Raw genomic sequence first — 51,208 nt, 5'->3', positions numbered from 1 at the left:
GCTTGTTGACGATGCTCGGCTGACCACCGACGAACACGTCATCCGGGGCGGTGATGGTCACTGTGCCGGTCGCACTGCCTGCCGGAACGGTCACTTTGGTGCCATCGGACAGGGTGAAGGTCAGGCCGTTGTGGCCGGTGACCGACAGGCCCTGGGCGTTGGTCAGCGTCACGGTATAGGTGACCTGGCCCCCTTCGCTGACGGTGCTCTTGTCGGCAGACAAGGTCGCCACGACTTCGCTGATGGTGTCGGTGATCTGGACGGAAGCATCGCCACCCAGCTGCAGATTTTCGAAGGTCTTGCCGGTCACGCTGGCATCGGTCACGCCAAGGGTTACGGAGCCCGCGTCCTTGAACACGTCATCGCCCTGCGCCGGCAGGCTGTAGGTAACCTCGGTCTGACCGGCGGCGATGACCACCGTGGCACCGTTGGACAGGGTCACGGTCAGGTCATGGTCGAGCTTCTGGCTGACCGAAACGGTGAAGGTCGGCTGCTCGGCCTCGGTCACATTGCCATTGCTGGCAATGTTGACGGTCACCGTGTCGATGCTGTCGCTGATCTCGGTCTGCGTCGGCGTGGTGTCAGGCACCAGGTTCTCGAAGTTGCCGCCGGTGGCGCTGGTGATGCTGGTGGTGACCGTGCTGCCATTGACGAACACATCATTGGCCGGGGTCTGGAAATCGACGCTACCGCTCGACTCGCCCGCCTTCACGGTGATGGTCTGGCCATTGGACAGGGTGACGGTGACCGCGGTCTGGGCCGGGTTGGTCAGGGTCACGGTATAAGTGATCACGCCACCTTCGGTCACGCTCGGGGTGGCCGTCAGGGTCGCGGTCGTGGTGTCGATCGAATCGTTGACGGTGGTTTCCGCTGGCGCCGGGTTGGCTACCAGGTTCTCGAAGTTGCCGCCGGTAGTGCCGGTGATCGTGGTGCTGATGGTGCTGCCGTTGTTGTAGACATCGTTGTCCGGTGTCTGGAAATCGACGCTGCCGGAGGACTTACCGGCTTCGATGGTGACGGTCTGACCATTGGACAGAGTGACGGTGACTGCGGTCTGGGCCGGGTTGGTCAGGGTCACGGTGTAGGTGACCACGCCCCCTTCGGTCACGCTCGGGGTGGCCGTCAGGGTGGCGGTGGTGGTATCGACCGAGTCGGTGATGACGGTCTGCGCTGGCGTCGTGTTCGGCACCAGGTTCTCGAAGTTGCCGCCCGTTGCCCCCGTGATCGTGGTGCTGACGGTGCTGCCGTTGTTGTAGACGTCGTTGTCCGGCGTCTGGAAATCGACGCTGCCGGAAGACTTGCCAGCCTCGATGGTGACGGTCTGGCCATTGGACAGGGTGACGGTCACCGGCGTCTGGGCCGGGTTGGTCAGGGTCACGGTGTAGGTGATCACACCACCTTCGGTCACGCTCGGGGTGGCCGTAAGGGTGGCGGTCGTGGTGTCGATGGTGTCGGTGATCTGGGTCACCGCCGGGGAGGTGTCCGGGGTGATGATCAGGCCGTTGCCGCCGCTGGTGCCAGTGATGGTCGCGGAGATCTGGCCGCCATCGATATAGGGGGTGTCGTTGGCCGGAATATTGACGTTGACGGTGCCGGTGGTCTGGCCGGCCGGGATCACGATGACCGCGCCGTTGGACAGGGTCACGGTCAGGTTGGTCAGCGGCGGCTGGCCGACGGTGGCGGTATAGACGACCACGCCACCCGCCTCGGTGATCGTGGGGGTGGCGCTGAGGGTAAGGCCTGTGGTGAGCGGTGCATTGGTGGTGATGGTGTTGCTTGCATCCAGCCCGCCCACTTCCTCGGTGCCTTGCCCCGTGGCGAAGCCGATGGGGCCGGTGGGGAAGCCGATGGTCGGGTCGACCACCCCGGCGGTCTCCTGCAGCATCACGAAGCTGTGGCCGCCGCCGACGGAGCCGCCGCCTGCAGCGGATGGGCCGGCCGCGGTGGCTTCCAGTTCAGTGGTCGGGTCGGCGCCGGCGGCGATGGCCTGTTGCAGTTCTTCGACCGAGGGCGCTGCCTGGGCGGTGGCCTGGCTCAGGTCGGTACTGCTGTCAGGGGTGTCGGCGCTCCACTGGGTTTCCCGGCCGAGGTCGAGCAGGCGGCCATCGGCCAGCTCCAGGGTGACCGCGCCGCCCATGCCGGTATCGACCTGTTCGCCGGCAAACAGGCGGTCGCCTTCGATCAGCAGGCGCCGGATGCCTTCTGGGGAAACTGCGATGACTTGGCCAACAATGCTTTTGACGATGGCAACAACAGTGCTCATTGGACTCTCCGGACTACCCGTTCAGTTGGCTTCCATGCCTGGCCGGCATTCGAAGGCGGCGACTGATGGAATGTTTCAATAATGTTTTGACGCTTAATTGCGTCAATTTTACGTCTATAACTATTGGCAATTAACTTTATGCCAAACTATTGACCTTATGGCTGCCATCCTAAACAATCGCCAACCTAATGTCACATTGATATTTGGCCGCCTACAGCCCTTTCTTTCGTATTAATCGCACTGCCTATTCGGAAGCTTCCTACACAAGGATCAGGGTTTGCCATTTTCCAAGGCAGGCACAGCTTCGGCTGTGATTTGGGACAACAGCTCTCTCGGGAACCAGTAAAAATGCGTGCGTCACTGTTCACCGCTCTTCCTTTCGCTCTCGCCGCCTCGTTCGCTCAAGCACAAACCTTGCCCGAAGCCATGCAGAAGGCACTCGAGGTGCATCCAGAAATCCAGGCCGGCGTGAACGCCCGCGTGGCTGCCGACCACCAGCTGCGTGCCGCCCAGGGCGGCTATTTGCCGCGGGTGGATGTGACAGCCGGTTACGGTCGTGAGGGCACCGACAGCCCGAGCACCCGCAATCGCTGGGAGACGCTGAACCGTGGTGAATCGGCCATTCGCCTGCGGCAAATGGTTTTTGACGGTTTTGCCACCTCCAGCGAGGTCGGCCGCCAACAGGCCACCGTCAATGCCCGCGCCTATTCCCTGCTGGGGACCTCCGAGCGCACCGCGCTGACCGTGGCCCAGGTTTACCTGGACGTGCTGACACGCCGTGAAATGGTGCGCCTGGCCGAGGAAAACCTGCGCAATCACGACCGTATCCTCGATCAGATCAAGCTGCGTACCAGTCGTGGCGTCGGCCGCATGGCCGACCTCGACCAGGCCGAGGCGCGCCAGGCCCAGGCCCGCAACAATCTGCTCACCGAACAGACCAACCTGGCTGACGCCAACACCAACTACCTGAGCGTCGTCGGGCAAATGCCCGACCAGTTAAGCACGCCTGCGCCGTTTGTCGACCTGCTGCCGGCTTCCCTCGACGAAGCGCGCCATCAGCTGGTCGAAGACAGCCCGATCCTGCGCTCGGCCGAGTCGGACATCGCCGCCGCCGAGAAGCAATACGAGGCGGCAAAGTCTACGTTCTATCCGCGCTTCGATGCCGAACTCGGACGAACGGCCGACAACAACCTCGACGGCGCCGTCGGCCACAACAATGAATGGCAAGCCATGCTGCGCATGAACTTCAACCTGTACGCCGGCGGCAGTAACAAGGCGGACCTGGAATCGAAGTCGTATCTGGCCAACCAGGCACTGGACATTCGTAACAACGCCTTGCGCCAACTCAATGAGGAGTTAGGCTTGGCATGGAATGCTCTGGAGAACGCCAACGCCCAGGTGCCGATCGCCCAGCAGTACGTCGATCACAGCAACCGGGTGCGCAGCGCCTACCAGCAGCAGTTCGGCCTGGGCGAGCGAACCCTGCTCGACCTGCTCGACAGCGAGAATGAAACCTTCACCGCCCAGCGTCGTCTGGTAGAGGTGAAAAACATTCAAATGTTTACTCAGTACCGAATCAAGGCGACCATTGGCCAGCTGCTCAAGAGCCAGGGTGTCGTAGCCCCGATGGCATCCGTTGTGCAGAACGATCTGAAACCCAAGGTGAACCTGCCAGGCATGAACTGACCAGGCGCGCCTTGACCTAAACCGCAAGGATGAAGAGAGCGCCGCGTGGAATCCGAAGTCAGTCGAGTCCAACTCAGCCACGATCCACGCAGTCAGCATGACGACCCGCTGCTGGACAGTCTGCTGACCCTGTGTGTCCTGCATCAGAAGCCCGCCAGCCGGGCCATGCTGACCACCGGGTTGCCCTTGCCCGCGCAACGCCTGACCGCCGAGCTGCTGCCCCGCGCCGCCGCCCGGGCCGGGCTGCAGGGCCGCTTGCTGCAGCGCAAGCTCGAGCAGATCCCCAGCATCGCCATGCCGGCGATGCTCCTGCTCAAGGAGGGCCGCTGCGCCGTCCTGCTCGGCTGGGAGAACGAAGACACCGCCCGCCTGCTGCTCAGCGAGAGCGATGGCGGCGAGGTGCACGTCACCCGTGAGGCGCTGCTGGGCGACTACAGCGGCAAGGTGTTCTTCGCTCAGCCGCAGCACAAGTTCGACGTCAACCACGGCAACCTGATCCCGCGCGCGCGCTCCTGGTTCCGCGACACCCTGCTGCGCAGCAAATGGCTGTACATCGATGCCATCGCCGCCAGCCTGGTGATCAACCTGATCGCCCTGGCCGCGCCGCTGTTCGTGATGAACGTGTACGACCGCGTGGTGCCCAACCAGGCCACCTCGACGCTGTGGGTGCTGGCGGTCGGCATTGCCGGCGCCTATGTCTTCGACCTGATTCTCAAGGGGTTGCGCAGCCTCTGCCTGGACCTGGCCGGCAAGAAGACCGACCTGATCATCTCGGCGACGTTGTTCGAGCGCATCGTCGGCATGGCCATGAAGTACCGCCCGGCGCGGGTCGGCAGCTTCGCCCAGAACATCCACGAGTTCCAGGGCCTGCGCGACTTCCTCGCCTCGCTGACCCTGACCAGCCTGATCGACCTGCCGTTCACCCTGCTGATCCTGATCGTGATCGCCATCATCGGCGGGCACCTGGTGTGGATTCCGATCCTGGCCTTCCCGCTGGCCCTGGGCATCGGCTACGCCCTGCAGAAGCCGCTTATGTCCACCATGGAGCGCACCATGGCGCTGGCCTCCGAGCGCCAGTCGAGCCTGATCGAGACCCTCGCCGGGCTGGACGCGGTCAAGGTCAACAACGCCGAGAGCGAGCGCCAGTACATGTGGGAGCAGACCCTTGGCACCCTCAGCCGCCTGGAACTGCGGGTCAAGGTGCTGTCGGGCCTGGCGATGAACATCACCGCGCTGATCCAGCAGCTGGCCGGCGTGGCGATGATCTGCGTGGGCGTCTACCTGATCATCGACGGCAACCTCAGCATGGGCGGCCTGGTGGCCTGCTACATGCTCAGCGGCCGCGCCCTCGGGCCGCTGGGTCAGCTCAACGGTCTGCTGGCCCGCTACCAGCAGGCCAAGGTCACCATGGTCGCCACCGACCAGATGATGGAGCTGCCCCAGGAGCGCAACTTCGAGGAGCGCCCGCTGAGCCGCCAGGTGCTGCAGGGCGCCATCGAGTTCCGTGGCGTCGAGTTCACCTACCCGAACCAGCAGAACAAGGCCCTCAAGGGCATCAACCTGACCATCCGCCCGGGCGAGAAGGTCGGCATCATCGGCCGCAGCGGGTCGGGCAAGAGCTCGCTGGCCAAGCTGATCGTCGGCCTGTACGAGCCGGACAACGGCTCGTTGCTGGTCGATGGCGTGGACATCCGCCAGATCGACGTCAGCGAACTGCGCCACAACATCGGCTACGTGCCACAGGACATCCAGCTGCTGGCCGGCACCTTGCGCGACAACCTGGTCAGCGGTGCCCGCTACATCGAGGACGAGCTCATCCTGCAGGCCGCCGAGCTGGCCGGCGTGCACGAATTCGCCCGCCTGCACCCCGACGGCTACGAGCTGCAGGTCGGCGAACGCGGCCAGAATCTCTCCGGCGGCCAGCGGCAGAACGTCGCCCTGGGCCGCGCGCTGCTGCTCAACCCACAGATCCTGCTGCTCGACGAACCCACCAGCGCCATGGACAACACCGGTGAGGAGCGCCTCAAGCAGCGCCTGGCAGCGGTGGTCGAGGGCAAGACCGTACTGCTGGTCACCCACCGCGCCTCGCTGCTGTCGCTGGTGGATCGGTTGATCGTCATCGATCGTGGACAGATCGTCGCGGATGGCCCGAAAGCCGCCGTCATGGATGCGCTGAAGAAGGGGCAGATCAGTGTTGCATAAGCTGGATATGGGGCGTTTCAAGGACAACCTGCGCCGTTATTTCAAAGGCTCGGAGTCGCTTGCCGGGCAGCCCCTGCCCGAGGTCAACAAGGCGCTGATCGAGGACGCGCCGCGAGTGGTGCGTCTGACCATCTGGGGCGTGATCGCCTTCTTCCTGTTCCTGATCGTCTGGGCCAGCGTCGCGCCCATCGACGAGGTCACGCGTGGGGAGGGCAAGGCCATCCCGTCGTCCAAGGTGCAGAAGATCCAGAACCTCGAAGGCGGCATCGTCGCCGAGATCTTCGCCAAGGAAGGAGAGATCGTCGAAGTCGGCCAGCCGTTGCTGCGCCTGGACGAAACCCGTTTCGCCTCCAACGTCGGCGAGACCGAGGCCTCGCGCCTGGCCATGGCCCTGCGCGTGCAGCGCCTGACGGCCGAGGTCGAGGACAAGCCGCTGCAGATCGACGAAGAGCTGCGCAAGGCCGCGCCGAGCCAGGCCGCCAACGAACAATCGCTGTACCAGAGCCGGCGCCAGCAGTTGCAGGACGAGATCGGCGGCCTGCAGCAGCAGTTGGTGCAGAAGCAGCAGGAGCTGCGCGAGTTCAACTCCAAGCGTGCCCAGTACGCCAACAGCCTGCAGTTGTTGCGCCAGGAGATCGCCATGTCCGAGCCGCTGGTGGCCCAGGGCGCGATTTCCCAGGTCGAAGTGCTGCGCCTGCGCCGCGCCGAGGTCGAGAACCGTGGCCAGATGGACTCCACCGCCCTGGCGATCCCCCGTGCCGAGGCGGCGATCAAGGAGGTCGAGAGCAAGATCGAAGAGACCCGTGGCAAGTTCCGCAGCGATGCCCTGACCCAGCTCAACGAGGCCCGTACCGAGCTGAACAAGGCCACCGCCACCAGCAAGGCACTGGATGACCGCGTGCACCGCACCATGGTCACCTCGCCGGTGCGCGGTATCGTCAAGCAGCTGCTGGTCAACACCATCGGCGGGGTGATCCAGCCGGGCAGCGACATCATCGAGATCGTGCCGCTGGACGACACTCTGGTGGTCGAGGCGAAGATCCTGCCCAAGGACATCGCCTTCCTGCACCCAGGCCAGGAGGCCACGGTCAAGTTCACTGCCTACGACTACACCGTCTATGGCGGGATGAAGGCCAAGCTCGAGCAGATCGGTGCCGACACCATCACCGACGAAGACAAGAAGACCACCTACTACCTGATCAAGCTGCGCACCGAGAAGAGCCACCTGGGCACCGACGAGAAGCCGCTGCTGATCATCCCGGGCATGGTGGCCACGGTGGACATCATGACCGGCAAGAAGACCATCATGAGCTACCTGCTCAAGCCGATCATCAAGGCGCGCTCGGAAGCCCTGCGCGAGCGCTGATCGTCTCTGCGCGATCCCTGTAGGAGCGGCCTTGTGTCGCGAAAGGGCTGCAACGCAGCCCCAGGATCTACGTCGAGACAGAAATTGCCGGGGCCGCTTTGCGGCCCTTTCGCGACACAGGCCGCTCCGGCAGGACAGTGCATGGCCTGAAGTGCGACCCTTCATATGGATATGCCGTAACGGTATTTAAAATCATGTTCTTATGACTTTATAGTCACCCCCACTGCGTACCCGCCGACCAATCGGCGCGCCGCACGACTCGAACCCACACGGGCAGTCCCCGTGCGTTTCCGATCGTTGCGCGCCCTGAAGTCGCGCACTGCGTGGGAGTGAACAATGCCAGCCGCCTCGAACGCCTTGTCGAGCATCGACAGCGCCCTGCCGCAATCCTTTGAAATCCGCCCGTTCCCCGGCGCCGTCGGCGCCGAGATCGTCGGCCTCGACCTGTCCCGGCCGGTCAACGCCGAAAATTTCACCCGCATCCACCGCGCCCACCTGGACCATCACGTCCTGGTGTTCCGTAACGTGCGCATCACCCCCGAACAGCAGATTGCTTTCAGCCGCCGTTTCGGCGAGCTGCAGATCCATGTGCTCAAGCAGTTCCTGCTCGCCGGCCATCCCGAGATCCTGATCGTCTCCAACATCGTCGAGGAGGGTCGCAACGTCGGCCTGGGCGATGCCGGCAAGTTCTGGCACTCGGACCTGTCGTACAAGGAACTGCCGAGCCTGGGCTCGATGCTGCACGCCCAGGAGCTGCCCAGCGAGGGCGGCGACACCTTGTTCGCCGACATGCACAAAGCCTGGGACGCCGTGCCCGACGCCCTGCGCAAAGTGGTCGAGGGGCGCAGCGCCGCCCACTCCTACACCGCCCGATACGCCGAGACCAAGTTCGAAGGCAACTGGCGTCCGACCCTGACCGCCGAGCAGTTGGCCCAGGTCCAGGAAGTCATCCATCCGGTGGTGCGTACCCATCCGGAAAACGGCCGCAAGGCACTGTTCGTCAGCGAGGGCTTCACCACCCGTATCGTCGGCCTGCCGGACGATGAAAGCCGTGACGTGCTGCAGCAGCTGTACGCCCTGAGCGTGCTCGAGCGGAACATCTACCGCCACTCCTGGCAGCCACACGACCTGGTGTTCTGGGACAACCGTTCGCTGATCCACCTGGCCACCGGCTGCCCCGCGCACCTGCGCCGCAAGCTGTACCGCACCACCATCCAGGGCGACGCCCCGTTCTGACGACCGAGGAACATCATCATGCGCAACTCCATCAGCCGCCTGGCGGCAAGCATCGGCCTGGGCGCGAGCCTGGTCTTCGGCAGCCTGGCAGCCCCGACCGTGGCCCACGCCGAAGGCCAGATCCGCATCGCCGAACAGTTCGGCATCGTCTACCTGCTGCTCAACGTGGTGCGTGACCAGCAACTGATCGAGAAGCACGGCAAGGAACAGGGCATCGACATCAAGGTCGACTGGGCCCAGCTGTCTGGTGGCGCGGCGATCAACGACGCGCTGCTGTCCGGCTCGGTGGACATCGCTGGTGCCGGGGTCGGTCCGCTGCTCACCGTGTGGGATCGCACCAAGGGCCGGCAGAACGTCAAGGCCGTGGCTTCGCTGGGCAACTTCCCGTACTACCTGGTCAGCAGCAACCCCGAGGTGAAGACCATCGCCGATATCTCCGCCAAGGACCGCATCGCCGTGCCGGCGGTCGGCGTGTCGGTGCAGTCGCGCTTCCTGCAGTACGCCGCCGCCCAGCAGTGGGGCGACAAGGAATACAACCGCCTCGACAAGTACACCCTGGCCGTGCCGCATCCGGATGCCACGGCGGCATTGCTGGCCGGTGGCACCGAGCTCAACGGGCATTTCTCCAACCCGCCGTTCCAGGACCAGGCGCTGGCCAACAAGAACGTGCACGTGGTGCTGAACAGCTACGACCTGCTCGGCCCCAACTCGCCGACCCTGCTGTTCGCCACCGAGAAATTCCGCAAGGACAACCCCAAGACCTACAAGGCGTTCGTCGATGCCTTGGCCGAAGCCGCCGACTTCGCCCAGAACGACAAGGCCGCCGCCGCCGACACCTACATCCGCGTGACCAAGGCCAAGATCGACCGCGACACGCTGATCAAGCTGATCGACAATCCGCAGTACGAATTCACCGTTACCCCGAAGAACACCTACAAGCTGGCCGACTTCCTTTACCGGGTCGGTGCGATCAAGAACAAGCCCGAGTCGTGGAAGGACTACTTCTTCCAGGACGAACGCCCGCTGCAAGGGAGCTGATCGCCGATGACCGCCCCATTGCCAGGCCACACGGCCAGCAACCTGAGCCGTGTCGCCACCCCACCGCTGCTGGCGGTGGATAACCTGAGCCTCGAATACCGCACCGCCCAGCGCGTGGTGCGGGCCACCCACCAGGTCAGCTTCGAAGTCGACCGCGCCGACCGCTTCGTGTTGCTCGGCCCCTCCGGCTGCGGCAAGTCCACCTTGCTCAAGGCCGTGGCCGGCTTCATCGAGCCAAGCGAAGGGCAGATCCTGCTCCAGGGCCAGGCGGTGCGCGGCCCTGGGCCCGACCGTATCGTGGTGTTCCAGGAGTTCGACCAGCTGCCACCCTGGAAGACGGTGAAGCAGAACGTCATGTTCCCGTTGCTGGTGTCCGGCCAGCTCAAGCGCGCCGAAGCCGAGGCGCGGGCGCTGCACTATCTGGAGAAAGTCGGCCTGGCCGCCTTCGCCGATGCTTATCCCCATACCCTTTCCGGCGGCATGAAGGCCCGCGTGGCCATCGCTCGGGCACTGGCCACGCAACCGAAGATCCTGCTGATGGACGAGCCGTTCGCCGCGCTCGACGCGTTGACCCGGCGCAAGATGCAGGAAGAGCTGCTGCTGCTGTGGGAAGAGGTGCGTTTCACCCTGCTGTTCGTCACCCATTCCATCGAGGAAGCGTTGGTGGTGGGCAACCGCATCCTGCTGCTGTCGCCGCACCCGGGCCGGGTGCGGGCCGAGGTCCACAGCCACCAGTACGACCTGCGCAGCCTGGGCGCCAGCGATTTCCAGGCCAGCGCCCGGCGCATCCATCGCCTGCTGTTCGATGAGGTCGACGCGCCGCAACAGGCCAGCGATCTGGGGTTCAACGACATTCGCATCGCCTACTGACAGGAGCCAGAGCATGACCACGACACCTGCGCGCCAGGAATACGAAGTGCAGCTGCAGCCCCTGCCCGGGGTGCCGCTGGAACGCGAGCTGCCGGCGGTGCAACGCTTGTGGCAACAGGGCTGGCTGCGCAAGGCCGTGATCCTGGTGGTGCTCGCGGTGGCCTGGGAGGCCGCGGCCCGCTATACCGGCAACGACCTGCTGTTGCCGAGCTTCCTGCAGACCGCCAGCGCATTGTGGGATGGGCTGTTCAGCGGCGAGCTGGTGGCCAAGGGCGGTGTTTCGCTGGTGGTGCTGCTCAAGGGCTATGTGCTGGGTATCGTCCTGGCCTTCGGCCTGACCAGCCTGGCCGTCTCGACGCAGCTGGGGCGTGACCTGCTGGGCACCCTGACCTCGATGTTCAATCCGCTGCCGGCCATCGCGTTGCTGCCGCTGGCACTGCTGTGGTTCGGCCTGGGCGACAACAGCCTGATCTTCGTGCTGGTGCACTCGGTGTTGTGGGCCCTGGCACTCAACACCTACGCGGGCTTTCTCGGCGTGTCCGAAACCCTGCGCATGGCCGGGCGCAACTACGGCCTGCGCGGTTTGCGGCTGGTGCTGCATATCCTGGTGCCGGCGGCGTTGCCGTCGATCCTGGCGGGGCTGAAAATCGGCTGGGCGTTCGCCTGGCGCACGCTGATCGCCGCCGAGCTGGTGTTCGGTGCCAGCAGCGGCAAGGGTGGATTGGGCTGGTACATCTTCCAGAACCGCAACGAGCTATACACCGACAAGGTGTTCGCCGGGTTGGCGGTGGTGATCCTGATCGGCTTGCTGGTGGAGGGTCTGGTGTTCAACACCTTGGAGCGGTTGACCGTGCGGCGGTGGGGGATGCAGCGCTAGTGTGTTGCCTGTACCGGCCTCTCGCCGGCAAGCCGGCTCCCACAGGTATGGCGCAAGGCTTGAGGACAGCACGGTCGGTGTGGGAGCCGGCTCGCCGGCGATGAGGCCAGATCAGCCAGCGGCGAATTCAGGGTCTAGTCCTGATACTGAGCCGCTGCACTGGTCAGCGTTCGCGCGATTTCCTCACGCAGTTCCTGCGGCGCCTCCACCACCAGCCCATCTCCCTGGCTCAGCAACCACCAGCGCAAGGGCCAGCCATCCGCCACCGTCGCCCGCAATCGGTGCCCCTGCTCCAGGGCAGTCAGCCGCATGTCGGCGGTCAACGGCGCCTCGCGCAGACGGCGTGCCAGCAGGTCGCTGACCCACGCCTGCAATTCGATGCCGCTCCCATGGCCGGGCTGCAGCGACTCGCCACGCAAATACCCCTGCAGATCGAAATTCCCGCGCAGCTCGCCACCGGCATTGGCCGACCAGTGCCAGCCAAAGGGAATGCTCTTGTCGTTGCGCTCCAGCGGGAAGATCAGCGACAGCTCGTTGAGGTCGCGCTCCACCGTGCGCTTGCTGACATTGAAACCGACATCGCGCAGGCGCCACACCAGCTCGGCGCTGGTGATCCCGGGGGAGCGGCTGGGCAACTGGCGCAACAATGCCCATTGGCGGCTGAGGGTGGCGCGGGTGGTGGCGAACGGCAAAAGGAAACGTCCTTGTCTAGGCTTGCCGGCATAGGATGGCGGCACGGGCAGGGCATGGCAATTGGCCACAGCCTGCTCAGATCAAGGAAGATGCAATTGGTTGCCTGAGATCAACTCGTTCGCGACAGGTTTTGTCGTGCCATCGCGCAGAATCACGCCTCATCACAGTGGAGGTTGGAGCTGTGGGTCGTTCAATGAGGATGAACATGTCTGCCGCCAGCAATATCCATTCGCTGCTCGCCCGGCTTCTCCCCGAGCGGATCGTCCCGGCGCCGGCTCGCCCCGGGCAGCGCCATCGGTTGTTCGCCGGGATCGGCATGCCCAGCCAGCAGGCGTTGAGCGGCGAGCGCTTCGGCCTGATCGACCGCCTGGACGAAACGGTCGATCTGCAGGCGATCTACCACGACCTGTGCCGCCAGGCCCTGCTGGGCAATGTCGCGGCGCTCAACGACCTGGGCTGGATCTGGCTCAACGGCAAGTACTGGCGTGGCGATACCGTGCTGGCCGGCCACCTGCTGCGCATGGCCGCCCTGCAGGGCAATGCCGCGGCGTGGTTCAACCTCGGCCAGCAGCATTACTTCGGCAAGGGTGTGGAAATCTCCTATGCCAATGCCGCCGAGTACTACCGCCATGCCTTCGAGCGGGGCATGCCGCTGGCCGCCGCCGCGCTGGGCGACCTGTACGAGGAGGAAGTGTGCGATGGCGGGCAGGCGTGGCAGGTCGACCCCGGCGAAGCCTACCAGTGGTTCCTGCGCGGAGCCCGGCAAGGCGAGGCGCGTTGTCGCTTCGAAGTGGGATACCGCTTGCTGCACGGGCTGCATGCGGAGGCTGACACCAGGGCCGCGTTGTACTGGCTGGAGCTGGCGGCGGCGACCGGAGTGATGCAGGCCGCCGAGGAGCTGGCGGTGCATTTCAGCAGCCGGGACGTGGCGCGCTACCTGGGCTGGCGAGACCAGGCGATCAAGCTGGGTAGTACGCTGGCGCTGACCATGAAGCTGGAAGACCAGATCCAGCCGTAAGGCAATGTTCAGCGCGGTGCCTGTAGGAGCGGCCTTGCCGAGGCGTCGGACCGGTCGGAAAGGGCTGCGTAGCAGCCCCGGGATTTCAGCGTTGATGCGACGATCGCTGGGGCCGCTTTGCGGTCCTTTCGCGACACAAGGCCGCTCCTACAGGGATCGCGTTATCCGGCCAGATCGCGGGTAGATGAACAACCTTTCATCGTCTCCCTACGTCACCCCCGGTTGACGACGGGGGGAGGGCAGGGCGTATATTGATAGTTAGCAAACTATGAATATCCTCGGTTCTCACATGTCCCTCGACGCACTGCACCTGAAAATCAGCAGCGGCATGGTCGTGGCCGCCCGGCATTGGCGTCGCCTGTGCCAGGGTGCCCTGACCGGCTACGGCATTTCCGAAGCCTGTGCGGTGCCGTTGCTGATGATCGTGCGCCTGGGTGACGGCGTGCATCAGGTGGCAGTGGCCCAGGCCGCCGGGTTGGAAAGCCCGTCGCTGGTGCGCCTGCTCGACCAGTTGTGCAAGGCCGGCCTGGTCTGTCGCAGCGAAGACCCGCTGGATCGTCGCGCCAAGGCGCTGAGCCTCACCGTCGAGGGCCGCGCCCTGGCCGAATCCATCGAAGGCGAGCTGGTGCGCCTGCGCCGGGAAGTGCTCGAGGGTATCGACCAGGCCGACCTCGAAGCCACGCTGCGGGTGATCCGCGCCTTCGAAGAGGCGGGCGTCACGCCATGAGCGGCTTCTTCAGCTCGGTGCCCCCGGCCCGCGACTGGTTCTACGGCGTGCGCACCTTCGCCGCGTCGATGATCGCCCTGTACATCGCCCTGCTGATGCAGCTGCCGCGCCCATACTGGGCCATGGCCACGGTCTACATCGTCTCCAGCCCGTTCCTCGGCCCGACCACCTCCAAGGCGCTGTACCGTGCCCTGGGTACGTTGCTGGGGACCGGCGGGGCCATCTTCCTGGTGCCACCGCTGGTGCAGTCGCCGCTGCTGCTGAGCATCGCCATCGCCCTGTGGACCGGTACCCTGCTGTTCCTCTCGCTGAACCTGCGCACGGCCAACAACTACGTGCTGATGCTGGCCGGCTATACCCTGCCGATGATCGCCCTGGCGGTGGTCGACAACCCGCTGGCGGTGTTCGACGTGGCTTCGTCCCGTGCCCAGGAAATCTGCCTGGGCATCGTCTGCGCGGCGGTGGTCGGCGCGGTGTTCTGGCCGCGCCGGCTGGCGCCGGTGGTGCTTGGCGCGGCCGACAGCTGGTTCACCGAGGCCATCCGCTACAGCGACACCTACCTCGCCCGTGGAGCCGGTGCCGACAAAGTCGGCGGCATGCGTGCCGCGATGGTCACTGCCTTCAACTCGCTGGAGCCGATGATCGGCCAGCTCGGCCACGAAGGCGCCGGGCCCCACACCTTGAAGAACGCCCGTGAACTGCGCGGGCGGATGATCCACCTGTTGCCGGTGATCGATGCCCTCGACGATGCCTTGATCGCCCTGGAGGGCCGCGCACCCGAGCAGTTCGCCCAGCTGCAACCGGTGCTCGCCGACGCCCGTGAATGGCTCGAGGGTACCGCCGACAGCGCCTCGGTGGCCCGCTGGACCGCCCTGCACGAACAGATCGATCGCCTGCAGCCCGGCGCCGCCGCCATCGACCAGCGCGCCGAGCTGTTGCTGTCCAACGCCCTCTACCGCCTGACCGAGTGGGCCGACCTCTGGCAGGACTGCTGCACCCTGCAGCACGCCCTGCGCAGGGACGACGCCACGCCGTGGCGGGCGGTCTACCGTCACTGGCGCCTGGGTCGCCTGACACCGTTCTTCGATCGCGGCCTGATGCTCTATTCGGTGTTCTCCACGGTCACCGCCATCGTCGTCGCCTGTGGCCTGTGGATCGGCCTGGGCTGGAACGACGGCGCCAGCGCGGTGATCCTCGCCGCTGTGTCGTGCAGCTTCTTCGCCGCCATGGACGACCCGGCGCCGCAGATCTACCGGTTCTTCTTCTGGACCCTGATGTCGGTGATCTTCTCCAGCCTGTACCTGTTCCTGGTGCTGCCCAACCTGCACGACTTCCCGATGCTGGTGCTGGCCTTCGCCGTGCCGTTCATCTGCATCGGCACCCTGACCGTGCAGCCGCGCTTCTACCTCGGCACCTTGCTGACCATCGTCAACACCTCGACCTTCATCAGCATCCAGGGCGCCTACGACGCCGACTTCTTCACCTTCATCAACGCCAACCTGGCTGGCCCCGTGGGCTTGCTGTTCGCCTTCATCTGGACCCTTGTCGTGCGCCCGTTCGGCGTGGAGCTGGCGGCCAAGCGCATGACCCGCTTCGCCTGGCGCGATATCGTCGAGATGACCGAGCCGGCCACGCTCGCCGAACACCGCCAGGTCGGGGTGCAGATGCTCGACCGCCTGATGCAGCACCTGCCGCGGCTGTCGCAGACCGGCCAGGACAGCGGCGTGGCCCTGCGCGACCTGCGCGTGGGCCTGAACCTGCTTGACCTGCTGGCCTACATGCCGCGTGCCGGTGTCCAGGCGCGCGAACGCCTGCGCACGGTGATCGAGGAGGTCGGCAGCCACTATGCCGCCTGCCTGCGCGCCAACCGTCGCCTGCACGCTCCGGCCGCGCTGCTGCGCAACATGGAGCGTGCACGCCAGGCGTTGAACCTGGACGAACTGTACGAACGCGGCGACGCCCGCACTCACCTGCTGCACGCCCTGAGCGGCCTGCGCCTGGCGCTGCTGCCGGGCGTCGAGGTGATGCTCGAACCCGCTGAACAAACGCAACTGCCTCCCGGCCTCGACGGAGCGCCCCTGTGATCGGTGAACTGGATATCAGCGGGGTGTTCCTGCCCACGCTGCTGGTGATGATGTTTGGCACCTACCTGCTGTTCCTCGGCGTGCACGCGGTGCTGGTGCGCCTGCATTTCTACCGCCTGGTCTGGCACCGGGCGTTGTTCAACGTTGCCCTGTATGCCGTGCTGCTTGGCGCGGTGGACCACTTTTGCCGAAGCCTGATGCTGCCATGAAAAAACCTTTGCTGACCCTGGGCCGCGTGGTCCTGACCCTGCTGGTAGTGACTTTCGCCGCCGTGCTCGTGTGGCAGATGGTGGTGTACTACATGTTCGCCCCCTGGACCCGCGACGGCCACATCCGCGCCGACGTGATCCAGATCGCCCCCGATGTGTCCGGGCTGATCCAGCAGGTGCAGGTGCGCGACAACCAGAACATCAAGCGTGGCGACGTGCTCTTCACCATCGACCAGGACCGCTTCACCCTGGCCCTGCGCCAGGCCAGGGCGACCCTGGCCGAGCGCCAGGAAACCCTGGCCCAGGCCTCTCGCGAAGCCCAGCGCAACCGCAAGCTGGGCAACCTGGTGGCGGCCGAGCAGCTGGAGGAGAGCCAGTCCCGCGAGGCCCGCGCGCGTTCGGCGGTCAACGAGGCCCAGGTGCAGGTGGACGTCGCCCAGCTCAACCTCGACCGTTCGGTGGTGCGCAGCCCGGTGGATGGCTACCTCAACGACCGCGCGCCGCGGGCCCACGAGTTCGTCAGCGCCGGCCGGCCGGTGCTGTCGGTGGTCGACAGCGCCTCGTACCACGTCGATGGCTATTTCGAAGAGACCAAGCTGGGCGGCATCCATATCGGCGACGCCGTGGACATCCGCGTGATGGGCGACAACACCCGCCTGCGCGGCCGCGTGCAGAGCCTGGCCGCCGGTATCGAGGACCGCGACCGCAGCAGCGGCGCCAACCTGCTGCCCAACGTCAACCCGGCGTTCAGCTGGGTGCGCCTGGCCCAGCGGATTCCCGTGCGGATCGCCTTCGACGAAGTGCCGGAAGACTTCCGCATGATCGCCGGGCGTACCGCCACGGTGTCGATCATCGAGGGCCAGCGCCCATGAAGCAGCTGATCCTGGCGGGGCTGTGCCTGTCCCTCGGTGCCTGCATGATGGTTGGCCCGGACTACCAGCTGCCCAAGGACGCCGCCGTGCAGCGCGGCGACCTCAATGGTCCGCTGCGCCAGGATGCCGACAGCGTGGTGTCGGCGCCGGTGCCCGAGGACTGGTGGCAGCTGTACCAGGATCAACGGCTCAACGAGCTGGTGCGCCAGGCGTTGAGCGCCAACACCGAGCTGCGCGTGGCCGCCGCCAACATCGCCAAGGCCCGTGCCCAGGTGGAGGTGGCCGAGTCCCAGGGCGGTTTCAATGGTGGCGTGAAGCTGGGTGCCCAGCGCCTGCAGGAGTCCGGCGAGGCCTTCCTGTTGCCGGAGAAAGTGCCGGTGGCCAATATCGGCGAGGCGATCATCAGCGCCAGCTACCAGTTCGACCTGTGGGGCACCTTCAAGCGCGGCACCGAAGCCGCCAAGGCCAACGCCGATGCCGTGCAGGCCGCCGCCGACACCGCGCGCATCACCCTGGTGGCCGATGTGGTCAAGGCCTACACCCAGGTGTGCTCGGCCAACGAGGAGTACCATATCGCCCGCGAGTCGCTGGACCTGCAGCAGCAGAGCGTGCAGTTGACCCAGCGCCTGCGCGACGCCGGGCGTGGCGACGAGACCCAGGTCACCCGTTCGCAGACCCAGTTCAAATCCTTGCGCGCCGAGCTGCCGCGCTTCAAGGCCGAGCGCGAGGCCGGGCTGTACACCCTCGCCGCGTTGCTGGCCAGGCCAGTCGAGCAGCTGCCTGCCGGTACCGCCGATTGCGCCGAGCTGCCGCACCTGTCGCAACTGGTGCCGGTCGGCGATGGCGCCGCCTTGCTCAAGCGCCGCCCGGATGTACGCCAGGCCGAACGCCAGCTGGCGGCGGCCACCGCCACCATCGGCGTGGCCACCGGCGCGCTGTACCCGGATATCAGCATCGGCGCCCAGGTCGGCACCATCGGCATCCTCGAGAACCTCGGCGAGCCGGCCACCAACCGTTGGGGCTTCGGCCCGCAAGTCAGCTGGAACATACCCACCAACGGCACCCGCGCGCGCATCCGCATGGCCGAGGCTTCGACCCAGGCGGCGCTGGCGCATTTCGACGGGGTGGTGCTGAACGCCATTCGCGAAACCCAGACCCGCCTGGCGCAGTACAGCGCGTTGCTGGACCGGCGCGATGCGCTGGCCGAGGCGGAGCGTTCGGCGAAGGAGTCGGCGGATCAGACGCACCTGCGCTATCAGGTGGGCCGAGAGTCGTTCCTGGCGGATCTGCAGGCCACCCGGACCTATACCGATGTACGGGCGCAGCTGGCGGCGGCCAACAGCCAGGTGGCGATGGGGCAGATCGGCGTGTTCCTGGCCTTGGGTGGCGGCTGGAAGGAGAGCGCCAGGCCCTGAGATCCCCGGGCCGCTGTGCGGCCCTTTCGCCGGCAAGCCGGCTCCCACAAAAGCTGCAGCGATCCCTGTGGGAGCCGGCCGGCGATGAAACATCAGGTGTCACTCCATTTTTCGCCTCACCCTCTGAGGTCATTAGCCTGACCTGTCATCAACAGGAGCAGGCACATGGACAGTCCTCATTCCGATCAACTCAGGCGTGGCAGGTTCTCCGAGCCTGGCAGGCTTTATCTGCTGACCAGCAAGACCTTGAACCGGGCGCCGTACCTGGTCGATCTGCGATCTGCCCGGTTGCTGATTGCGCAGTTGCGCACTGTGGAGCAAGAGGGCATCGCCCGTTCACTGGCCTGGGTTGTGATGCCTGACCATTTTCACTGGCTTGTGGAGCTTGGGGACGTGGATCTGAAAACGCTGATGCGCAGGGTCAAGTCGCGCAGTACGCGGATGATCAATGGTTATCAGAGGCGCACGGGTCGCCTGTGGCAGCAAGGCTTTCATGATCGGGCGCTGCGGCGCGAGGAAGATGTGCGGGCGGTCGCGCGCTACATTGTCATGAATCCCAAGCGGGCCGGCTTGGTTGAGAGTATCGGCGATTATCCGCATTGGGATGCCATCTGGCTTTGATTGGGTACCAGAATGGGCAGATCTCATGGTTGCCGGTGCTGGCCTCATCGCCGCCAAGCCGGCTCCCATAAAAGCTGCACCGAGCCCTGTGGGAGCCGGCTTGCCGGCGAAAGGGCTGCAGAGCAGCCCCAGCGATTTGTGCGTCACGGCTGAATCCCTGGGGCCGCTGTGCGGCCCTTTCGCGACACAAGGCCGCTCCTACAGGGATTTCGGTTTAGTTCAGCACCCGCGCCGGCTCATCCGGTGGCAGGTTGTCCCGGCCGTGTGGCTGCTTCGGCTGCCCAGGCACCGAGCCGCCCAACTGCTCGGCCAACTGCTGCGCCACATCCTCGCCCAGCGCCTTCGATACATCCCGCACCACCCGCGGACGGTTCAGCGTCACGCGGCGGTCCTGGTTTTTCACCAGCTTGGTGTCCTGCCCCTCACCCATGGCGGTGAACGCCGAGGTGATCTCGAAGGTGCGGGTGTTGATCAGGCTGAAGTCGGCGACCACGGTCAGGCCCAGCACCGCCGAGTAGCTGTCGGTGTGATCCAGCGAGTTGATGTCCTGCTGGAAGTCGATGTCCGACAGGGTGCCGAACAGCACGTAGTCGGCGCCCTTGAACGCACCGTTCTTGATGCGGCGGATCACGTCGTACACGTCTTCCTTCGCCTCGGCGGTGTAGGGGCGGCCCTGGACCAGCTGGAACAGGCCGGTCTTGAGGATCTCACCCTTGATGTCGCCCCCGAACTTGCGCAGCTCAGTCTGCTCGATATAGCTGTTGAGGCTTTCGTACTCGCTGTAGCTCGACTGGCCGCTGGCGTGGTGCATGCCGGCCTGGCCGCTGCTCTGGGCGTTGACGGTGTGGATGTACTCCTCCACCTGCGCCTGGTAGGCCAGGTCGGTCACCGCCACCTTGGGGGCCGCCTGCGCGCCGAAGGCGCAGGCCAGGCCGATGATTGCCATCCATGCACGCATCGGTCAGCGCTCCGTGGTCTTGCGGATTTCTTTTTCGTCCATCCACTCGGCCAGGCCGCTTTCCACGTCGACCAGTTGCAGGCTGAACTTGTAGAACACGTCCTTGTAGTCGCTGCTGCGCTTGACGATCGAACTGATCGAGCCTTCCAGGCGGTACTTGGCGGCGATCATGTTGCCGGTCTTGGCCACGGTCTGCTTCTTGTACAGGCCGCTCTGGTTCTGCAGCTTGAGCTGGTCGACCTGGCTCTGCATGTCGGTGTTGTCGCTGGCGAAGCGGGCGGCGCCGGACTTCATCAGCTGGGTCTTGATCGAGGTGGTGATCTCGCGGGTATCGATGTACTCGCTGGTCTTGTTCTTCACGTCGTACACCTGCACCACCGGGCGGCCGTGCAGCACGCCGGACTGGGCCAGCGAACGGGTCATGCTCTCGGCGATCATCTGCAGGTCGGTGGAACCGAATTCGTTGGTGACCAGCTCGACGGCCTTGCTGTCGCCGTAGCTGATGTTCTTGCCGCCGAGGACCGGCGACGGGGTGCTGCAGCCGCTGACCAGGACGATGGCGACAGCGGCGAGGGAAAGGCGTGCAAGCATGGAACGTGCTCCTGAAATGGGTTACCGGGTGTGGACTTCGAGGCGGAAGTCGCGGGCAGCGGAGGTCGGCGCGATGGCGGGCAGGAAACTGGCCTGCTTGCCGTACAGCGGCAGCGCCTTCCAGCTTTCCTCATCGGCCACCGGGAAACCGTCGTTGCCCAGCCAGGCGAAGCGGTAGTAGAGGGTCCGGTTGCCGCGGCTGGTGTTGCTCAGGGCCACGTTGACGGTGAGAAAACCATTTTCCCGGGCGGCACGCATCTGGCCGATTTCGATGTCATCCAGCTGGCCCATGGTGACCACCTTGCTGGCGGCGCTGCCGGGGGCGGGGGGCGGGGTGGCGCAGCCGGCCAGAAGGGCGACGGCGGCCAGGGCGAGGCATGTTCTGCGCATGTTCGATCCTTGGGTTACTTGAGACTGGCGACAGCCTGGGGCGTGGCCTGCGGGGCGACTTCGACGGCGGGGCCGCCCGCGAATACGCGGTTGCCGATCACACGCAGGTTCACCACTTGATAGGGACGATCGACCTTCACCGTCACCTGGCTGCCGCCGAGGTTCGACGGCAGGTTCAGGTGGTGCGCGCCGGGCTTGAGGCGAACCCGTGCCACCAGGGTCTCGTCGGGCAGAGTGCGCCAGGTGCGGGTGTCGGCGCCTTCGAGCACGGAGGAGGCGATGCCTACCACCAGGCCGGCCATGGGGTTGGTCTTGTTCAGGTTCTTCTGCGCCACGCCGCGGCTGATGGCGCGCACGCTGGTGCGCAGGATGATCCCCGGCATGTCGTCGCGCAGGGCACGGCGCGACATGGCGCTGGTGCTGTTGAGCGCGGTCAGGGCCAGGGCCTGGTCGTCGAGGCGGACCGCGCCCAGGGGCGCGGTGGAGGTGTCATTGCGGATGACCGGGAACGACAACGGAGTGATCACCAGGTTGTCCTGGATCGGCAGCGGCAGTGGGATGCGGATCGAGTCGCGGGCTGGAGCCAAGCCGGTCTGCAGCACGATCAGCACATCGCTTTCGTCGGCCTTGGCGCTGTTCTTGTCCAGATCGAGCAGGGCCTGCTCCAGCAGCGGTGTATTCGGGCGCAGCTCGGCGGCCTTGCGATAGCCTGGCGCGGCCAGGCCCCTCTCGCCCAGGGCTTCGTAGACATAGCCGGACAGGTAATGGCTGAAGGCGCTCTGATAACTGTTCTTCAGGCTGAGCACCTCGGGGGCGTCGAGGCTGGCGACCGGATAACCCTGCAGGTCCTTGTACTCGGTCCTGATACCTTCCTTCTCGGCCTCTTCCTCGCGCTTGAGGTATTCCTTGTCGCGCAGGTCGGCAATGATCGCCTCGCGCTCGTGGGTCTTCTTGATCTCGGTACGGGCGCCGTCGAAATCGTTTTGCGCCAGCAGGTTCAGGGCCATCTGCGTGGTCAGCATGACCTTTTCGTAGTCGTAGCCTTCATAGCGGCGGACCTTGTCGTTGACCAGGTAGCTGCCGAACTGGCTCAGGTACTTGTCGGTGTCGAGCCTGACCGACTCTTCCCACTGGAACACTACGCTGTCGGCCGAGCGCCAGGCGTCCTGGCTGCCCTTGAGGTCGCCCTTGGAGCGCAGCAGCTCGCCTTTTTCAAAGTAATAGAGCAGGTCTTTGTGCTCACCCTTGTTGTTGTTCTCCAGCAGGGCGAGCGCCGCGTCGACGTTGCCGGCGGCCAACTGCATGTTGGTCTCCTGCAGTTCGCTGTCGTAGTTGCGCAAAATCGAACAACCGGTCAGTTGCACGGCGGCGACCAGGGTCGCGAGGGTCAAGGCACGGGATAACATCGGACTACTGCTTTCCATGAAACAGTTGAGACGCTGGGGGGGGCTGGATTATATCCAAAGTAGTAGCGTAGTGATGGCTAATTGATTCGCATTTTTGTGTGGATCACTCGTGGAAAATTCGCGCCGATGCCTGGCCAGCCAAATTGTCGCAAGATTTTTCATGAAATCTGCCCGCCAGCCTTGAGCGATGGAGAGTGGAAGTGAACAATGTTCGCTTTCGTATTTCCGTCGAGATTGGCCATGATTTCCCGTTCCCGTCTGCTTGCCCTGGTGCTTGGCCCGGTGCTGGCGCTGTGCAGCTCCCTGACGCTGGCCGAAGCCCCCGCCGATGCGACCAAGGCGTTGCACCTGCTGGACTACATCGGCGCCGATTACCCGCCCACCGTGCGCGACGGCAAGGTGGTGGACGACGGGGAATACCGCGAGCAGCAGGAGTTCAGCGGTGTGCTGGCCGAGCTGATCAAGGGGTTGCCCGACCATGCCGAGCGCGGCGCGCTGGAACAGGGCGTGCAGCGCCTGCGCCAGGCCATCGACCAGCGTCAGGAGGGTGCGGGTGTCGCTCGCCAGGCTCGCCAGCTCGGCGCCCGTCTGGCAGTGGCCTACGAGGTCAGCCAGGCGCCGGTGATCACCCCCGACCCGGCCCGTGGCGCCTCGTTGTATGCGCAGAACTGCTCGATCTGCCATGGTGACACCGGCCTGGGCGATGGTCCGGCAGGCGTGGGCCTGGAGCCTGCGCCGGCCAACCTGCGCGATGCCGAACGCCTGGATCAGCTGAGCCTGTTCGACCTGTACAACACCCTCGGCCTGGGCATCGAAGGCACCGAGATGCCCTCGTTCGCCGATCAGCTCGACGAGCGCCAGCGCTGGGACGTGGCGGCCTACATCGCCAGCTTCACCGCCGACCCGCAGGCGGCCAAGGGCGACAAGACCTGGAACCTCGCCGACCTGGCCCGCCAGACCCCAGCCGAAGTGGCCGCCAGCGAAGGCGCTGGCGCCGTGGCCGCGTTCCGCGCTCAGCGTGCCCAGCCGCCGCAGGTCAAGCGCGGTCCGGCGCAATTGCTCGAGTACACCTCCAGCACGCTGGACAAGAGCCTGGCGGCTTACCGCGCCGGTGACCACGACCAGGCCTACGACCTGTCGGTGGCGGCGTACCTGGAAGGCTTCGAGCTGGTGGAGAGCTCCCTCGACAACATCGATACCCAGGCCCGCAAGGACACTGAGAAGTCGCTGATGGCCTACCGTCAGTCGTTGCAGGACGGCCTGCCGGTGGCTCAGGCCGAGCAACGTCTGGCCGAAGCCAAGACCAAGCTGGATGAGGCCGCCAAGCTGCTGGGCAGCGATGGCCTGAGCTGGTCGCTGAGCTACATCTCCGGTCTGTTGATCCTGCTGCGCGAAGGACTCGAAGCGATCCTGGTGCTGGCGGCGATCCTCGCCTTCCTGCGCAATACCGGCCAGCAGTCGGCGGTGCGCAGCGTCAACATCGGTTGGGGCCTGGCGCTGGTCGCCGGCTTCGCCACCTGGGCCCTGGCGGCCTATGTGATCGACGTGGGCGGGGCCCAGCGCGAGTTGCTGGAAGGCTGCACGGCGCTGTTCGCCGCAGTGATGGTGCTGTGGCTCGGCGTGTGGATGCACGACCGCCGCCACGCCGCCGCCTGGCAGGACTACATCAAGAGCAGCCTGGTCAGTGGCGGCGGGCGTTTCGGCTTTGCCGTGCTGGCGTTCTTCTCGGTGTACCGCGAGCTGTTCGAGGTGATCCTGTTCTACGAGACCCTGTGGCTGCAGGCCGGCCCGGCGGGGCACCAGGCGGTGCTGGCGGGCGGAGCCACGGCGCTGGTGCTGCTGGTGGGCCTGGCCTGGGTGATCCTGCGCGGTTCGGCCAAGCTGCCGCTGTCGCTGTTCTTCAGCATCAACGCGGCTCTGCTGTGCGCGCTGTCGGTGGTGTTCGCCGGGCATGGCGTCAAGGCGCTGCAGGAGGCCGGTGTGCTCGGCACGCGGCCGGTGGCGTTCTTCGAGTTCGACTGGCTGGGGATCCACGCCGATGCCTACTCGCTGGCCGCGCAGGCGGTGGCGTTGCTGGCGATCGTGTTCCTCTATGGGCGCAGCCGGCTGGCCGAGAAGCGCCGGGCGGCGGCCAACTGATCATTAGAGTGGGGCCGCTATGCGGCCCATCGCGACGCAAGGCCGCTCCCACAGTAATCGTGTCTACCCAAGGCCTTGTGTTGCCCCAGTGCAAGACAGTTGCCCCCACAGGCATACTGGCAACTCTGTGGGAGCGGCCTTGTGTCGCGAAAGGAGGGCACAGCCCTCCCAGCTTTGCGAGGATACGAAAGCAATGCGTATATGGATCGATGCCGACGCCTGCCCCAAGGCGGCCAAGGACCTGATCGTCAAGTTCGCCCTCAAGCGCAAGCTGGAGGTGGTGATGGTCGCCGGCCAGCCGCAGATCAAGCCGGCTTTCGCCTGCGTACGGCTGATCGTGGTGCCCAGCGGCATGGACGCGGCCGATGACTACCTGGTGGAAAACGCCGTACCGGGCGAACTGGTGATCTGCAGTGACGTGCCGCTGGCCGATCGCCTGATCAAGAAGGGCGTGGCGGCGCTGGACCCGCGTGGGCGCGAGTTCGACGAGCGCAACATGGGCGAGCGCCTGGCGGTGCGCAACCTGTTCACCGAGCTGCGCGAGCAGGGGCAGGTGGGCGGCGGACAGGCGCCCTATGGCGAGCGGGAGAAGCAGGCGTTCGCCAATGCGCTGGACCGGATCCTGACCCGGCTGTCCAAAGCCTGACGCTACCCGGAAGCATTCGCCAAGCTTGTGGGAGCGGCCTTGTGTCGCGATGGGGCGCGTAGCGGCCCCAGGATCTCGGCATCATGCAAAATCGCCGGGGCTGCTACGCAGCCCATCGCGACACAAGGCCGCTCCCACAGGGACCGCAGCGGCCATGGGTCTGCGCTTTACCTGTAGGAGCCAGCTTGCCGGCGATGAGGCCGGTAAGCACAAGACAGTTGTCCCTACACCAGCGTTTATCAGTCGTTCTTGTGGGTCAGCTCCAGCACCCGGTCCACCAGCTTGTAGATGCCGCCCGCCGCTTCGCTGATCGACTTGGCCAGCATGTACGCCGGAGTTGTCACCAGCTTGCGCTGGGTATCCTCGACGATGTCGTGCACATCGCATTCCTCATGGGTACCGCCCATCTTCACCACCGCGGCGCTGGTGCCGGCATCGTTGCCAATGGTGCAGACCACGCCCGGCCCGTAGATCTTCGCCGCCAGGGCTGGCGAGATGCAGATCAGGCCGACCGGCTTGCAGGCATCGGCGAAGGCCTCGGCCAAGGCCAGCACGTCCGGCTGCACGCTGCAGTTGGCACCCTCGACGGCAAAGTTGGACAGGTTCTTCGCCGCGCCGAAGCCACCCGGGACGATCAGGGCATCGAAGTCCTCGACCTTGGCTTCACGAATATCCTTCACTTCACCCCGGGCAATGCGCGCCGACTCCACCAGCACATTGCGCGATTCGGGCATTTGTTCACCGGTCAGGTGATCGATCACATGCATCTGCGCGATGTTCGGCGCGAAGCACTGCACCTGGGCGCCACGCTGGTCGAGGCGCAGCAGGGTGATCACGCTCTCGTGGATTTCGGCGCCGTCGTACACGCCGCAACCGGACAGAATCACCGCAACTTTTTTCGTCATGCTCAATACTCCAGTGTCGAGGCGCTAAATGTCCTCTAGTTTGGCAGATGTATCCATGGGATTTGCCCCCTGGCCGGCCTAATCTTCGTGGACAACCCTGGAGGTGGCCGTTCATGGACCTGATTCTGCTGGCCGTGCCGTTCTTCTTCGTGCTGATCGCGGCGGAGCTGATCGCCGATCGCGTGCGCGGGCGGCGCAACTACCAGCTTGCCGACTCGATCAACAGCCTCAGCACCGGCGCGCTGTCCACCAGCACTGGCCTGCTGACCAAGGGCGTGGGGCTGGTGACCTACGCGGTGGCGTGGGAACACCTGGCCGTACTGCGGTTGCCGGCGGATGCCTGGTGGGTGTGGGTGGTCGCTTTCGTGCTCTACGACCTTTGCTACTACTGGCTGCACCGTCTGGGCCACGAGCGCAATGTGCTGTGGGCGGCGCATTCGGTGCACCACCAGAGTGAGGAGTACAACCTCACCACGGCCCTGCGCCAGACCAGCAGCGGCTTCATCTTCTCGTGGATCTTCTACCTGCCGCTGGCGCTGCTGGGCGTGCCGCCGCTGGTGTTCATCACCGTGGCGTCGCTGAACCTGCTGTATCAGTTCTGGGTCCACACCCGTCACGTGCCCAAGTTGGGCTGGCTCGAGTGGGTCTTCATCACGCCGTCCAACCATCGCGTCCACCATGCGCAGAATCCTCTGTACTTGGATCGCAACTATGGCGGGGTGTTCATAATCTGGGACCGGCTGTTCGGCACCTTCCAGGAAGAGGACGAGCGCGAGCCGGTGATCTTCGGCGTGACCACGCCACTGGCCAGCTGGAACCCGCTGTGGGCCAACGTGCAGTTCTATGCGCAATTGTGGAGCGATGCCCGGCGCGCCGACAGCTGGTGGGACAAGCTGCGCATCTGGTTCATGCCCACCGGCTGGCGCCCGGCGGATGTAGCCGCGGCTTATCCACAGGCCAAGCAGGACCTGGCCGCGTTTCGCAAGTTCGCGATCCCGCTGGGTGGCGCGCAGCAGCTGTACGTGACGGCGCAGTTCGTGGTCTACGTGGCGCTGGGCAGTTACCTGATGGAGGTGGCGGAGCAGGTGCCGGCCGCGGCCCTGACGATGGGCTGGTCGGTGATGGCGTTCGGTTTGTTCGTGCTGGGTGCGACGCTGGAGGATCGACCCTGGGCAGGGCGCCTGGAGCTGGCGCGCCTGCTGTCGAATGTGCCGGCGCTGTATCTGGCCGGCGCGCTTGGATTAACGCTGGTCACGCCCACGTTCTGGGTGCTGCTCCTGGGTTACAGCCTGCTCAGCCTCGGCGGCCTGGCCTGCTGCCGCCGCGCGACGCTCGGCGCGGCTGTTGCGAAAGCGCCGGCGCAGCCAGAGCAGCAGGCCCAGCACCAGCAGGCCACCGAGCACCCATAGCTCGTATTTCTTGATGCTGCCCAGCATGCCTTCGAGGATGGCGCCGAAGTGGTAGGCGGCCAGGCCCAAGGCCAGGGCCCAGACCGCGGCGCCGATGCCATTGAGCAGCAGGTAGCGGCGCGGTGGATAGCCCGACAGGCCGATGGCCACCGGCATCACGGTGCGCAGGCCGTAGACGAAGCGGAAGCTCAGCACCCAGATGTCCGGATGGCGGCGGATATGCTCCAGCGCCCGGTCGCCCATCGCCTGCCAGCGAGGCTTGCGGGCGAGGATCTTGCGCCCGTGACGTCGGCCCATGAAGTACCACAGCTGGTCACCGGCATAGCTGCCGCAGAAGGCCACCAGGACCACCAGCTTGATATCCATGTATTCGCGGAACGCAAGAAATCCCGCGAGCACGAGGATGGTCTCGCCTTCGAAGAACGTGCCGAGAAAAAGGGCAAAGTAGCCGAAATCGTTCAGGAATTGTTGAAGCATTTTCAGGCGTGCTGGCGAAATGAACGCGCAGCCTACCCCTTCGGGCGCGTTCGGGAAAGTGTCCAAATGTGTCTCGACGTGAAGATCCCGTGCACGGACAATGGCTGCGGCCACAAGTCGCAGGGTTGCCCTCGGGTGTAACACAGGCGTCATAATGGCCGCTTATAACTGTCGCGCTAGCCCGCCTGCGCGGGCTCAGGAGTCTGCCGTGAGCTTTACCCCCGCCAATCGTCTGTTTCCTGCCACCCGTCTGCGTCGCAACCGTCGTGACGAATTTTCCCGTCGCCTGGTTCGCGAAAACACCCTGACCGTCGATGACCTGATCCTCCCGGTGTTCGTGCTGGACGGCGAGAACCGCCGTGAAGAGGTACCGTCCATGCCAGGCGTCGAGCGCCTGTCGATCGACCTGCTGCTGGAGGCCGCGCAGGGCTGGGTGGCGCTGGGTATCCCGGCGCTGGCGCTGTTCCCGGTGACCCCGACCGAGAAGAAATCCCTGGACGGCGCCGAAGCCTGGAATCCGGACGGCATCGCCCAGCGCGCCACTCGCGCCCTGCGTGCGCGCTTCCCGGAGCTGGGCGTGATCACCGATGTGGCGCTGGACCCGTTCACCACCCATGGGCAGGACGGCATCCTCGATGAAGAGGGGTACGTGCAGAACGACATCACCGTCGATGCGCTGGTGCGTCAGGCCCTGTCCCACGCCGAGGCCGGCGCCCAGGTCGTCGCGCCTTCGGACATGATGGACGGCCGCCTCGGCGCGATCCGCGAAGCCCTGGAAGAAGCCGGCCACGTCAACGTGCGCATCATGGCCTACTCGGCGAAGTACGCCAGCGCCTACTATGGCCCGTTCCGTGATGCCGTCGGCTCGGCGCTGAACCTGGGCAAGGCCAACAAGGCCTCCTACCAGATGGACCCGGCCAACAGCGACGAGGCCCTGCACGAAGTGGCCACCGACCTCGCCGAAGGCGCCGACATGGTCATGGTCAAGCCAGGCATGCCCTACCTGGACATCGTTCACCGGGTGAAGACCGAGTTCAAGGTGCCGACTTTCGCTTATCAGGTGAGCGGCGAGTACGCCATGCACATGGCCGCGATCCAGAACGGCTGGCTCAGCGAGGCCGTGATCCTCGAATCCCTCACCGCATTCAAAAGGGCAGGCGCCGATGGCATCCTGACCTATTTCGCCGTGCGTGCCGCGCAATTGATGAGAGGGCAGTAACGCTCTCCAGGAACGTCAGATGAATAACGAAGTGCTCAACCCTGTCGCGATCAAGGATGCCCAGGCCGTGCCCGAAGAGATGGTGCAGACCCCGCCCGACCTGCCGGTGGTCCCCGAACCGGTGGCGGAAACCGTCGCGCCTGCGCCTGCGCCGGCCCCGGTTCCGGCGATCGCCGTGCCGAGCCTGGACGACAGCAGCCTGTACATTCATCGCGAGCTCTCGCAGCTGCAGTTCAACATCCGTGTGCTGGAGCAGGCGCTGGACGAGTCCTACCCGCTGCTCGAGCGCCTGAAGTTCCTGCTGATCTTCTCCAGCAACCTGGACGAGTTCTTCGAGATTCGCGTGGCGGGCCTGAAGAAGCAGATCAACTTCGCCCGTGAACAGGCCGGCGCCGACGGCCTGCAGCCGCACCAGGCGCTGGCGCGGATCAGCGAGCTGGTGCACAGCGAGGTGGATCGCCAGTACGCGATCCTCAACGACGTGCTGCTGCCGGAGCTGGAGAAACACCAGATCCGCTTCATTCGCCGCCGTTACTGGACGCCCAAGCTCAAGACCTGGGTGCGCCGGTTCTTCCGCGACGAGATCGCGCCGATCATCACCCCGATCGGCCTCGATCCGACCCACCCGTTCCCGCTGCTGGTGAACAAGAGCCTGAACTTCATCGTCGAGCTCGAGGGTGTCGACGCCTTTGGCCGTGATTCGGGCCTGGCGATCATTCCGGCGCCGCGCCTGCTGCCGCGGGTGATTCGCGTGCCGGAGGAGGTCGGTGGCCCCGGCGACAACTACGTGTTCCTGTCGTCGATGATCCACGCTCACGCCGATGACCTGTTCCAGGGCATGAAGGTCAAGGGCTGCTACCAGTTCCGCCTGACCCGCAACGCCGACCTGGCGCTGGACTCCGAGGAAGTCGACGACCTGGCCCGCGCCCTGCGCGGTGAATTGTTCTCGCGCCGCTACGGCGACGCTGTGCGCCTGGAAGTGGCCGACACCTGTCCGAAACACCTGTCGGACTACCTGCTCAAGCAGTTCAGCCTGAGCGAGAGCGAGCTGTACCAGGTCAACGGTCCGGTCAACCTGACCCGCCTGTTCAGCATCACCGGCCTCGACAGCCACCCGGAGCTGCAATACACACCGTTCACTCCGGCGATCCCCAAGCTGCTGCAGAACGCCGACAACATCTTCAGCGTGATCGGCAAGCAGGACGTGCTGCTGATGCACCCGTTCGAGTCGTTCACCCCGGTGATCGACCTGCTGCGTCAGGCCGCCAAGGATCCGCATGTACTCGCGGTGCGCCAGACGCTGTACCGCTCCGGCGCCAACTCGGAGATCGTCGATGCGCTGGTGGACGCGGCGCGTAACGGCAAGGAAGTCACCGCGGTGATCGAGTTGCGCGCACGCTTCGACGAAGAGTCCAACCTGCAGCTGGCCAGCCGCCTGCAGGCTGCCGGCGCGGTGGTGATCTATGGCGTGGTGGGGTTCAAGACCCACGCCAAGATGATGCTGATCCTGCGTCGCGAGCAGGGCGAGATCGTCCGTTACGCGCACCTGGGCACCGGTAACTACCACGCCGGCAACGCCCGCCTGTACACCGACTACAGCCTGCTGACCTCCGACGACGCCCTCACCGAGGACGTCGGCAAACTGTTCAGCCAGTTGATCGGCATGGGCAAGACCCTGCGCATGAAGAAGCTGCTGCACGCCCCCTTCACCCTGAAGAAGGGCATGCTCGACATGATCGCCCGGGAGACCCAGTTTGCTCTGGAAGGCAAGCCGGCGCACATCATCGCCAAGTTCAACTCGCTGACCGACGCGAAGATCATCAAGGCGCTGTACAAGGCCAGCCAGTCGGGGGTGCGCATCGACCTGGTGGTGCGTGGCATGTGCTGCCTGCGTCCGGGTATTCCGGGGGTGTCGCACAACATCCACGTGCGCTCGATCATCGGCCGCTTCCTCGAGCACACCCGGGTGTTCTATTTCCTCAATGGCGGCGAGGAGCAGATCTACCTGTCCAGCGCCGACTGGATGGAGCGCAATCTCGACAAGCGCGTCGAGACCTGCTTCCCGGTGGAGGGCAAGAAACTGTTGCTGCGGGTGAAGAAGGAGCTGGAGGGTTATCTCACCGACAATACCCAGGCCTGGACCCTGCAACCGGACGGGCGCTACGTGCGCAGCACGCCGACCGGCAACCAGAACCCGCGCAGTGCGCAGGCAACCCTGCTGGAGCGCCTGAGCAATCCGGTGCTTAACGTCCGGTAGTACCGACATCGGGGGCCGCTTTGCGGCCCTTTCGCGACACAAGGCCGCTCCCACAGGTGATCGCATTTCCCTGTGGGAGCGGCCTTGTGTCGCGAAAGGAACGCAAAGCGCCCCCAGGCAGCCTCAAGCCAAACGGCGACCCCGGGCCGCGTCAGCGTACGCTCAGCACAAACCCAACCCGCGCCAGCCACTCCGCCTCGTTGGCGAAATCGGCCTGGGTCAGCTGGTTCTGCTCCAGCCAGCCTTCCGGGAAGACCACTTCCAGGCTGTTGTCACCTGCCTGCAGCACCACCTTCGGCATCTGCTGGGTGCCACGGATGTGGTGGAACAGGATGGCGAAGCGCAGCAGCACGCACAGACGCAGCAGCTTGGTCCCTTCGTCGCCGAGCTCGGCGAACTTTTCCCTGGGGATATTGCGGCGATGGCCGCGCACCAGCAGGGCCATCATCTGCTGATCTTCGCGGGAGAAGCCTGACAGGTCGGAGTGCTCGATCAGGTAGGCGCCGTGCTTGTGATAGTGATAGTGAGCGATGTCCAGGCCGATTTCATGGACTTTCGCTGCCCATCCCAGAAGATCGCGCCAGTTTCCGTCTTCCAGATCCCAGGCCTTGGCCACCTGGTCGAAGGCATGCAGCGCCTTGCGTTCGACCCGCGCGGCCTGCCCCTGATCGACGTGATAACGCTCCATCAGCGAGTTGAGGGTGCGTTCACGCACGTCTTCGTGATGGTGGCGGCCCAGCAGGTCGAACAGCACGCCTTCGCGCAGGGCGCCGTCGCAATGGTCCATGCGCTGCAGTTCCAGGGCGTCGAAGATCGCTTCGAGAATGGCCAGGCCGGCGGGGAAGATCGCCCGGCGGTCGGGCTTGACGCCGTCGAAGTCGATCTTGTCGGTTTCCCCCAGCTTGAACAGCTTGCGCTTGATCGTCGCCAGGCCCTCGGCGTTGACCTCGCCACTGCCTTGCCCGATGGACTTGATCGCCGCGCCAATGGCACGAATGGTCCCGGATGAGCCGATGGCCTCGTCCCAGGTCAGGCGGTGCAGGGCGTTTTCGATGCTCATCAGCTCCAGGCGCGCGGCGGTATAGGCCTGGGCGTAGCGGGCCGGGGTGATCTTGCCGTCGCGGAAGTAGCGCTGGGTGAAACTGACGCAGCCCATCTGCAGGCTTTCGCGCAGCAACGGCTCGAAGCGCTGGCCGATGATGAACTCGGTGCTGCCGCCGCCGATGTCCGCGACCAGGCGCTTGCCGGGATTGTCGGCCAGGGTGTGGGACACGCCCAGGTAGATCAGGCGCGCCTCTTCACGGCCGGAGATGACTTCCACCGGGTGGCCGAGGATGGCTTCGGCGCGCTGGATGAATTCGTTGCGGTTGCGGGCTTCGCGCAGGGCGTTGGTGCCGACGATGCGCACCGAGCCTTGCGGCATGCCGTTGATCAGCTGGGCGAAGCGCTTGAGGCATTCCAGCCCGCGTTGCATGGCGTCTTCGCTGAGCAGGCGTTCGTCGTTGATGCCGGCGGCGAGCTGAACCTTTTCTCCAAGCCTTTCAAGTATGCGGATTTCCGTGTGATGGGCCTTGGCCACGACCATGTGGAAGCTGTTGGAGCCCAGGTCGATGGCGGCGATCAGAGACAGGTTCTTCGCGGTGGTATGCGGCATGGTCTGGAGGTTCTCGGTCGTTAACCCGGCAATCGTGCCACGATCGCGGCCATACGCCAACGCGCGGCACTGCGAGGCTTGATGCATGGCAATGTCATAGCAATGTTATGACCGCGACATGACAGTTTCGATTCGTGGCGTCTTGCACAACTATAGTTACACTCAATCAGCTGTGGCTTCCTGTCGCGCCAGGGTGCGGCTATGATGGGCAACGTTTTTTTGTGCTTACGACCTGGAGATATCCATGAGCAGCGATCTTATCAAACATGTCAGCGACGCCAGCTTCGAAGCCGACGTACTCAAGGCTGAAGGCGCGGTGCTGGTCGACTACTGGGCCGAATGGTGTGGCCCATGCAAGATGATCGCTCCGGTACTGGACGACATCGCCGCTGAATACCAGGGCAAGGTGACCATCGCCAAGCTGAACATCGACGAGAACCAGGAAACCCCGGCCAAGCACGGCGTGCGTGGTATCCCGACGCTGATGCTGTTCAAGAACGGCAACGTCGAGGCCACCAAGGTCGGCGCGTTGTCCAAGTCGCAGCTGAAAGCGTTCCTCGACGCCAGCCTGTGATGTGATGAAGCCCCGCAGATGCGGGGCTTTTCTTTATCTGCCATAGGCATTTTCCTCGAGGGCTGGCGAGCCCCGGTATCACGCCCATCCGGACGGATAGCCCCGGAAAACGCTGGCCAAAACCACTAGACGTCGAAAAATGCAAGTGTTACATTCGGCCTCGCACTGCTTCTCCAGTGCCCTCTGCACGCCGTCGCCGAAGCATCCCTAATTCGAATCAGTACGCGATCCTGTCGCCATCTAGCGGCGCGGCCTCATTAAGCCAACGCTTAATTTCTCCCTTCCTTACATGATTACGTCACTCCCCTTATGAACCTGACAGAACTCAAGCAAAAGCCGATTACCGATCTTTTGGAAATGGCCGAACAGATGGGCATCGAAAACATGGCCCGTTCGCGCAAACAGGACGTGATTTTCGCCCTGCTGAAAAAGCATGCGAAAAGCGGCGAAGAGATCTCGGGTGACGGCGTGCTGGAGATTCTCCAGGATGGTTTCGGTTTCCTGCGTTCGGCGGATGCCTCTTACCTGGCCGGCCCTGACGACATCTACGTTTCGCCTAGCCAGATCCGCCGTTTCAACCTGCGCACCGGCGACACCATCGTCGGCAAGATCCGTCCACCGAAGGAAGGCGAGCGTTACTTCGCCCTGCTGAAGGTCGATACCATCAACTTCGACCGCCCGGAAAACGCGAAGAACAAGATCCTGTTCGAAAACCTGACGCCGCTGTTCCCCAACGAGCGCCTGAAGATGGAAGCCGGCAACGGTTCCACCGAGGACCTCACCGGCCGTGTCATCGACCTCTGCGCCCCGATCGGCAAAGGCCAGCGTGGCCTGATCGTTGCTCCGCCGAAAGCGGGTAAGACGATCATGCTGCAGAACATCGCGGCCAACATCACCCGCAACAACCCTGAGTGCCACCTGATCGTCCTGCTGATCGACGAGCGCCCGGAAGAAGTGACCGAGATGCAGCGCACCGTGCGCGGCGAAGTGGTCGCCTCGACCTTCGACGAGCCGCCGACCCGCCACGTGCAGGTTGCCGAGATGGTCATCGAGAAGGCCAAGCGCCTGGTCGAGCACAAGAAGGATGTGGTCATCCTGCTCGACTCCATCACTCGTCTGGCCCGTGCCTACAACACCGTGATCCCGAGCTCCGGCAAGGTGCTGACCGGTGGTGTCGACGCCCACGCCCTGGAGAAGCCGAAGCGTTTCTTCGGTGCCGCTCGTAACATCGAGGAAGGCGGTTCGCTGACCATCATCGCCACCGCGCTGGTCGAGACCGGCTCGAAGATGGACGAAGTGATCTACGAAGAGTTCAAGGGCACCGGCAACATGGAGCTGCCACTGGACCGCCGCATTGCCGAGAAGCGTGTGTTCCCGGCCATCAACATCAACAAGTCCGGTACCCGTCGCGAAGAGCTGCTGACCGCCGACGACGAGCTGCAGCGCATGTGGATCCTGCGCAAGCTGCTGCACCCGATGGACGAAGTTGCCGCCATCGAGTTCCTGGTCGACAAGCTCAAGCAGACCAAGACCAACGACGAGTTCTTCCTGTCGATGAAGCGCAAGTAAGCATTTCAGGCTGGAACTGATTGGGGCTGCTCCGCAGCCCATCGCGACACAAGGCCGCTCCTACAGGATTACTCATTCCCCTGTAGGAGCGGCCTTGTGTCGCGATGGGGCGCGAAGCGGCCCCAGTTCATTTTTGCCCCCAAACAAGGCGTGAACAACGCTACACTCTGCACCCCGACCGATACGCCCAACACGAGGCCCTTGCATGCAGTATCGCGATTTGCGCGACTTCATCCGTGGCCTGGAACAGCGCGGTGAACTCAAGCGCATCCAGGTTCCCATCTCCCCTGTCCTGGAAATGACCGAAGTCTGCGACCGCACCCTGCGCGCCAAGGGCCCGGCGTTGCTGTTCGAAAAGCCCACCGGCTTCGACATTCCAGTACTGGGCAACCTGTTCGGCACTCCCGAGCGTGTGGCCATGGGCATGGGCGCGGAATCGACCGACGAGCTGCGCGAGATCGGCAAGCTGCTGGCGTTCCTCAAGGAACCCGAGCCGCCGAAGGGGCTGAAGGACGCCTGGTCGAAACTGCCGATCTTCAAGAAGGTCGTGTCCATGGCGCCAAAGGTGGTCAAGGACGCGGTGTGCCAGGAAATCGTGGTCGAAGGCGACGACGTCGATCTTGGCCAGTTGCCGATCCAGCACTGCTGGCCGGGCGATGTGGCGCCGCTGATCACCTGGGGCCTGACCGTCACCCGCGGACCGAACAAGGACCGCCAGAACCTCGGCATCTACCGTCAGCAGGTGATCGGCCGCAACAAGGTCATCATGCGCTGGCTGAGCCATCGCGGTGGGGCGCTGGACTATCGCGAATGGTGTGAAAAGCACCCCGGTCAGCCATTCCCCGTGGCGGTTGCCCTCGGCGCGGACCCGGCGACCATTCTCGGTGCCGTGACGCCGGTGCCGGACACCCTCTCCGAGTACGCCTTCGCCGGCCTGTTGCGTGGCAATCGTACCGAGCTGGTGAAGTGCCGCGGCAACGACCTGCAGGTGCCGGCCACCGCCGAGATCATCCTCGAGGGCGTGATCCACCCAGGCGAGATGGCCCCGGAAGGCCCGTATGGCGACCACACCGGCTACTACAACGAAGTGGACAGCTTCCCGGTGTTCACCGTCGAGCGCATCACCCATCGGCAGAAACCGATCTACCACAGCACTTACACCGGCCGGCCGCCGGATGAGCCGGCGATCCTCGGTGTGGCGCTGAACGAAGTGTTCGTGCCCATCCTGCAGAAGCAGTTCCCGGAGATCACCGACTTCTACCTGCCGCCGGAAGGTTGTTCGTACCGCATGGCGGTGGTGACCATGAAGAAGCAGTACCCGGGCCATGCCAAGCGCGTGATGCTGGGTGTGTGGTCGTTCCTGCGACAGTTCATGTACACCAAGTTCGTTATCGTCACCGACGACGATATCAACGCCCGTGACTGGAACGATGTGATCTGGGCCATCACCACGCGCATGGACCCCAAGCGTGATACGGTGATGATCGACAACACCCCGATCGACTACCTCGACTTCGCGTCGCCGGTGTCGGGCCTGGGGTCGAAGATGGGCCTGGACGCCACCCACAAGTGGCCGGGCGAAACTACACGTGAATGGGGCCGGGTCATCGTCAAGGACGAGGCCGTCACCCGCCGTATCGATGAGCTGTGGGATCAGTTGGGAATAGATTGATGCAGGTAACCTTGCAGCCTTCCGGGGCGGTACTGGCGGTCGAACCGGGTGAAAGGATTCTGGATGCGGCACGGCGCCTGGGCTATGACTGCCCGAACAGCTGCCGCAACGGCAACTGCCATGTGTGCGCCGCGCTGTTGGTTGAAGGGCGTATCCGCCAGGAAGGTGAAATTCGCGATCACGGTGAGCTGTTCACCTGCATCGCCGAACCGCTGGAGGACTGCGTGTTGCTGTGGGATGGTGTGCTGGCCCTGGGCGAGCTGCCGGTGCGCAAGCTGGCCTGTACCGTGAGCGAGTGTATCGAGGTCGGTGGCGACGTCTGGCGCGTGCGCCTGCGCGCACCGGCCGGCAGACCGCCGCGATACCATGCCGGGCAGTATCTGATGATCGAACGCGAAGGCGCGGACAAGGCCGCCTTCTCCCTGGCCTCCGCCCCCCATGGCGGGCGCGATCTCGAATTGCATGTGCTGGCCCGCGAGAGCAGTGCCGTGCAACTGATCCAGCAACTGCAGCGCAACGGTATCGCCCGCGTCGAGCTGCCATTCGGCGACGCGCACCTGGCCGAGCTGCCTGAAGGCCCGCTGGTGCTGATCGCCGCCGGCACCGGCATGGGCCAGATGCACAGCCTGGTCGAACACTGCCGGGCCCAGGGCTTCAAGCATCCGGTACACCTCTACTGGGGCGTGCGACGGCCCGAGGATTTTTACCAGATCGAGCACTGGGACGAGTGGGAGCGTCTGCCCAACCTGTTCCTGCACAAGGTGGTCAGCGACCTGTGTGGCTGGGAAGGGCGCTGCGGCATGCTGCACGAGGCGGTCTGCGAGGATATCGATGACCTGAACCAGGTGCATGTCTACGCCAGCGGTTCGCCGAACATGGTCTATGCCACCCTCGATGCGTTGGTCGAGGCCGGCATGGACGCCCATCGCATGCGTGCCGACGTATTCGCCTACGCGCCACGGGGCTGAAACAACCCGGCGCGCCGCAATGGCGCGCCGGGTTTAATAACCGAAGATTTTCCTGCTGATTATATGGCGTGCATTGTTGCCGGTGCGGTTAATAACTTTCGCTATACTCGAAACATTACTTTCCGTTCGGCGGAAGATTGAATGAAATTCGATATTCGGGGTTGAGGTCGAAGTGCCTTCTCCCTTACGTTAGGCGCCAGGGCCTTCGCCGGTAGACCCGCACCCACAGGTCCTTCACCGCCTCTGTGGGCGCGGGCTTGGCGGCGAGAGCGACAGATCAACCTCTGCAGCAACGGCAGTGGAACGCGCAACTTCGTAGTTCACAGGAAATATTGGCGGCAGCACATGTCGACACTTGAAAGTTCATTCTGGCAAGTCTCCTATCCGCCGTCGCTCGACTTCGGTCGACAACTCACCCCCGAACAATTGCAGCGCTCGATGCGGGAAACCATGTCCCAGCATGAGGGCGGTCCGGTCTGGCTGTTCGCCTATGGTTCGTTGATCTGGCGCCCGGAATGCAGTTCGGTCGAGCGCCAGCGGGCGCGGGTACATGGCTACCATCGCGGCTTGTACCTGTGGTCCCACGAACACCGAGGCACCCCGGAGTGTCCTGGGTTGGTATTCGGCCTGGACCGTGGCGGCTCCTGCAGTGGTTTCGCCTATCGCCTCGATGAAAGCAATCTGGACGATTCGCTGATGGCCCTGTGGCAACGCGAGATGCCGTTCCCGGCCTATCGCCCGCACTGGCTCAGCTGCCGCCTGGGCGACGGCAGCAAGGTGCAGGCGTTGGGTTTCGTGCTGGAGCGGCACCTGCCGTGCTACGCCGGGAACCTGCCAGACACCCTGCTCAGCCAGATCCTCGCCAGCGCCAAGGGGCGCTACGGCACGACGCGCGATTACGTGGAGCAGACGCTCAACGCCCTGCGCAGCCACCAGATGCCCGATCGCAGCCTGGAGGCCCGCTTCAGGCGTTGCCACAACCTGCGCGAGGTGTGAGCCCGGCGCAGCCGGCTCACTCCTGGGCGGCGGCGGTGCCGAGGAACTTGCGCAGGAACTGGCGGGTGCGCTCTTCCTTCGGATTGGCGAACAGCGCCTTGGCCTCGCCCTGTTCGACGATCACGCCCTTGTCGAAGAAGATCACCCGGTTGGCCACGTCGCGGGCGAAGCTCATCTCGTGGGTGACGATGATCATGGTGCGCTTCTCCTCGGCCAGGCCGCGGATGGTCTCCAGCACTTCGCCCACCAGCTCCGGATCGAGCGCCGAGGTGGGCTCGTCGAACAGGATCACTTCCGGCTCCATGGCCAGCGCGCGGGCGATGGCCACCCGTTGCTGTTGGCCGCCGGACAGGCGCCGGGGGTAGGCGTCTTCCTTGCCCGCCAGGCCGACCTTGGCCAGCAGGCGCCTGCCCAGTTCGATGGCCTTTTCCCGGGGCGTCTTCTTGACGATCACTGGCCCCTCGATGACGTTTTCCAGGGCGGTGCGGTGAGGGAACAGGTTGAAGTTCTGGAACACGAACCCGGCCTGCTGGCGCAGACGGCGGATCGCGCTCTGCTGGCCACCCAGGGGGCGGCTGGCGTCGATATGGATGTCGCCGATCTGGATACGCCCGGCGTCGGGTGTCTCCAACAGGTTCAGGCAGCGCAGGAAGGTGGTCTTGCCCGAGCCACTGGGGCCGATGATGGCCACCACCTCGCCGGGCTGCACGGTCAGGTCGATGCCGTTGAGCACGGTATGGCCCTTGAACCGTTTGGTCAGGCCTTCTACGACGATCATCTCAATGCTCCTGGTCGTGCTGGTTGACCCGCGCTTCCATGCGGTTCTGGAAGTGCGCGAGGATGCTGCAGAGGATCCAGTAGATCACTGCGACCGCCAGGTACATGGTGAACACTTCGAAGGTCCGTGCGGTAATCAGTTGCGCTTGGCGGAACAGCTCGGGTACCTGGATGGTCGCCGCCAGGGCAGTGTCCTTGACCAGCGAGATGAAGCTGTTGCCCAGCGGCGGCAGCGCGGTGCGCAGCGCCTGGGGCAGGATCGCCCGGCGCATGGCCTGGGTGCGGGTCATGCCGATGCTCGCCGCAGCCTCCCACTGGCCACGGTCGATCGAGGAGATCGCCGCGCGGAGGATTTCGCAGATGTATGCCGCCATGTTCAGCGACAGGCCGATCAGCGAGGCCGGGATCGGGTCGAGCTCGATACCGATCTGCGGCAGGCCGAAATAGATCACGAACAGCTGCACCAGCAGTGGCGTGCCCCGGAAGAACGACACGTAGATGCGTGCCAGCCAGTCCAGCGGCAGGATCTTCGACAGCCGCATCAGCGCCAGGGCGAAGCCCAGCACGAGGCCGAAGAACATGCCACCGACGCTGAGCAGCACGGTATAACCCGCGCCCTTCAACAGGAAGGGCGCGGAATCGACAACGAGTTGCAGGCTTTCAGCGATCATTTGGTGACGTCGGCACCGAAGTATTTCTCGGACAGCTTGGCCAGCGTGCCGTCGGCCTTGAGCTTGTCGATGGCCTTGTTGACCGCCGCGAGCAGCTCAGGTTCGCCCTTGCGCAGGGCCACGCCGCTTTCCAGGCGCGAGAACGGGGCGCCGGCGAGTTCGGTGTCCTTGGCTTTCTGCGCGTATTCCAGCGCGGCCAGGCGGTCAATCAGGATGGCGTCGATGCGGCCGTTGCGCAGGTCGGCGAACTTGGTCGGGTCGTCTTCATAGGTACGCACTTCGGCTTTCGGCACGTCCTGCTTGACCCATTGCTCGTAGTTGGTGCCCAGGCCCACGCCAACCTTCTTGCCGGCCAGGTCCTGCGCGGTCTTGATGTTCAACTGCTCGGCCTTCTTCTTCAGGATCAGCGCCTGGATGCCGGAGATGGTGTAGGGCTCGGAGAAGTCGTACTTCTTCTTGCGCTCGTCGGAGATGGTCACCTGGTTGATCACCACGTCCAGGCGCTTGGATTCCAGGGCGGCGAGGATGCCGTCCCATTTGGTCGGCTGGACCTTGGCCTTGACCCCCAGCTCCTTGGCCAGCAGCTCGGAGAGTTCGACCTCGAAGCCGGTCAGCTTGCCGTTCTCGTCCTGGAAGCTGAAGGGAGGGTAGGTGCCCTCCAGGCCGACGTTGATCACGCCCTTCTCCTGGATGGTCTTCAACTGCTCGCCGGCGAAGGCCTGGCCGAGCAGGCCGGCACCGAGCAGGAGCGCCAGGCTGGCGTTGAGAAGGGGTTTGGCGAATTTGGTCATGGCATGCCCCGCGCTTGTTGTGGAAGTGGTGGGTGGCGACTATAGGGGTGAGCTTTATAGGTCGGGAAATAATAAAAAATCAGGTTGTTATTCCCGTTTTTGTAAATGCAATGGCTTATGCCCGACTTAGCTCAGGATGGAATAAAGCGTTGTTTTTTCCAAGAGGTAGATTTGACGTATCGTTGATCCACGCGATTGATCGTGGGAGCAGGCTTGCCCCGCGATAGCGTCATCGCGGGGCAAGCCGGCTCCCACGTTAGAAAGAATCCGGATTTCAGCACAATGTCCTGGCAGGAGAAACACCGTGAGCGAACAACCATCAAGCGGGCACTGGCAATTGCAGGGCATCGTCAGCGGCCTGCGCAGCGCCCGTGAACAATGGCGCAGCAGCAACGGCCGCAGCAGTGGCGAGCAGGGCGGGCGCGAGCTGCCATCGCGCGAGGCGTTGCGGCAGATTCTCGAGCAGCTGTGCGGTGCGCTGTTTCCCATGCGCCTGGGCCCGGTGGACCTGCGCGAAGAAAGCGAAGACTTCTATGTCGGCCACACCCTCGATGCGGCGCTCACCGCGCTGCTGACCCAGGCTCGCCTGGAGCTGCGTTACGCGGCGCGTCACGGCAAGACCGAGGTCACCGACGTCGATGCCCACGCCCTGCGCTTGATCCAGGACTTCGCCGCCGCCCTGCCGGCCCTGCGCGTGCTGCTGGACACCGATGTGCTGGCCGCCTACCACGGCGACCCGGCGGCGCGCAGCGTCGACGAGGTGTTGCTGTGCTACCCGGGCATCCTGGCGATCATCCACCATCGGCTGGCCCACCACCTGTACCGGGCCGGCCTGCCGCTGCTGGCGCGGATCAGCTCGGAGCTGGCGCACTCGGCGACCGGCATCGACATCCACCCCGGCGCGCAGATCGGCCCGAGCTTCTTCATCGATCACGGCACTGGCGTGGTGATCGGCGAGACCGCGATCATCGGTGAGCGGGTACGCATCTACCAGGCTGTGACCCTCGGCGCCAAGCGCTTCCCGAGCGATGAGTCGGGGACCTTGCACAAGGGCCTGGCACGCCACCCGATCGTCGAGGATGACGTGGTGATCTATGCGGGGGCGACCATCCTCGGACGGATCACCATCGGCAAGGGTTCGACCATTGGCGGCAACGTGTGGCTGACCCGCAGCGTGCCGGCCGAGAGCAATATCACCCAGGCTAACCTGCAGCTGGATTGCCAGGACAAGAGCTGAATCTGTTCCGGCCTTTTCGCGGGTAAACCTGCTCCCACAGTTGCAGCGCTGAACCGACTGACAGCGCGATCCTGTGGGAGCGGGTTTACCCGCGAAGGGGGCGCCGCCGATGTCCCGCCCAGCGGCATCGGGTCGCATTGAAAGCCGATCCATGTTTAACTTGAACGCTTGTTCAACGAAAACGCTGGTCCATTGCCGGTGTTCAAAAGGAGGAATCGCCTTTGCTGAACCCGTTCAATCCGAACCTCACGTCCTTCGACGAGGTGCCTGTTCGATGAGTGCACCTACCCCCGACCTTGCCAACGGCAAGATCCGCATGAACCCCCCTGTGTTCTACTTCGCGGCAAGCTTCATCCTCATCTTCGGCCTGATCGTCATTGCCATGCCGCAAGCGGCCGGCGAGTGGCTGCTGGCAGCGCAGAACTGGGCGGCCAACACCGTCGGCTGGTACTACATGCTGGCCATGACCTTGTACCTGGTCTTCGTGGTGGTCACCGCCGTGTCCGGCTACGGCAAGATCAAGCTCGGTGCCGACCACGACGAACCCGAGTTCAGCTACCTGTCCTGGGCCGGCATGCTGTTCGCCGCGGGCATCAGCATCACCCTGTTCTTCTTCTGCGTCTCCGAACCCCTGACCCACATGCTGCAGCCGCCGCAGGGCGAGGCGGGTACGGCCGAAGCCGGGCGCCAGGCGATGCAGGTGCTGTTCCTGCACTGGGGCCTGCACGGCTGGGGCGTGTTTGCCTTCGTCGGCATGGCGCTGGCCTATTTCGCCTACCGGCACAACCTGCCGCTGGCCCTGCGCTCGGCGCTGTACCCGCTGATCGGCAAGCGCATCAACGGTCCGATCGGCTACGCGGTGGATGGTTTCGGCATCATCGCCACGGTGTTCGGCCTGGGGGCCGACATGGGCTTCGGCGTGCTGCACCTGAACGCCGGCCTCGACTACCTGTTCGGCATCAGCCACAGCCAGTGGGTGCAGGTGATCCTCATCACCCTGATGATGGGCGCGGCGGTGGCCGTGGCGGTCGCCGGGGTGGAGAAGGGCGTGCGGGTGATGAGCGACATCAACCTGTTCCTGGCCTGCGCGCTGCTGCTGTTCGTGCTGTTCGCCGGGCCCACCCAGCACCTGTTCAACACCCTGATCCAGAACCTCGGCGACTACCTCGGGGCGTTGCCGCGCAAGAGCTTCGATGTCTACGCCTATGGCGAGAATCGCGACTGGCTGGGTGGCTGGACGGTGTTCTACTGGGCCTGGTGGATTGCCTGGGCGCCGTTCGTGGGCCTGTTCATCGCCCGCATCTCCCGGGGCCGGACCATTCGCGAGTTCGTCTTCGGCGTGCTGCTGATCCCGCTGGGCTTCACCCTGGCGTGGATGTCGATCTTCGGCAACAGTGCGCTGGACCAGGTGATCAATCACGGCATGACCGCCCTCGGCCAGTCGGCCATCGACAACCCGTCGATGAGCCTGTACTTGCTGCTGGAAACCTATCCGTGGAGCAAGACGGTGATCGCCGTGACGGTGTTCATCAGCTTCGTGTTCTTCGTCACCTCGGCCGACTCCGGCACGGTGGTGCTGTCGACGCTGTCGGCCAAGGGCGGCGGCGCCGACGAGGACGGCCCGAACTGGCTGCGCATCTTCTGGGGCGCGATGACCGCGCTGATCACCAGTGGCCTGCTGTTCGCCGGCAGCATCGATTCGCTGAAGTCGGCGGTGGTGCTGACCTCGCTGCCGTTCTCGTTGATCCTGCTGTGCATGATGTGGGGGCTGCACAAGGCCTTCTACCTGGAAAGCCAGCGACAGATCGCGCAGATGCATTCGCTGGCGCCGTTCGCGCAGAGCCGGCGGGGGCGTGGCGGCTGGCGCCAGCGCCTGAGCCAGGCGGTGCACTTCCCGTCCCGGGACGAGGTGTATCGGTTCATGGACGACGTGGTGCGCCCGGCGATCGCCGAGGTGCGCGAGGTGTTCGAGCAGAAGGGCCTGGTGCTGATCACCCAGGATGACCCGAGCCACGACAATGTCAGCCTGAAGATCGGCCATGGCGAGGAGCAGCCGTTCATCTACCAGGTGCAGATGCGTGGCTACTTCACGCCATCGTTCGCGCTGGGTGGACTGGGGACGCAGGAGTTGAAGAATCGCCGCTACTACCGGGCCGAAGTGCATCTCTCCGAGGGCAGCCAGAACTACGACCTGGTGGGCTACAGCAAGGAGCAGATCATCAACGACATCCTCGACCAGTACGAGCGGCACATGCAGTACCTGCATCTGGTCAGGTAGATCGCTGGGGCCGCTTTGCGGCCCTTTCCGACCGCTCCCACAGATGATCGCGCTCTCCTGTGGGAGCGGCCTTGTGCCGCGAAAGGCGGCCAACGGCCTCCCATGGCCACGTCAGAACGGCGCATCCCCCAGGATGGTCGCCCGATGCATCACCCGCCGGTTCGGCCGGTAGTCATCCACAGCAAAATGTTGCGTGACGCGGTTGTCCCAGAACGCCACGTCATTTTCCTGCCAACGCCAGCGAATGCTGAACTCCGGTCGTGTCGCATGGGCGAACAGCAGCTTGAGCAGCGCCTCGCTTTCCTGCTCGTTCAGCTCGTTGATCCGCGTGGTGAACCCTTCATTGACGAACAGCGCCTTGCGCCCGCTGACCGGATGGGTACGCACCACCGGGTGCGACAGCGGCGGGTTGTTGCGCCGGGTCGCTTCCCAGCGCGCGAGGTCTTCGGGCGTGGTGCCGAAGCGCTCCAGCGGGAACGACTTGGTGAAGTCGTGGGGGGCGGTCAGGCCGTCGAGCATCTCGCGCAGCGGCGCCGACAGCGCTTCGAACGCCGCGATCCCGCTGGCCCACAGGGTGTCGCCACCAAAGGCTGGCAGTTGCTTGGCACTGAGCACCGCGCCCAGCGCCGGGGTGGGCAGGAAGGTCACGTCGGTGTGCCAGACGGCATTGTCGCGTACGTCGGTCACGGCGGTGTCGAGGATCAGTACCTGCGGCGTCTCCGGCACGTTCGGGTAGATCGGGTGGATGTGCAGGTCGCCGAAGCGGGCGGCAAAGCGCGCTTGTTGCTCGGGGGTGATCGGCTGGTCGCGGAAGAACAGCACTTGATGCCTCAGCAGCGCCTGCTCGATGGCGTCACGCTGTTCGATGGTGATGTCGCGGCTGATGTCCACGCCGCTGATCTGCGCGCCCAGTGCAGGGCTCAAAGGGGTAACGGTCAGGCTCATGTCTTTTCTCGTTCCAGGTGCCGGGTTGCCGGCATGGTCATTCAGTGGTCAATGGCTCTGGCCGTGCCAGGGCACCAGCTTGCGCTGCAGGGCGCGCAGGCCCATCTCCAGGGCGAAGGCGATCAGGGCGATCAGCAAGATCCCCAGCACCACCACATCGGTGACCAGGAACTGCGCCGCCGACTGCACCATGAAGCCCAGGCCGCTGGTGGCGGCGATCAGCTCGGCGGCGACCAGGGTCGACCAGCCCACGCCGAGGCCGATGCGGATGCCGGTGAGGATGTCGGGTAGCGCGCTGGGCAGGATCACATGGCGAATCAACTGGGCCCTGGTTGCCCCCAGCGACTGGGCGGCGCGCAGCTTGGCCGGGTCGACGGTGCGCACGCCGGTGGCGGTGGCGATGGCGATCGGGGCGAAGATCGCCAGGTAGATCAGCAGCACTTTCGACAGCTCGCCGATGCCGCACCAGATGACGATCAGCGGCAGGTAGGCCAGCGGTGGAATGGGGCGGTAGAACTCGATCAACGGGTCGAGGATGCCTCGGGCCACACGGTTGTAGCCGATGGCCAGGCCGACCGGGATGGCGGTCAGGGTCGCCGCCACCAGCGCCAGGCCGATGCGACCCAGGCTCGCGCCCAGGTGCTGCCACAGGCTGGCATCCATGTAGCCCTGGGTGAGCAGCGCCCAGCCCTTGGCCAGGATATCGGCGGGCGAGGGCAGGAACAGGGGTTCGACCCACCCGGCGGCGGTCACCAGCCACCAGGCCAGCAGCAGCGTGGCCAGGGTCAGCGCGCTGATCCAGCGGGTCGGCAGCGAGCGGCGGATCTTGGCCGCTGCGGGATGGGTGTCGCGCTTGGCGGCGACGGGCAGGTCCAGGCTGCTCATGCGCGCGCCTCCTGGCGGGTGCTTTGACGTTGCGAGAACACCCGTGCCAGCACGTGCTCGCGGGTCTCGATGAAGCGCGGGTCGGACTTGATCGCCCGGGCCGACTCGCCAGCGGCATAGCGCTGGCCGAAATTCAGTTGCAGGCGCTCCACCACGCGGCCCGGGTTGGGGGCCAGGAGCACCAGTTCGGTGGCGAGGAACACCGCTTCTTCTATGTCATGGGTGATCAGGAACACCGGCTTGGCGGTGCGTTGCCACACCTGCAGCAGCAGCTCCTGCATCTGTTCGCGGGTGAAGGCATCGAGGGCGCCGAACGGCTCGTCCATCAGCAGTACCCGTGGATCGGCGGCCAGCGCCCGGGCCAGGCCCACGCGCTGTTTCTGGCCACCGGACAGCTGCCAGACGCGCCGCTCAGCGAAGCCGGCCAGGTCGACCAGCGCCAGCATCTCGCGGGCCTTGGCTTCACGCTGGGCGCGGGGTACGCCGGCCAGTTCCAGGCCGAAGGCGACGTTGCCGAGCACGTCCTGCCAGGGCAGCAGGGCGTCGTCCTGGAACACCACGCCACGCTCGGCGCCCGGGCCTTGTACCGGCGCGCCATCGAGGGTGATGCGCCCACCGCTGGGGGCGACGAAGCCCGCGATCAGGTTGAGCAGCGAGGTCTTGCCACTGCCGGAAGGCCCGAGGGCCACCAGCAACTGGCGGGGCCCCAGGCTCAGGTTGATGTCGGCCAGCACCGGGGTGGTGGCGCCGGGGTACTGTGCGCTGATGCGCTCCAGCTCGAGCAAGGCCATGACGGGCTCCGGTCGGTTGTGTGCTTAGTTGGGCAGGTATTGCGCGCTGACGTAGGGCGAGTAGTCCGGCAACACGGCGTCGACCTTGCCTTGCTGCTTGAGGAAGGTGGCGGTGTCGGTCAGCGCCTGGGTGGTCGGTGCGCCCAGGGCGCTGGCCTGATCGGCGGCCAGTGGGTAGACGTTGCCCTGCAGCAGGACCGGGATGTCGGCAGGCTTGGCGCCGGACAGCTTGACCAGCTTGGCGACGTTGTCCTTGTCGGCCAGCCAGGCCTGCGGGTCCTTGCGGTAATCGGCGTAGGCGTCGAGGGTGACCTTGGCGAACGACTTGACGATCTCAGGGTGCTTGGCGGCGAAGTCCTTGCGCACGATCCAGGCATCGAAGGTCGGTGCGCCTTTCTCGGCCAGCTCGCCCGAGGTGATCAGCACCTTGCCGTTCTCCTTGGCCACGCCCAGGGCCGGGTCCCAGACGTAGGTGGCGTCGATGTCGCCGCGTTTCCAGGCGGCGATGATGGCCGGTGGCGCCAGGTTGAGGATCTGCACTTTCGACGGGTCGATGTTCCAGCTCTTGAGCGCGGCGAGCAGGCTGTAGTGGCCGGTGGAAACGAACGGCACGGCGACTTTCTTGCCGACCAGATCCTGCGGGGTCTTGATGCTGTCACGGGCGACCAGGGCCTCACCGGCGCCAATCTGGGTGGCGATCAGGAAGGTCTCGACCGGCAGCTTGCGGGTGGCGGCGGCGGCCAGCGGGCTGGAGCCGAGGTAGCCGATCTGCACGTCGCCCGAGGCGACGGCGGTGATCACGTCGGCACCGTTGTCGAACTTGCGCCAGTCGATGCTGGCCCTGCTGGCCTTCTCGTAGGTGCCATCGACCTGGGCCACCTTGGCCGGATCGACGGTGGTCTGGTAAGCCACCGTCAGGTCGGCGGCCTGTGCCGCCCAGCTGGCGCTGGCGAGGGTCAGGGCGGCGAACAGGCGCAGCGGAGCGTGCGGGATCATGGTTGAACCTCTCGTCAGGCATTCGGGGGGATGGATGGCGAGAAGACTAGATGATCTAAGAAATCAAAAATAAATAACTTTTTCGCATTAGCTTAAAAGCCAATCGCTCTGACGGCGCCGTTCAGATTCTGGGCTGCGCCGCAGCGCCGCTCTACGGGAGCGGTCTCGTGTCGCGAAAAGGGCGGTCAGGCTCGCAATGGCGATTTCAGCAAAGACTGCTAGCCTTTTTCGGTTCCTGCGGGGGGATCGCTTGGTGGCATCAGGCCAAACGTTTGCACATAACCTAAAGGTATGATTGACGGCGTCGATACAACGAATGGCAGTAAAGGTTTCAAAGTTATTCCGTAAAAATCTTACAGATTCATAAAACGGTCATTTTGGATTTATAGGATTGTCATTATCCTGTAGCGCAGGTGGGCGAATTAGACCAAAGTCGCGAATCCATCGTTAGGGATTGACTTGGCGGTCACGCTTTGGTGCTAAATCGCCAATCCGGGTGAGTGGGGCAGCAGACCTCGCCACTTGAGACGCACAAAAATTAGAACGTAGAGGAGCAAAACATGTACAAGTCCAGCCTGGCCCTGGCCGTGGCACTGGGGGTTCTCGCCCAACAAGCAGGCGCTGCAGGTTTCGTCGAGGACAGCAAGCTGTCCCTGAGCTCGCGCACCATGTACTTCAACAACGACAACCGTGAAGCCCACGGCAACCCTCGCCCGGACCAGCGTGAATCCGGCCAGGGCTTCAAGCTCGACTACATCTCGGGCTTCACCGAAGGCACCGTCGGTTTCGGCGTTGATGCCCAGGCGCTGTGGGGCATTCGCCTGGACGGCGGCAAGGGTTACCACAAAGGTGGCTTCTTCCCGGATGACGGCAAAGGCGCAGCGGACCAGTGGGCCCGTTTCGGTGCCAACGCCAAGGCTCGCTTCTCCAAGACCGAAGCGCATTTCGGTAGCGCGCTCGCGCCGAACCTGCCGATCCTGGTCTCCAACGATGGTCGTCTGCTGCCGCAGACCTTCGAGGGTGGCACCATCCAGTCGAAGGAAATCGACAACCTGACCATCAACGCCGGTCAGCTGACCCACGCCATGGGTCGTGCTTCGAGCAACCGCACCGGTCTGTCCGTCGCTGGCGCCACTGCCGAGAGCAACAAGTTCCGCTACGGTGGCCTGGACTACAAGCTCACCCCAGACCTGACCCTGCAGTACTACTACTCGAACCTGGAAGACTTCTACAAGCAGCACTTCCTGGGTGCGACCCACGTCTTCAAGATCGCTGACGACCAATCGTTCAAGACCGACCTGCGCTACTTCGACAGCAGCAGCGACGGCAAGAACGGCGAGGACAGCTCCTACAACTTCAGCAACAACGGCGGCTACGCCAAGAACACCGGCAAGGTCGACAACAAGACCTGGTCCGCCATGTTCACCTACACCCTGGGTGGCCACGCGCTGATGCTCGGCCGTCAGCAGGTCGGCGACGACGGCGGCTTCGTCTGGTTGGGTCAGGGCAACCTGGTCAACGACAGCGGTACTTCGGAAGGCGCTGGCGGCTCCAGCTTCTACCTGTTCACCGACAGCATGATCAACCAGTTCGCCCGTGCTGGCGAGAACACCAACTTCGGTCAGTACTCCTACGACTTCGCGGCCCTGGGCGTACCAGGTCTGAAGGCGTCGGTAGCTTACCTGCGCGGTGACGACATTCGTAACAAGTCGGGCCACGGCACCTACAACGAATGGGAACGTGACGCACGCGTCGACTACACCATTCAGCAAGGTACCCTCAAAGGCCTGGGCTTCAGCCTGCGTCAGGGCGTCTATCGTGGCTCGGGCGAAAGCAGCGCCGACCAGGACCAGACTCGCTTCATCGTGAACTACACTTACGCCTTCATGTAAGTCGTAGCTGCACAAAGAAAGCCTCGCTCAGTGCGAGGCTTTTTTGTGCCTGCAGTTCTGTATGCAATTCGGTTATAAATAAATCGATATTTATTCTTTTTGTTTTTAATTCGATGCAGGCACATTGAACCCACCAGGCCAGACACAGCACAGGAGCCGCTTCCATGAGCCTCAAACTCGGCGACATCGCCCCCGATTTCGAACAGGATTCCAGCGCCGGCAAGATCCGCTTCCACGAATGGCTGGGCAACAGCTGGGGCGTGCTGTTCTCCCATCCGGCCGACTTCACCCCGGTGTGCACCACCGAGCTGGGCCTGACCGCCAAGCTCAAGGACGAGTTCGGCAAGCGCGGGGTCAAGGCCATCGCCCTGTCGGTCGACCCGGTCGACTCGCATCACAAGTGGATCGACGACATCAACGAGACCCAGAACACCGTGGTCAACTTCCCGATCATCGCCGACGCCGATCGCAAGGTCTCCGACCTGTACGACCTGATCCACCCCAACGCCAGCGACACCCTGACCGTGCGCTCGCTGTTCGTCATCGACCCGAACAAGAAGGTGCGCCTGACCATCACCTACCCGGCCAGCACCGGACGCAATTTCAACGAGATCCTGCGGGTGATCGACTCGCTGCAGCTGACCGACAACTACAAGGTCGCCACGCCAGGCAACTGGCAGGACGGCGACGAGGTGGTGATCGTGCCGTCGCTCAAGGACGAAGATGAAATCAAGCAGCGCTTCCCGAAAGGGTATCGGGCGGTGAAACCTTATCTGCGGCTGACCCCGCAACCCAATCGTTGAGGCATTCCTCGTTGCATTGCTCTTAGCCAAGCAGGGATCTTCGGGCCGTTTCGACGGCCCTTTTTTATGCCTGCTAAAAGCCATGCATAACCCCTGTAGGAGCGGCCTTGTGTCGCGAAAGGGCTGCGCAGCGGC

The 51,208-nt window shown here is 64.5% G+C and carries 43 protein-coding genes and 1 pseudogene; 28 read left to right on the top strand and 16 right to left on the bottom strand.

Annotated features, from left to right (window positions below; translation table 11 throughout):
• The coding region (locus tag N7422_RS25700; protein ID WP_279809150.1) for a retention module-containing protein at positions 1-2,263 on the bottom strand (2,263 nt) is incomplete at its 3' end.
• A 348-nt stretch (positions 2,264-2,611) separates the two neighbouring features.
• On the opposite strand from N7422_RS25700, the gene N7422_RS25695 reads away from it, so the two are divergent.
• The 7 genes from N7422_RS25695 (at position 2,612) to N7422_RS25665 (ending at position 11,538) form a co-directional block, all read left to right on the top strand.
• Entirely contained in the window at positions 2,612-3,949 is a 1,338-nt protein-coding gene (locus N7422_RS25695) for a TolC family outer membrane protein (RefSeq protein ID WP_279809149.1), read from the top strand.
• A gap of 45 nt (positions 3,950-3,994) precedes the next feature.
• Complete coding sequence (locus N7422_RS25690; RefSeq protein ID WP_279809148.1) at positions 3,995-6,151, top strand: type I secretion system permease/ATPase; 2,157 nt, start codon at positions 3,995-3,997, stop codon at positions 6,149-6,151.
• Between the two features lie 7 nt (positions 6,152-6,158).
• Positions 6,159-7,517 (top strand): HlyD family type I secretion periplasmic adaptor subunit, encoded by a 1,359-nt coding sequence (locus N7422_RS25685; protein ID WP_279809153.1) that lies wholly within the window; start codon positions 6,159-6,161, stop codon positions 7,515-7,517.
• A 336-nt stretch (positions 7,518-7,853) separates the two neighbouring features.
• Entirely contained in the window at positions 7,854-8,753 is a 900-nt protein-coding gene (locus tag N7422_RS25680; protein WP_279809147.1) for a TauD/TfdA family dioxygenase, read from the top strand.
• An 18-nt stretch (positions 8,754-8,771) separates the two neighbouring features.
• On the top strand, positions 8,772-9,791 hold the full coding sequence (locus N7422_RS25675; RefSeq protein ID WP_279809146.1) for an ABC transporter substrate-binding protein: 1,020 nt from the start codon (positions 8,772-8,774) through the stop codon (positions 9,789-9,791).
• Positions 9,792-9,797: 6 nt separating this feature from the next.
• Positions 9,798-10,661, top strand: coding sequence for an ABC transporter ATP-binding protein (locus N7422_RS25670; protein ID WP_279809145.1), 864 nt, complete (start codon positions 9,798-9,800; stop codon positions 10,659-10,661).
• Between the two features lie 13 nt (positions 10,662-10,674).
• Positions 10,675-11,538, top strand: coding sequence for an ABC transporter permease (locus tag N7422_RS25665; RefSeq protein ID WP_279809144.1), 864 nt, complete (start codon positions 10,675-10,677; stop codon positions 11,536-11,538).
• Between the two features lie 134 nt (positions 11,539-11,672).
• On the opposite strand, the gene N7422_RS25660 is transcribed toward N7422_RS25665, so the two are convergent.
• Complete coding sequence (locus tag N7422_RS25660; RefSeq protein WP_279809143.1) at positions 11,673-12,230, bottom strand: WYL domain-containing protein; 558 nt, start codon at positions 12,228-12,230, stop codon at positions 11,673-11,675.
• Positions 12,231-12,436: 206 nt separating this feature from the next.
• Between N7422_RS25660 and N7422_RS25655 the strand changes: the two genes are divergently transcribed.
• From N7422_RS25655 to N7422_RS25625, 7 genes are all read left to right on the top strand, one after another.
• Complete coding sequence (locus tag N7422_RS25655; protein WP_279809142.1) at positions 12,437-13,249, top strand: tetratricopeptide repeat protein; 813 nt, start codon at positions 12,437-12,439, stop codon at positions 13,247-13,249.
• Positions 13,250-13,538: 289 nt separating this feature from the next.
• A complete protein-coding gene (locus N7422_RS25650; protein ID WP_279809141.1) occupies positions 13,539-13,976 on the top strand; it encodes a MarR family transcriptional regulator in 438 nt (145 codons plus the stop codon).
• Positions 13,973-16,060 (top strand): FUSC family protein, encoded by a 2,088-nt coding sequence (locus N7422_RS25645; protein WP_279809140.1) that lies wholly within the window; start codon positions 13,973-13,975, stop codon positions 16,058-16,060. The genes N7422_RS25650 and N7422_RS25645 overlap by 4 nt, the downstream gene beginning before the upstream one ends.
• On the top strand, positions 16,057-16,269 hold the full coding sequence (locus N7422_RS25640) for a DUF1656 domain-containing protein (RefSeq protein ID WP_016392395.1): 213 nt from the start codon (positions 16,057-16,059) through the stop codon (positions 16,267-16,269). Before N7422_RS25645 ends, N7422_RS25640 begins: the two co-directional genes overlap by 4 nt.
• A complete protein-coding gene (locus tag N7422_RS25635) occupies positions 16,266-17,141 on the top strand; it encodes an HlyD family secretion protein (RefSeq protein WP_279809139.1) in 876 nt (291 codons plus the stop codon). The genes N7422_RS25640 and N7422_RS25635 overlap by 4 nt, the downstream gene beginning before the upstream one ends.
• Positions 17,138-18,556, top strand: a complete 1,419-nt coding sequence (locus tag N7422_RS25630; protein WP_279809138.1) for a TolC family protein — start codon at positions 17,138-17,140, stop codon at positions 18,554-18,556. Before N7422_RS25635 ends, N7422_RS25630 begins: the two co-directional genes overlap by 4 nt.
• Before the next feature lie 165 nt (positions 18,557-18,721).
• Positions 18,722-19,177, top strand: coding sequence for a transposase (locus N7422_RS25625; RefSeq protein WP_279809137.1), 456 nt, complete (start codon positions 18,722-18,724; stop codon positions 19,175-19,177).
• A 214-nt stretch (positions 19,178-19,391) separates the two neighbouring features.
• Here N7422_RS25625 and N7422_RS25620 read toward each other — a convergent pair whose 3' ends face one another.
• From N7422_RS25620 to N7422_RS25605, 4 genes are read right to left on the bottom strand one after another with little or no spacing between them, the layout of a single operon-like run.
• Positions 19,392-20,135, bottom strand: a complete 744-nt coding sequence (locus N7422_RS25620; protein ID WP_279809136.1) for a penicillin-binding protein activator LpoB — start codon at positions 20,133-20,135, stop codon at positions 19,392-19,394.
• A 3-nt stretch (positions 20,136-20,138) separates the two neighbouring features.
• The gene (gene lpoB, locus N7422_RS25615; RefSeq protein ID WP_279809135.1) at positions 20,139-20,726 is read right to left on the bottom strand and encodes a penicillin-binding protein activator LpoB; all 588 of its coding nucleotides are present in this window, start codon (positions 20,724-20,726) and stop codon (positions 20,139-20,141) included.
• 21 nt (positions 20,727-20,747) lie between these two features.
• On the bottom strand, positions 20,748-21,116 hold the full coding sequence (locus tag N7422_RS25610; RefSeq protein WP_279809134.1) for a YcfL family protein: 369 nt from the start codon (positions 21,114-21,116) through the stop codon (positions 20,748-20,750).
• A gap of 14 nt (positions 21,117-21,130) precedes the next feature.
• Positions 21,131-22,522: a hypothetical protein gene (locus N7422_RS25605; RefSeq protein ID WP_279809133.1), complete on the bottom strand. Its 1,392-nt coding sequence runs from the start codon at positions 22,520-22,522 to the stop codon at positions 21,131-21,133.
• Positions 22,523-22,729: 207 nt separating this feature from the next.
• Here N7422_RS25605 and N7422_RS25600 point away from each other — a divergent pair, with 207 nt between their 5' ends.
• Together N7422_RS25600 and N7422_RS25595 are read left to right on the top strand one after the other, a co-directional pair.
• Positions 22,730-24,661, top strand: coding sequence for a cytochrome c/FTR1 family iron permease (locus N7422_RS25600; protein WP_279809132.1), 1,932 nt, complete (start codon positions 22,730-22,732; stop codon positions 24,659-24,661).
• A 193-nt stretch (positions 24,662-24,854) separates the two neighbouring features.
• Complete coding sequence (locus tag N7422_RS25595; protein ID WP_279809131.1) at positions 24,855-25,307, top strand: YaiI/YqxD family protein; 453 nt, start codon at positions 24,855-24,857, stop codon at positions 25,305-25,307.
• Between the two features lie 239 nt (positions 25,308-25,546).
• On the opposite strand, the gene elbB is transcribed toward N7422_RS25595, so the two are convergent.
• A complete protein-coding gene (gene elbB, locus N7422_RS25590; protein WP_279809130.1) occupies positions 25,547-26,212 on the bottom strand; it encodes an isoprenoid biosynthesis glyoxalase ElbB in 666 nt (221 codons plus the stop codon).
• 47 nt (positions 26,213-26,259) lie between these two features.
• Between elbB and N7422_RS25585 the strand changes: the two are divergent.
• A pseudogene (locus tag N7422_RS25585) lies at positions 26,260-26,952 on the top strand (sterol desaturase family protein); the annotation flags it as partial.
• A gap of 501 nt (positions 26,953-27,453) precedes the next feature.
• Here the strand turns inward: N7422_RS25585 and N7422_RS25580 are convergent.
• Positions 27,454-28,098, bottom strand: a complete 645-nt coding sequence (locus tag N7422_RS25580; protein WP_279809129.1) for a DedA family protein — start codon at positions 28,096-28,098, stop codon at positions 27,454-27,456.
• 208 nt (positions 28,099-28,306) lie between these two features.
• On the opposite strand from N7422_RS25580, the gene hemB reads away from it, so the two are divergent.
• Both hemB and ppk1 read left to right on the top strand, forming a co-directional pair.
• Complete coding sequence (gene hemB, locus N7422_RS25575; RefSeq protein WP_279809128.1) at positions 28,307-29,317, top strand: porphobilinogen synthase; 1,011 nt, start codon at positions 28,307-28,309, stop codon at positions 29,315-29,317.
• A 19-nt stretch (positions 29,318-29,336) separates the two neighbouring features.
• On the top strand, positions 29,337-31,574 hold the full coding sequence (gene ppk1 / locus N7422_RS25570) for a polyphosphate kinase 1 (RefSeq protein ID WP_279809127.1): 2,238 nt from the start codon (positions 29,337-29,339) through the stop codon (positions 31,572-31,574).
• 151 nt (positions 31,575-31,725) lie between these two features.
• On the opposite strand, the gene ppx is transcribed toward ppk1, so the two are convergent.
• The gene (gene ppx, locus N7422_RS25565) at positions 31,726-33,228 is read right to left on the bottom strand and encodes an exopolyphosphatase (RefSeq protein WP_279809152.1); all 1,503 of its coding nucleotides are present in this window, start codon (positions 33,226-33,228) and stop codon (positions 31,726-31,728) included.
• Between the two features lie 244 nt (positions 33,229-33,472).
• On the opposite strand from ppx, the gene trxA reads away from it, so the two are divergent.
• The 5 genes from trxA to N7422_RS25540 all read left to right on the top strand — a co-directional run bounded on the left by trxA (position 33,473) and on the right by N7422_RS25540 (position 39,007).
• Positions 33,473-33,802 (top strand): thioredoxin TrxA, encoded by a 330-nt coding sequence (trxA, locus tag N7422_RS25560; RefSeq protein ID WP_279809126.1) that lies wholly within the window; start codon positions 33,473-33,475, stop codon positions 33,800-33,802.
• A gap of 309 nt (positions 33,803-34,111) precedes the next feature.
• A complete protein-coding gene (gene rho / locus N7422_RS25555) occupies positions 34,112-35,371 on the top strand; it encodes a transcription termination factor Rho (RefSeq protein ID WP_043212134.1) in 1,260 nt (419 codons plus the stop codon).
• Positions 35,372-35,576: 205 nt separating this feature from the next.
• Positions 35,577-37,043 (top strand): 4-hydroxy-3-polyprenylbenzoate decarboxylase, encoded by a 1,467-nt coding sequence (gene ubiD, locus N7422_RS25550; protein WP_050707469.1) that lies wholly within the window; start codon positions 35,577-35,579, stop codon positions 37,041-37,043.
• Positions 37,043-38,011 (top strand): CDP-6-deoxy-delta-3,4-glucoseen reductase, encoded by a 969-nt coding sequence (locus N7422_RS25545; RefSeq protein WP_279809125.1) that lies wholly within the window; start codon positions 37,043-37,045, stop codon positions 38,009-38,011. Before ubiD ends, N7422_RS25545 begins: the two co-directional genes overlap by 1 nt.
• A 345-nt stretch (positions 38,012-38,356) precedes the next feature.
• Positions 38,357-39,007, top strand: a complete 651-nt coding sequence (locus N7422_RS25540; RefSeq protein ID WP_279809124.1) for a gamma-glutamylcyclotransferase — start codon at positions 38,357-38,359, stop codon at positions 39,005-39,007.
• Positions 39,008-39,023: 16 nt separating this feature from the next.
• Here N7422_RS25540 and tcyN read toward each other — a convergent pair whose 3' ends face one another.
• Genes tcyN through tcyJ form a run of 3 tightly spaced genes read right to left on the bottom strand, consistent with a single transcriptional unit; the run spans position 39,024 to position 41,246 of the window.
• On the bottom strand, positions 39,024-39,785 hold the full coding sequence (gene tcyN / locus N7422_RS25535; protein ID WP_279809123.1) for an L-cystine ABC transporter ATP-binding protein TcyN: 762 nt from the start codon (positions 39,783-39,785) through the stop codon (positions 39,024-39,026).
• A gap of 1 nt (position 39,786) precedes the next feature.
• Positions 39,787-40,455, bottom strand: a complete 669-nt coding sequence (tcyL, locus tag N7422_RS25530) for a cystine ABC transporter permease (RefSeq protein WP_186660591.1) — start codon at positions 40,453-40,455, stop codon at positions 39,787-39,789.
• Positions 40,452-41,246, bottom strand: a complete 795-nt coding sequence (gene tcyJ / locus N7422_RS25525) for a cystine ABC transporter substrate-binding protein (protein WP_279809122.1) — start codon at positions 41,244-41,246, stop codon at positions 40,452-40,454. Before tcyJ ends, tcyL begins: the two co-directional genes overlap by 4 nt.
• 304 nt (positions 41,247-41,550) lie before the next feature.
• Between tcyJ and epsC the strand changes: the two genes are divergently transcribed.
• A complete protein-coding gene (epsC, locus tag N7422_RS25520; RefSeq protein WP_279809121.1) occupies positions 41,551-42,483 on the top strand; it encodes a serine O-acetyltransferase EpsC in 933 nt (310 codons plus the stop codon).
• Positions 42,484-42,799: 316 nt separating this feature from the next.
• Entirely contained in the window at positions 42,800-44,761 is a 1,962-nt protein-coding gene (betT, locus tag N7422_RS25515) for a choline transporter BetT (protein WP_279809151.1), read from the top strand.
• Positions 44,762-44,872: 111 nt separating this feature from the next.
• Here the strand turns inward: betT and tauD are convergent, their stop codons facing one another.
• The 4 genes from tauD to tauA are packed head-to-tail and all read right to left on the bottom strand — an operon-like array spanning position 44,873 to position 48,378.
• Entirely contained in the window at positions 44,873-45,706 is an 834-nt protein-coding gene (gene tauD / locus N7422_RS25510; RefSeq protein WP_279809120.1) for a taurine dioxygenase, read from the bottom strand.
• Positions 45,707-45,754: 48 nt separating this feature from the next.
• The gene (gene tauC / locus N7422_RS25505; RefSeq protein ID WP_279809119.1) at positions 45,755-46,591 is read right to left on the bottom strand and encodes a taurine ABC transporter permease TauC; all 837 of its coding nucleotides are present in this window, start codon (positions 46,589-46,591) and stop codon (positions 45,755-45,757) included.
• A complete protein-coding gene (gene tauB, locus N7422_RS25500) occupies positions 46,588-47,382 on the bottom strand; it encodes a taurine ABC transporter ATP-binding subunit (RefSeq protein WP_279809118.1) in 795 nt (264 codons plus the stop codon). Before tauB ends, tauC begins: the two co-directional genes overlap by 4 nt.
• A gap of 24 nt (positions 47,383-47,406) precedes the next feature.
• Positions 47,407-48,378 (bottom strand): taurine ABC transporter substrate-binding protein, encoded by a 972-nt coding sequence (gene tauA / locus N7422_RS25495; protein ID WP_279809117.1) that lies wholly within the window; start codon positions 48,376-48,378, stop codon positions 47,407-47,409.
• A gap of 560 nt (positions 48,379-48,938) precedes the next feature.
• On the opposite strand from tauA, the gene N7422_RS25490 reads away from it, so the two are divergent.
• Together N7422_RS25490 and N7422_RS25485 are read left to right on the top strand one after the other, a co-directional pair.
• Entirely contained in the window at positions 48,939-50,270 is a 1,332-nt protein-coding gene (locus tag N7422_RS25490; RefSeq protein ID WP_279809116.1) for an OprD family porin, read from the top strand.
• A 164-nt stretch (positions 50,271-50,434) separates the two neighbouring features.
• On the top strand, positions 50,435-51,073 hold the full coding sequence (locus N7422_RS25485; protein WP_279809115.1) for a peroxiredoxin: 639 nt from the start codon (positions 50,435-50,437) through the stop codon (positions 51,071-51,073).
• Positions 51,074-51,208: the final 135 nt, after the last annotated feature.

Source organism: Pseudomonas sp. GD04091 (assembly GCF_029836165.1).
Lineage (GTDB): Bacteria > Pseudomonadota > Gammaproteobacteria > Pseudomonadales > Pseudomonadaceae > Aquipseudomonas.
This window is presented reverse-complemented; position numbering and strand designations above follow the sequence as displayed.

Excerpts from the sequence above, each read along its gene's own strand:
- N7422_RS25655 (WP_279809142.1), top strand. The coding sequence starts at position 12,437 with ATGTCTGCCGCCAGCAATATCCATTCGCTGCTCGCCCGGCTTCTCCCC.
- N7422_RS25695 (WP_279809149.1), top strand. The coding sequence starts at position 2,612 with ATGCGTGCGTCACTGTTCACCGCTCTTCCTTTCGCTCTCGCCGCCTCG.
- tauA (WP_279809117.1), bottom strand. The coding sequence starts at position 48,378 with ATGATCCCGCACGCTCCGCTGCGCCTGTTCGCCGCCCTGACCCTCGCC.
- ppx (WP_279809152.1), bottom strand. The coding sequence starts at position 33,228 with ATGCCGCATACCACCGCGAAGAACCTGTCTCTGATCGCCGCCATCGAC.
- N7422_RS25485 (WP_279809115.1), top strand. The coding sequence starts at position 50,435 with ATGAGCCTCAAACTCGGCGACATCGCCCCCGATTTCGAACAGGATTCC.
- N7422_RS25670 (WP_279809145.1), top strand. The coding sequence starts at position 9,798 with ATGACCGCCCCATTGCCAGGCCACACGGCCAGCAACCTGAGCCGTGTC.
- betT (WP_279809151.1), top strand. The coding sequence starts at position 42,800 with ATGAACCCCCCTGTGTTCTACTTCGCGGCAAGCTTCATCCTCATCTTC.
- N7422_RS25605 (WP_279809133.1), bottom strand. The coding sequence starts at position 22,522 with ATGTTATCCCGTGCCTTGACCCTCGCGACCCTGGTCGCCGCCGTGCAA.
- ppk1 (WP_279809127.1), top strand. The coding sequence starts at position 29,337 with ATGAATAACGAAGTGCTCAACCCTGTCGCGATCAAGGATGCCCAGGCC.
- tcyN (WP_279809123.1), bottom strand. The coding sequence starts at position 39,785 with ATGATCGTCGTAGAAGGCCTGACCAAACGGTTCAAGGGCCATACCGTG.
- tauB (WP_279809118.1), bottom strand. The coding sequence starts at position 47,382 with ATGGCCTTGCTCGAGCTGGAGCGCATCAGCGCACAGTACCCCGGCGCC.
- trxA (WP_279809126.1), top strand. The coding sequence starts at position 33,473 with ATGAGCAGCGATCTTATCAAACATGTCAGCGACGCCAGCTTCGAAGCC.
- N7422_RS25630 (WP_279809138.1), top strand. The coding sequence starts at position 17,138 with ATGAAGCAGCTGATCCTGGCGGGGCTGTGCCTGTCCCTCGGTGCCTGC.
- N7422_RS25545 (WP_279809125.1), top strand. The coding sequence starts at position 37,043 with ATGCAGGTAACCTTGCAGCCTTCCGGGGCGGTACTGGCGGTCGAACCG.
- N7422_RS25540 (WP_279809124.1), top strand. The coding sequence starts at position 38,357 with ATGTCGACACTTGAAAGTTCATTCTGGCAAGTCTCCTATCCGCCGTCG.
- N7422_RS25645 (WP_279809140.1), top strand. The coding sequence starts at position 13,973 with ATGAGCGGCTTCTTCAGCTCGGTGCCCCCGGCCCGCGACTGGTTCTAC.
- tcyJ (WP_279809122.1), bottom strand. The coding sequence starts at position 41,246 with ATGACCAAATTCGCCAAACCCCTTCTCAACGCCAGCCTGGCGCTCCTG.
- rho (WP_043212134.1), top strand. The coding sequence starts at position 34,112 with ATGAACCTGACAGAACTCAAGCAAAAGCCGATTACCGATCTTTTGGAA.
- lpoB (WP_279809135.1), bottom strand. The coding sequence starts at position 20,726 with ATGCTTGCACGCCTTTCCCTCGCCGCTGTCGCCATCGTCCTGGTCAGC.
- tauC (WP_279809119.1), bottom strand. The coding sequence starts at position 46,591 with ATGAGCAGCCTGGACCTGCCCGTCGCCGCCAAGCGCGACACCCATCCC.
- N7422_RS25650 (WP_279809141.1), top strand. The coding sequence starts at position 13,539 with ATGTCCCTCGACGCACTGCACCTGAAAATCAGCAGCGGCATGGTCGTG.
- N7422_RS25625 (WP_279809137.1), top strand. The coding sequence starts at position 18,722 with ATGGACAGTCCTCATTCCGATCAACTCAGGCGTGGCAGGTTCTCCGAG.
- elbB (WP_279809130.1), bottom strand. The coding sequence starts at position 26,212 with ATGACGAAAAAAGTTGCGGTGATTCTGTCCGGTTGCGGCGTGTACGAC.
- tcyL (WP_186660591.1), bottom strand. The coding sequence starts at position 40,455 with ATGATCGCTGAAAGCCTGCAACTCGTTGTCGATTCCGCGCCCTTCCTG.
- N7422_RS25620 (WP_279809136.1), bottom strand. The coding sequence starts at position 20,135 with ATGCGTGCATGGATGGCAATCATCGGCCTGGCCTGCGCCTTCGGCGCG.
- N7422_RS25675 (WP_279809146.1), top strand. The coding sequence starts at position 8,772 with ATGCGCAACTCCATCAGCCGCCTGGCGGCAAGCATCGGCCTGGGCGCG.
- ubiD (WP_050707469.1), top strand. The coding sequence starts at position 35,577 with ATGCAGTATCGCGATTTGCGCGACTTCATCCGTGGCCTGGAACAGCGC.
- tauD (WP_279809120.1), bottom strand. The coding sequence starts at position 45,706 with ATGAGCCTGACCGTTACCCCTTTGAGCCCTGCACTGGGCGCGCAGATC.
- N7422_RS25635 (WP_279809139.1), top strand. The coding sequence starts at position 16,266 with ATGAAAAAACCTTTGCTGACCCTGGGCCGCGTGGTCCTGACCCTGCTG.
- N7422_RS25610 (WP_279809134.1), bottom strand. The coding sequence starts at position 21,116 with ATGCGCAGAACATGCCTCGCCCTGGCCGCCGTCGCCCTTCTGGCCGGC.
- N7422_RS25600 (WP_279809132.1), top strand. The coding sequence starts at position 22,730 with ATGTTCGCTTTCGTATTTCCGTCGAGATTGGCCATGATTTCCCGTTCC.
- N7422_RS25580 (WP_279809129.1), bottom strand. The coding sequence starts at position 28,098 with ATGCTTCAACAATTCCTGAACGATTTCGGCTACTTTGCCCTTTTTCTC.
- N7422_RS25680 (WP_279809147.1), top strand. The coding sequence starts at position 7,854 with ATGCCAGCCGCCTCGAACGCCTTGTCGAGCATCGACAGCGCCCTGCCG.
- N7422_RS25665 (WP_279809144.1), top strand. The coding sequence starts at position 10,675 with ATGACCACGACACCTGCGCGCCAGGAATACGAAGTGCAGCTGCAGCCC.
- N7422_RS25685 (WP_279809153.1), top strand. The coding sequence starts at position 6,159 with ATGGGGCGTTTCAAGGACAACCTGCGCCGTTATTTCAAAGGCTCGGAG.
- N7422_RS25490 (WP_279809116.1), top strand. The coding sequence starts at position 48,939 with ATGTACAAGTCCAGCCTGGCCCTGGCCGTGGCACTGGGGGTTCTCGCC.
- N7422_RS25595 (WP_279809131.1), top strand. The coding sequence starts at position 24,855 with ATGCGTATATGGATCGATGCCGACGCCTGCCCCAAGGCGGCCAAGGAC.